36 protein-coding genes (2 of these 36 cut by a window edge) are annotated in these 57,671 nt (G+C 45.9%); 11 read left to right on the top strand and 25 right to left on the bottom strand.

Annotated elements, in window-relative coordinates; translation table 11 throughout:
- The 6 genes from mraY to mraZ all read right to left on the bottom strand — a co-directional run.
- On the bottom strand, positions 1-1,067 hold the 5' portion of the coding sequence (gene mraY, locus BMX95_RS31225) for a phospho-N-acetylmuramoyl-pentapeptide-transferase (protein WP_081200779.1). 220 nt of this gene lie to the left of the window's left edge; only the first 1,067 of its 1,287 coding nucleotides appear in the window; its start codon is at positions 1,065-1,067; the stop codon falls past the left edge of the window.
- 33 nt (positions 1,068-1,100) lie between these two features.
- The gene (locus BMX95_RS31230) at positions 1,101-2,564 is read right to left on the bottom strand and encodes a UDP-N-acetylmuramoyl-L-alanyl-D-glutamate--2,6-diaminopimelate ligase (protein WP_081200778.1); all 1,464 of its coding nucleotides are present in this window, start codon (positions 2,562-2,564) and stop codon (positions 1,101-1,103) included.
- A 13-nt stretch (positions 2,565-2,577) separates the two neighbouring features.
- Positions 2,578-4,701 carry a penicillin-binding protein gene (locus BMX95_RS31235; protein WP_081200777.1) on the bottom strand — a complete coding sequence of 708 codons (2,124 nt, stop codon included), beginning with the start codon at positions 4,699-4,701 and terminating at the stop codon, positions 2,578-2,580.
- Positions 4,702-4,712: 11 nt separating this feature from the next.
- Positions 4,713-5,051 (bottom strand): FtsL-like putative cell division protein, encoded by a 339-nt coding sequence (locus tag BMX95_RS31240; RefSeq protein WP_081200776.1) that lies wholly within the window; start codon positions 5,049-5,051, stop codon positions 4,713-4,715.
- Positions 5,052-5,342: 291 nt separating this feature from the next.
- Positions 5,343-6,263, bottom strand: a complete 921-nt coding sequence (rsmH, locus tag BMX95_RS31245) for a 16S rRNA (cytosine(1402)-N(4))-methyltransferase RsmH (RefSeq protein ID WP_081200775.1) — start codon at positions 6,261-6,263, stop codon at positions 5,343-5,345.
- A 4-nt stretch (positions 6,264-6,267) separates the two neighbouring features.
- Positions 6,268-6,732 (bottom strand): division/cell wall cluster transcriptional repressor MraZ, encoded by a 465-nt coding sequence (gene mraZ / locus BMX95_RS31250; protein WP_081200774.1) that lies wholly within the window; start codon positions 6,730-6,732, stop codon positions 6,268-6,270.
- 1,312 nt (positions 6,733-8,044) lie between these two features.
- Between mraZ and BMX95_RS31255 the strand changes: the two genes are divergently transcribed.
- Positions 8,045-9,274, top strand: coding sequence for an S-adenosylmethionine:tRNA ribosyltransferase-isomerase (locus tag BMX95_RS31255; protein WP_081200773.1), 1,230 nt, complete (start codon positions 8,045-8,047; stop codon positions 9,272-9,274).
- Here BMX95_RS31255 and BMX95_RS31260 read toward each other — a convergent pair.
- Entirely contained in the window at positions 9,237-10,628 is a 1,392-nt protein-coding gene (locus tag BMX95_RS31260) for a sensor histidine kinase (protein WP_242673137.1), read from the bottom strand. The two genes, BMX95_RS31255 and BMX95_RS31260, sit on opposite strands and share 38 nt — an antisense overlap.
- 318 nt (positions 10,629-10,946) lie before the next feature.
- Between BMX95_RS31260 and BMX95_RS31265 the strand changes: the two genes are divergently transcribed.
- Entirely contained in the window at positions 10,947-11,498 is a 552-nt protein-coding gene (locus BMX95_RS31265; RefSeq protein ID WP_014223435.1) for a YqgE/AlgH family protein, read from the top strand.
- Positions 11,499-11,704: 206 nt separating this feature from the next.
- Here the strand turns inward: BMX95_RS31265 and BMX95_RS31270 are convergent, their stop codons facing one another.
- Positions 11,705-12,340, bottom strand: coding sequence for an outer membrane beta-barrel protein (locus BMX95_RS31270; protein WP_165758942.1), 636 nt, complete (start codon positions 12,338-12,340; stop codon positions 11,705-11,707).
- Between the two features lie 38 nt (positions 12,341-12,378).
- Positions 12,379-13,017: a DUF4136 domain-containing protein gene (locus tag BMX95_RS31275; RefSeq protein WP_081200770.1), complete on the bottom strand. Its 639-nt coding sequence runs from the start codon at positions 13,015-13,017 to the stop codon at positions 12,379-12,381.
- Positions 13,018-13,262: 245 nt separating this feature from the next.
- Here BMX95_RS31275 and recG point away from each other — a divergent pair, with 245 nt between their 5' ends.
- From recG to BMX95_RS31295, 4 genes are all read left to right on the top strand, one after another.
- Positions 13,263-15,341 (top strand): ATP-dependent DNA helicase RecG, encoded by a 2,079-nt coding sequence (recG, locus tag BMX95_RS31280; protein WP_280517386.1) that lies wholly within the window; start codon positions 13,263-13,265, stop codon positions 15,339-15,341.
- A 200-nt stretch (positions 15,342-15,541) separates the two neighbouring features.
- Positions 15,542-19,222 carry a DUF7948 domain-containing protein gene (locus tag BMX95_RS31285; RefSeq protein ID WP_081200768.1) on the top strand — a complete coding sequence of 1,227 codons (3,681 nt, stop codon included), beginning with the start codon at positions 15,542-15,544 and terminating at the stop codon, positions 19,220-19,222.
- 129 nt (positions 19,223-19,351) lie between these two features.
- Positions 19,352-20,455: a PorP/SprF family type IX secretion system membrane protein gene (locus BMX95_RS31290; RefSeq protein ID WP_081200767.1), complete on the top strand. Its 1,104-nt coding sequence runs from the start codon at positions 19,352-19,354 to the stop codon at positions 20,453-20,455.
- A 67-nt stretch (positions 20,456-20,522) separates the two neighbouring features.
- Complete coding sequence (locus tag BMX95_RS31295) at positions 20,523-24,146, top strand: DUF7948 domain-containing protein (RefSeq protein WP_242673136.1); 3,624 nt, start codon at positions 20,523-20,525, stop codon at positions 24,144-24,146.
- A gap of 269 nt (positions 24,147-24,415) precedes the next feature.
- On the opposite strand, the gene BMX95_RS31300 is transcribed toward BMX95_RS31295, so the two are convergent.
- From BMX95_RS31300 to BMX95_RS31330, 7 genes are all read right to left on the bottom strand, one after another.
- The gene (locus tag BMX95_RS31300; RefSeq protein WP_081200766.1) at positions 24,416-25,312 is read right to left on the bottom strand and encodes an aldo/keto reductase; all 897 of its coding nucleotides are present in this window, start codon (positions 25,310-25,312) and stop codon (positions 24,416-24,418) included.
- An 80-nt stretch (positions 25,313-25,392) separates the two neighbouring features.
- Positions 25,393-27,720: a glycoside hydrolase family 2 TIM barrel-domain containing protein gene (locus BMX95_RS31305; protein WP_081200765.1), complete on the bottom strand. Its 2,328-nt coding sequence runs from the start codon at positions 27,718-27,720 to the stop codon at positions 25,393-25,395.
- Positions 27,721-28,096: 376 nt separating this feature from the next.
- Positions 28,097-29,092: an L-glyceraldehyde 3-phosphate reductase gene (gene mgrA / locus BMX95_RS31310; RefSeq protein WP_081200764.1), complete on the bottom strand. Its 996-nt coding sequence runs from the start codon at positions 29,090-29,092 to the stop codon at positions 28,097-28,099.
- Between the two features lie 595 nt (positions 29,093-29,687).
- On the bottom strand, positions 29,688-30,503 hold the full coding sequence (locus tag BMX95_RS31315) for a hypothetical protein (RefSeq protein ID WP_081200763.1): 816 nt from the start codon (positions 30,501-30,503) through the stop codon (positions 29,688-29,690).
- Between the two features lie 32 nt (positions 30,504-30,535).
- Positions 30,536-32,110 (bottom strand): RagB/SusD family nutrient uptake outer membrane protein, encoded by a 1,575-nt coding sequence (locus tag BMX95_RS31320; RefSeq protein WP_081200762.1) that lies wholly within the window; start codon positions 32,108-32,110, stop codon positions 30,536-30,538.
- A gap of 18 nt (positions 32,111-32,128) precedes the next feature.
- Positions 32,129-35,236 carry a SusC/RagA family TonB-linked outer membrane protein gene (locus BMX95_RS31325; RefSeq protein ID WP_081200761.1) on the bottom strand — a complete coding sequence of 1,036 codons (3,108 nt, stop codon included), beginning with the start codon at positions 35,234-35,236 and terminating at the stop codon, positions 32,129-32,131.
- 26 nt (positions 35,237-35,262) lie between these two features.
- The gene (locus BMX95_RS31330; protein ID WP_081200760.1) at positions 35,263-38,115 is read right to left on the bottom strand and encodes a TIM-barrel domain-containing protein; all 2,853 of its coding nucleotides are present in this window, start codon (positions 38,113-38,115) and stop codon (positions 35,263-35,265) included.
- Positions 38,116-38,446: 331 nt separating this feature from the next.
- On the opposite strand from BMX95_RS31330, the gene BMX95_RS31335 reads away from it, so the two are divergent.
- Positions 38,447-38,800, top strand: coding sequence for a hypothetical protein (locus BMX95_RS31335; RefSeq protein ID WP_133053923.1), 354 nt, complete (start codon positions 38,447-38,449; stop codon positions 38,798-38,800).
- Between the two features lie 90 nt (positions 38,801-38,890).
- On the opposite strand, the gene BMX95_RS31340 is transcribed toward BMX95_RS31335, so the two are convergent.
- From BMX95_RS31340 to proB, 3 genes are all read right to left on the bottom strand, one after another.
- Entirely contained in the window at positions 38,891-42,958 is a 4,068-nt protein-coding gene (locus BMX95_RS31340) for a hybrid sensor histidine kinase/response regulator transcription factor (RefSeq protein WP_242673135.1), read from the bottom strand.
- 147 nt (positions 42,959-43,105) lie between these two features.
- Positions 43,106-44,347, bottom strand: a complete 1,242-nt coding sequence (locus tag BMX95_RS31345; protein ID WP_165758941.1) for a glutamate-5-semialdehyde dehydrogenase — start codon at positions 44,345-44,347, stop codon at positions 43,106-43,108.
- A 9-nt stretch (positions 44,348-44,356) separates the two neighbouring features.
- The gene (gene proB / locus BMX95_RS31350) at positions 44,357-45,391 is read right to left on the bottom strand and encodes a glutamate 5-kinase (protein WP_081200756.1); all 1,035 of its coding nucleotides are present in this window, start codon (positions 45,389-45,391) and stop codon (positions 44,357-44,359) included.
- Positions 45,392-45,608: 217 nt separating this feature from the next.
- Between proB and BMX95_RS35155 the strand changes: the two genes are divergently transcribed.
- Positions 45,609-45,779 carry a hypothetical protein gene (locus tag BMX95_RS35155; protein WP_165758940.1) on the top strand — a complete coding sequence of 57 codons (171 nt, stop codon included), beginning with the start codon at positions 45,609-45,611 and terminating at the stop codon, positions 45,777-45,779.
- Between the two features lie 70 nt (positions 45,780-45,849).
- On the opposite strand, the gene BMX95_RS31355 is transcribed toward BMX95_RS35155, so the two are convergent.
- From BMX95_RS31355 to BMX95_RS31375, 5 genes are all read right to left on the bottom strand, one after another.
- Positions 45,850-46,803 carry a CvpA family protein gene (locus BMX95_RS31355; protein ID WP_081200755.1) on the bottom strand — a complete coding sequence of 318 codons (954 nt, stop codon included), beginning with the start codon at positions 46,801-46,803 and terminating at the stop codon, positions 45,850-45,852.
- 381 nt (positions 46,804-47,184) lie between these two features.
- Positions 47,185-47,826, bottom strand: a complete 642-nt coding sequence (locus tag BMX95_RS31360) for a hypothetical protein (RefSeq protein ID WP_090519688.1) — start codon at positions 47,824-47,826, stop codon at positions 47,185-47,187.
- Positions 47,827-48,028: 202 nt separating this feature from the next.
- Positions 48,029-49,675 carry a RagB/SusD family nutrient uptake outer membrane protein gene (locus BMX95_RS31365; protein WP_081200753.1) on the bottom strand — a complete coding sequence of 549 codons (1,647 nt, stop codon included), beginning with the start codon at positions 49,673-49,675 and terminating at the stop codon, positions 48,029-48,031.
- A 22-nt stretch (positions 49,676-49,697) separates the two neighbouring features.
- Complete coding sequence (locus BMX95_RS31370) at positions 49,698-52,724, bottom strand: SusC/RagA family TonB-linked outer membrane protein (protein WP_081200752.1); 3,027 nt, start codon at positions 52,722-52,724, stop codon at positions 49,698-49,700.
- 227 nt (positions 52,725-52,951) lie between these two features.
- Complete coding sequence (locus tag BMX95_RS31375; protein ID WP_081200751.1) at positions 52,952-53,839, bottom strand: inositol oxygenase family protein; 888 nt, start codon at positions 53,837-53,839, stop codon at positions 52,952-52,954.
- A gap of 182 nt (positions 53,840-54,021) precedes the next feature.
- Here BMX95_RS31375 and BMX95_RS31380 point away from each other — a divergent pair, with 182 nt between their 5' ends.
- The 3 genes from BMX95_RS31380 to BMX95_RS31390 all read left to right on the top strand — a co-directional run bounded on the left by BMX95_RS31380 (position 54,022) and on the right by BMX95_RS31390 (position 57,083).
- A complete protein-coding gene (locus BMX95_RS31380) occupies positions 54,022-55,029 on the top strand; it encodes a LacI family DNA-binding transcriptional regulator (RefSeq protein WP_081200750.1) in 1,008 nt (335 codons plus the stop codon).
- A gap of 188 nt (positions 55,030-55,217) precedes the next feature.
- The gene (locus BMX95_RS31385; protein ID WP_081200749.1) at positions 55,218-56,879 is read left to right on the top strand and encodes a sodium:solute symporter family protein; all 1,662 of its coding nucleotides are present in this window, start codon (positions 55,218-55,220) and stop codon (positions 56,877-56,879) included.
- 15 nt (positions 56,880-56,894) lie between these two features.
- Entirely contained in the window at positions 56,895-57,083 is a 189-nt protein-coding gene (locus tag BMX95_RS31390) for a hypothetical protein (protein WP_081200748.1), read from the top strand.
- A 60-nt stretch (positions 57,084-57,143) separates the two neighbouring features.
- Here the strand turns inward: BMX95_RS31390 and BMX95_RS31395 are convergent, their stop codons facing one another.
- Positions 57,144-57,671, bottom strand: partial view of a vanadium-dependent haloperoxidase gene (locus BMX95_RS31395; protein WP_081200747.1) — the final stretch only. It continues 855 nt past the right edge of the window; only the last 528 of its 1,383 coding nucleotides appear in the window; the start codon falls outside the window, past its right edge — the gene reads right to left on this strand; the stop codon is at positions 57,144-57,146.

Raw genomic sequence — 57,671 nt, forward strand, 5'->3', positions numbered from 1 at the left:
CAAAAAATGGGGATCAACAATTCTTTCCGCACAATGATGGCCAGTGCTGCAATGATACCGCCCAGTGTCAAACTTCCGGTATCACCCATAAACACCTGCGCCGGATAGGCATTGTACCACAGGAACCCTACACACGCCCCGATCAACGCACCAATGAATATACTCAGCTCACCCAGATTGGGGATATACATGATATTCAAATATTCCGCAAAGCGAATGTTACCACTGGCATAGGCAAAGATGCCCAAACACGCCCCGATGATCGCACTCGTTCCCGTTGCCAGTCCATCTATACCATCGGTTATATTGGCGCCGTTCGATACCGCAGTTACTATAAAGATCACGATGATCACATACAGGATCCAGGTCAGTCCACGTAAACCGGCAGGTAACAACTTTGAATAGTTGAACTCGTGCGATTTTACAAACGGGATGGTAGTAATAGGTTCGTTTGCTTCTACAAATATTTTCTCCCGGTTATCGATGGGCACCCGGTGGATCTTTACGGTACTTGTATCGGCAGGTAACGTATCACCGGTGAACTCGCGCCAGGCTTTGGTATTGTCGTTAAACAACAGCACCATGCCTACCACAAAACCTAACACTACCTGGCCCAGCACTTTAAACCAGCCGGCCAATCCGTCTTTATCGCCTTTTTTATATGCTATACCTTGTTGCTGGGCCAGCTTTTTGGCGCGCAGCTTCAGGTAATCATCTATAAATCCTATCAGGCCCAGCCATACGGTTGCAAAAAGCATGAGCCGGATGTATGCCTTGCTCAGATCGGCCAGCAACAGCGTGGGCACCAGAATGGCAGTGATGATAATGAAACCACCCATGGTAGGGGTTCCCTTTTTTTGTGCCTCACCTGCCAGGCCCAGGTCACGTACTGTTTCGCCCACCTGTTTTTTACGCAGGTAATTGATGAACTTTTTTCCAAACACTGCTGATATCACCAGCGATAAAATAACCGCCAGCAATACCCGGGATGTAATGAACTGGAACAGTGCATTACCCGGGATTTTAACCCCCAAAGCCTTCAGCCAATCAATTAAATGGTACAGCATATTGGTATTTTTAGGTGTACGATCTCGTCATCGCTATTTTTCATACAGCTCAAACATTTCGCGCATCACCTGCTTGTCGTCAAAAGGATGTTTCACTCCTTTTATTTCCTGATATTTTTCGTGGCCCTTGCCTGCTATCAACAATATATCACCTGGTTTTGCCAAACTCACCGCCAGTTTAATGGCTTCCTTGCGATCGACCACAGTTACATATTTTCTTTTGGCGGCCGTGTTCAACCCGTTTTCCATATCAGCCAGGATCTGCATTGGATCTTCGCTGCGTGGATTATCGGAGGTGAACACTACCTTATCACTGTGCTCGCAGGTCACTTCTGCCATCACCGGCCGTTTGGTTTTGTCGCGATCGCCGCCACAACCCACTACCGTAATGATCTGCTCGTGCCCTTCGCGCAATTTTTTTATGGTTTGCAACACATTCAGCAATGCATCGGGCGTGTGGGCATAATCTACAATCCCGATTATATGCTGGTTGGGTGAAATGATATAATCAAAGCGGCCTTCTGCCCCGGTGATCTCACTCAAACACCGCAATACTTCCTGTTTATCTTCTCCCAAACAAATAGCGGCACCATATACAGCCAGCAGGTTGTAGGCATTGAACTCACCAATCAGGCGGAAGTGTACTTCCTGTTCATTGATGGTCATTACCAAACCGGTAAGCCTGTTTTCCAGGATCTTTCCTTTGAATTCGGCCATCGTACGCAAACTGTACAGGTATTTGTGTGCGTGTGTGTTTTGCAGCATTACCTGACCGCGTTTGTCGTCGGCATTTGAGATCGCAAATGCATCCGAAGGCAGCGAGTCGAAAAACGATTTCTTTACCCGGATGTATTCATCAAAAGTTTTGTGATAATCCAGGTGATCGTGGGTAATGTTGCTGAACAAACCACCGGCATACTTTAAACCGCTGATGCGATGCTGGTGAATGGCATGTGAGCTGGTTTCCATAAATACATGGGTACAGCCGCTGTTCACCATTTGTTGCAGCAAAGCATTCAGTGTAATGGCATCCGGTGTGGTATGGGTGGCTTGCACTACTTCATTACCTATATGGTTTTGAACCGTGCTCAACAATCCACACTTATATCCCAATGATGTAAAGAGCTTGAATAATAAGGTAGCAATGGTGGTTTTACCGTTGGTGCCGGTTACGCCTACCAGCTGAATCTTTTCTGAAGGCTGGCCGTAAAAGTTATGCGCCATAAAACCTGCTGCTGCTGCACTGTTCTCTACCTGCACATAGGTTACTCCCTCTTTCAGCTCAGCCGGCATGGTTTCACAAATAATTCCGGTGGCACCCTGCATAATTACCTGATCGATATACTGGTGACCATCCGTTGCCGAACCCTTCACTGCAATGAATACCGATCCTTCACTTACCTTCCGTGAATCCAGCTGCAGGTCACGCACAGGTATATTGGTATTACCATGTACCGAGCGAATGCTTACTTTATATAATATGTCCTGCAGTGTCACGTTATCTGTTTATTTAATTCAATTCTAGATTTACTGTTTGATGTGTGCTTACATAGGTTCCCGGTTCAATACTCTGACTGGTTATTTTTCCCCGGCCATGAAACACCACTTTTAATTTTCTGTTCTCCAACAGGAACAGGGCATCTTTTAAACCCATACCCCGCATATCGGGCATTATATTGTTGGCGACCGCTCTTTTGCTCAACACCGATTGATCAGCCGCTACCGACAACCGCGACCATTCATCTGTTTTAACCGAATCGCGGTATTTCATCTTCAGGGTCGACATCACTTCTTTTATATCATCTGTAGCACCGGCATATTGATAATTACTGCTGTCTTTTTTCAGCGCCACCTGTCTTATTCCCTGATCTGCATGTTGTGCATACAACTTATCAGCGATCTCCTTAAACACCGGTCCGGCAATTTTAGCGCCATAATATACCGGAGCGAAAGGTTTGTTCTTGATCACCACTATGCAACTGTATTGCGGGTGACTGGCCGGAAAATAACCGGCGAATGATGACTGATAGATTTTGTCTTTATAACCGTTGGCACCGTTGGCCATTAAAGCGGTACCGGTTTTGCCGGCTGCTTTGTAAGGCGCGCCTCTCAATAATTCGGCGGCGGTTCCATCGGTGCAAACACCTTCCAGGCATTCGCGTAAGAGCTTCAATGTTTTTTCGCTGCAAATAGCTTCTTCCAATACTTCCGGCTGATTCTCCTTCACCTTTGCCCCGTTTTCCATTACCGCATTTACCAGGTAAGGTTTCATCATTTTGCCATCATTCGCCACTGCATTATATAACATCAATGTCTGCAAAGGACTTACCAGTACTTCATATCCAAAACTCATCCATGGCAACGAAGTTGAACTCCATGATTTTGATTTGGGCGTTTTTACAACCGGCTTCGATTCACCCATCAGGTCAATGCCTGTTTGCTGATCGAATCGCAGTTTCTTAATGTGATTTACAAACCGGGTCGGACTTTTTGAATAATAGGTCATTGCCAGTTTCGCCATGCCTACATTCGAACTCAATTCAAATGCATGTTTTATAGTGGCGTCTGTTCCATGATCTTCTGTATCGTATACCGTTCTTCCATTCACATTCCAGCTTCCGCCTTCGAGATCGATGTGTTGCTGCAAAGTTATCAATTGATCTTCGAGCAGCGACAACATGGTTGCCAGTTTAAATGTGGAACCAGGTTCCGATGCCTGAATGGCGTAATTGAAGTTCTCCCAATAACTGCCATCTTCTCTCCTGCTCAGGTTGGCAATGGCTTTTATTTTTCCTGTTGCCACTTCCATTACTACACAAGTGCCATATTCACATTCATTTGTAACCAGCACATTCTCCAACGCATTCTCCGCAATGTCCTGAATATTTACATCCAGCGTGGTGATAATGTCTCTCCCGTTCTGTGGTTCAATTTCCGAGCCATCTACAGGTGCAAATACGCCGGCCGCAATTTTTCTCATCAAACGTTTTCCACTTTCACCGCGCAGTTGTTCGTCGTACGTTTTCTCAAGCCCCACATTCATACTGCGCATGATGCCGCCACTATCTATGTATTCGCGTGATAACCCGATGGTTCTGTTTGCCAACAGGCCAAACGGGTTCAGTCTTTTATCTTTTACATCAGCAATGAAACCACTTTTGTTTTTTCCTTCGCGCACCAGGGGCAAACTTCGTAACTGTTTATATTGCTGAAATGTCAGGTTCTTTTTTAACAAATAGTACCGGTTCTTTTTCCGGTAACCGGTTTTCAATTCTTTACGCCACGATGCCATATTCTTTTCGGGAAACATGGCTGCCAGTCCAATCGATAATGAATCCAGGTTATCGTCGAACCGTTTTCCGCCTTTATCTCGCAACCCTTCTGCTGCAAAGTCAATATAGATATCGAAATATGGTGTAGAGGTACTAAGCATGCGGCCGTCTTCGCTGTAAATAGTGCCGCGTTGTGCATCGATCTCTACGAATTTCTGTTGTTGTTCCTTTGCCTGTTCACGCCAGTAAGGCCCCTGCACCTGCTGAATGTATACGGCCCGGCCCAGTATTAACAAACTGAATACCACGATGCCCAGAAAGGCCACGTACACCCGCCATAATATGTCCTTTTTTACTTCCAAGGTTAGTTTCTCTATTCTTCATTTTTCGCCGTAGAATCAACCAGCACAGCCGGCGGCACTCTCAATTCTTTCAATCCCAGTGGTTCTACTGCCTTCGCCATTTCACTTTGTTTACTACGGAACATCACTTCACTTTTCAAAAACTTGTATTCGTATTGCAGTTCCTTCAGGTCGCGGTTTACTTTGTTTATGTTGCGTACGGTATTGTCTGCATAATGTCCGTTCGCGATGTACACAATGGCCAGTACTGCCAGGAACAGGAAATAGGGTAAATTCTTCACTATCCACCTGTATCCAAACAACCGCTTCCGTTGTCTTCTTCTACGCGATATTTCTTTTTCTTCACTCATTTTTTAATCAAATAGCGGTCAGACAGGTGCTATCCGTCTAACCGCTAATGAAAGCTTAATTCACGAGGCGTAATTAAAATTGCAATTTCTAATACCCTTTATTTTATTATGAGAACAAGAACTCTTTTGGATCGTGAAACGGCAGAAGGCAGAGGGCAGAAGGCAGAAAGAAATACACTGTTGCGCGGCCTTCCTTTTTCAACCCTATCAACTCTGTCAACCTGCTTTATTCCACTAACTCCCTACTTTCTCGTTAACTTGTCAACTTATCAACTCTTTCAACCCTGTCAACTATTCCACCTCTTTCTCTGCTACTCTTAACCGTGCACTTCTTGCACGTGGGTTTCTCTTCATTTCGGCTTCAGTAGGAACGATTGGTTTTTTTGTTACTGCTTTGAGTGGTGGGGTGGTTGTTGCCCGGCCAAATGCATCGGTTTCCACCTCTTCATCTTCAAAAATTCCTTTGCGAAAGAAGTTCTTTACTATCCGGTCTTCCAGTGAGTGAAACGTTATAATTGCTACACGTCCGGCGGGTTTTAACAGGGGGGGAACCTGTTGCAGCATGTCTTTCAATGCGCCTAGTTCATCATTCACTTCAATGCGCAAAGCCTGAAATACCTGGGCAAAGTACTTGTTAGGATTTCCTTTTACAATGGAATGAAGCGCCTGTTTAAAGTTAGAGATGGTTTTAAGCGATACGGTTTTGCGAACCTGAACAATGGTTTTGGCCAGTGTTTTTGAATTGGTAACCTCGCCATACAATTCAAACAATTTATGCAATTGTTGTTCGGTATAGGTATTCACCACTTCAAAAGCGGTGCGTTCCTGGCGTTGGTCCATTCGCATATCGAGGTCGCCTTCAAAACGGGTACTGAACCCGCGGTCGGCGGTATCGAACTGGTGGCTGCTAACCCCAAGGTCGGCGAGAATGCCATCTACCTGGGTTATTTTGTGCAGGCGACAAAACCGCTGCAGGTGCCTGAAATTGTGCGGAACGAAAATGATACGATCATCAGCTGGCACATTTTTCCGGGCATCTGCATCCTGGTCAAAAACAATCATTCGCCCATCGGCATTGAGTTGTTTCAAAATTTCCAGGGAATGTCCGCCGCCACCAAAGGTACAATCAACATACACCCCGTCGGGGCGGATGCTCAATCCGTCGATCACCTCTTGCAATAAAACCGGTACATGGTAAACAGGCTCACTCATAACATTACATTTGTGTAGTATTTTGACCACCCATTACCCGCTCTGCCAGATCACTGTACTTTTCCGGTGTAAAAGACTCAAAGAACTGTTGGTACTTACCTTTATCCCAGATTTCAATTTTGTTTATAACAGAAACCAGTACTATATCCTTTTCGAGCCCTGCGTGGGCTTTTAAATTGGGTGGTACTAACATTCTTCCTGCCGAATCCAGTTCACTTAGTGAAGCACCCATTGTGAAATATCTTAAGAACTCTCTATTTTCGGCCTTGTATTCGCTAACTTTACTCAGTTCGGCCAGTATGGGATCCCAGTTTTTTTTGGGATATAAAGTCAAACATTTTTCAAAACCTCGAGCTATGACAAATTGGTCTCCAGCATCCTCCGGGATTTGTTTTTTAACGCCTGCCGGTAGGAGAAAACGCCCTTTTGCGTCCAGGGTTGCTTCGTATTCTCCGAGAAATTGTATCATTTACAATGAGTTGCACCTATTTGTCTAATACCTACACAAAATAACACTTTTTCCCACTTTCTTACCCGGATTGTGATTAATTATTTTTTCCACAAGGAATTTTTGTTGTATACAGATGACCCCCAGTGATTTCTGCGGGTTTTCACCTACTCCGCTCTCAAAAACATGTGCATAAGTATGTGAATAAGTGTGCATAACTGTGCGTAAGCTGTGAATTAGCCTTCAAAGTGTGATTTCCGGGTCATTTTAGTACTCGAAACTGGCCAAAATAGACCAATTAGCGTCCTAAAAACGCTCTTTTCATCCCTCAAAACCCCCTTTTTATCGGTGGGAAAAAGGGGGAAATGGCTATTTGGTTTATCTCTTTGGTGGGGAAAAGTGTCAATTCCAGATCGAAAAACCGGGTTGGTGGGAGAAAATGGGAGGAATTTAGTTTTAGGTTCATGAGTTCTTTGTTCTTGAGTTCTTTGCTCTGAATTCCCTTAACGGCGAACCTGAGGTGAGTAAGAAGATCACTTTACAAGGACTTCGCAGGGACCTCACAAGGACCAGGCAGGGAATTTATCCCTGTTTGTTCCGGGTTAAGTCCCTGTCTGGTTCAGGGTACCCTGGGCACCAGTCATATTGGTATAAGTATTCGGATGGTAGTGAAACAGTACCGGAATGGTAGTCAGATGGCCGGGATATTGCCTGGAGACCGCCTACAATCTCCATGGAGCTCCCCCTAGCTGCCAGGCCATATCCAGGCAATACTTAGGCCATGCTCAGGCAATACCAAGGGAATCCCCTGTAAGCAACAAGGCAACAAAAAGCAAGTAATACTAAAAATGCACTACGGTAAGTGGGTAATTAAATTATTCTACTATTAAGTTCTACTGTTTTGCAGTGTGTATGCAGTATGTGGCGCGATGCTTGTGATTAGTAAAGTGTATGCTGCGAAAGACAAAATAAAAAAAGCCTCCCGGAGGGGAGGCTGCACTAATCAAATACCATTAACCATTAAACCTTATCCTATGCCACTAAGTTAGGAAAGATTTGAATACGCGTCAATATTATTTTTGAATTAAATAAAAACTAGATCGGTGTCAACTTCTTACTAATTGTTGATAGTTTTTATACTTCTTTTTAGTCATATTTAATTGTTCCTTGTTCTGGCAAAAACACGCATCAACATTGCCTTTCAACCCTTTTTGCACGTTTTTGCAAGCCGTATACACTTCAACACCTCCTAACGAGCTCCCCATTGCAATTGTACGCGCCAATACTTACCTTTGCACCTCATCAAAACCGCGGCAGTTGGCCGCCTTAAAAGATGCATCCAAAAGATCTATCAGTTCACGATTTTACCTATGAGCTGCCGGAGCAACAAATTGCCCGGTATCCGCTCCCCGAAAGAGACAGTTCCCGCCTCCTTATTTACAAAGAAGGAGCCCTGCAAGAAGCCATTTACCGGGACATTTACCAGCACCTTCCGCCCGATTCCCTGCTGATCTTCAATAACACCAAAGTGGTGGCCGCCCGCCTGTTGTTCCAAAAACCAACCGGCGCCGTAGTGGAGATCTTTTGCCTGGAACCGCCCCCGCAGTATGCCGACATGACCACAGCCATGACCCAAAAGGGCCGCGTTACCTGGATCTGTTTGATCGGTGGCGCCAGCAAGTGGAAACCCGGTCAGATCCTGGAAAAGAAAATGAGCTGGAACGGACAGGAAATTGTACTGCAAGCCCGTTATCTTGGTAAGGAAAAAGACAGCTTTGCTATTGAATTATCCTGGGAACCTGCATCCCTCACCTTTGCGGAAGTATTACATGTTGCCGGGAACATTCCCCTACCCCCGTATATCAAACGTGAAGTAGAGCAGGCTGACAGTGACCGCTATCAAACCATTTATGCCAATACCGAAGGATCGGTAGCCGCCCCCACCGCTGGTTTGCATTTTACCGATACCCTGTTTGAACAGCTGGACCGTAAACAGATCCAACGGGAGTATGTGACCCTGCACGTAGGCGCCGGCACCTTTAAACCGGTGAAAAGCGAGACCATGGGCGAACACCCCATGCATGCAGAGTTCATTGATGTGAACACCGGCACCATCGCCCGTATTTTACAATACCTGGATAAACACATCACGGTTGTTGGCACCACCTCTTTACGAACCATTGAAAGCCTGTACTGGCTGGGCGTGAAAACGGTCCATGAACCCAATCTTCCATTGGAAGACCTGGTAGTGCATCAGTGGGATCCGTATGAATTAAATGGAATGCCGGTAACGGCCAAAGCGGCCCTGGAAAGTTTGTTGCAGTATATGCACGCGCGTAAAATGGACCGCATCATCACCAAAACTTCTTTGCTGATAGCCCCGGGTTATACCTTTCAGATCCCGAGGGCGCTGGTCACTAATTTTCACCAGCCGCAATCCACGTTGCTGCTATTGGTAGCAGCCTTTGTGGGCAACGACTGGCGAAAAATATATACGTATGCGTTAGAGAATGAATTTCGCTTTCTTAGTTATGGTGATGGTTGTCTGCTGTTTCGGCAGTAGCACTGTCTTTCAACAGCGGTATTTCAAGGGTGAAGGCAGAACCTTTGCCCAGCACGCTGTCGACCTTGATCTTTCCATCATGGGCATCAACTACGGTCTTTACATAACTTAAGCCCAGGCCAAAGCCTTTTACATTATGAAGATTACCCGTGTGGGCGCGATAGAATTTTTCAAATATCCGCCTCACGGTTTCTTTGCTCATACCTATACCATTGTCTTCTATTCTTATGCCAATGAATTTATTGGAATTGTAGGTGGCTATTTTTATTAAGAGGTTGTCTTTTGAATATTTTACTGCATTGTCTATCAGGTTCGAAATCAGGTTACGGAAGTGTACCTGGTCGGCATCGATAAAATCGAACCGGGCATCGAGACTCAGTTCAGCACGCGCGCCCTTTTCTTCCAGTTGCAGTTTGTAATTATCCATGATCTCATGAATAAGATTGTGTACATGCAGGGGCACCTTGTTCAGCGTTAATTCCTGGCGGTCCATTACGGCTGCCTGCAGAATGGTTTCCACATGCTTGTTCATGCGTTTGTTCTCTTCCTTGATAATACTGCTGAAGTAGTTCATTTTCTCACGGTCCTGGGCCACTTTTTCATTGCGGAGTGCATCAACCGCCAGTGAAATGGTTGCAAGCGGCGTTTTGAACTCATGCGTCATATTATTAATAAAGTCGTTCTTTATTTCACTCAGTTTTTTCTGGCGCAACAATGCATTTACAGTAATATAAAAAGCCGTAATGATCATGAGGGTGAAGAACACTGCCCCAACGATCATCCAGCGCATATCGTTTAATACAACTTTTTTAACATTGGGTACAATGACCGTCATTATTTCTTCGGGCACCAGGTTTTCGAGGTCACTGCCACTGGGTGGTTGAAAAATATAATATAAGACCAGGTTGCGGTCGCTGGCCGTATCTTCTACCTGGTTTAAAAAGGCCCGGGATTTTATTTCGTACGAGAGCAGGTTTACATTGCTGGTAATGGCAAACTCAAACTTTACATCTTTTAACCCTTGCACGGCAAAGGCTTTGTGTAATTTATCGGCCACTTCCTGTTCGGTAAATTTCTGGGCTATGGTGGGGGGCCGCATCAGTTCTGATCTGAACTGTTCTGACTGCAGGCTGAAGTCGGGACGTACCCGGTAGTTCTTAAGCGAGGGAAGGGAGCTTTTTTGCTCCATCAGGTTTATACCAACCTCGTTTATACCACGGATCAATTTGTACCTGAACTCTTCATGCTTGTCAACCAGCATGGTACGCAACCAGCTGTACTGTACGTAAATGGTTCCTATCAGCGATAAGCTGATCAACACAATGATGACAGGAAAAATTTTCCTTAACTGCAAATTATTAGGTTTTATTAACGCCGCTGTTGTCATTATCTACCGGTTATCCTTTTCTACTTAACTTCTCCTGGTTATGGGAAATCTCAACATCCCATGCAGATAATTTTAGTAACCGGCAAATTTAATAAACGTATTTAGTCGCTCCCATGGCACGGATTTCGTAGCCTATGGTTTAACTTAGATTTACCAAGTTAACACCCCTCCCGATAAAATCGGGAGAAAAATTTAGCGAGCCACTAACTTATAAAAGTTTTATCGAAACGCTAAAAATTTTGAACAATCATTTTCAGTACCCGTTTTAAATATTAATTTCAGGATATGGTAAACCCAGGACCAGGCATATTACTAATTGCAGAACCTTTTTTGAAGGACCCGAATTTTAGCCGCACTGTTGTTTTTTTATGTGATCACCAGGATGAAGGCAGCTTTGGTTTTGTAATAAACCGTGTTTTTGGCCACACCCTGAATGAGCTGATGAACGACCTGGATGAATTAAAACTTCCTGTCTTTTATGGTGGTCCGGTTCAAATGGATACTATTCATTTTCTTCATCAATATCCCGACCTGATCCCCGGCAGTTACGAAGTGCTGGATGGCATCTACTGGGGCGGCGACTTCGAAACAGCTATCACCCTTATTAAGGCCGGTTCCATTGACACTACAAAGATCCGTTTTTTTATAGGTTATTCCGGCTGGGGCAGCGGCCAGCTCAATGATGAATTGAAAGAAAAATCATGGCTTACCGCCCAGGCCACCCGCAAGCTGGTGTTTCACCGCAAAGCCGATGAAATATGGAAAGAGTCCCTCAAACACCTCGGGGGCGATTATGAAATGATGGCGAATTTCCCGGTGGATCCGCAACTGAACTAGTGAGTGGTGAGTAGTGAGTAGTGAGTGGGTTTCCGGGATTCGGAACTCATGCATTTTATGCAGGCATCGACAATGCCCGGCAGTGAACAATACGTTGAACGGAGCGTCGCAACGGCAGTCTAATAGACATTCCGGTGCCGGCAACTAAAAAGAACCCCGCCGAAGCGGGGCCAAAAAACTTTAAACTTTGAACCTGGAACGCTGAACTATGAACCCAAAGGAAATTTCACCCCTAAGCCGGCTCCCCAGTTGTTCAGGTTATCCACTCCATCCATTTTATAGGGCAGATAGTTGTAGGCACCGAACAGGTGAATACCGGCAGGACCGTCTTTCCGGAAGGGAACGAATAACCCCACTTCGGGCCGGGCAGCGAATTTGAAGCTCGATTTTGAGTTATCAAATTCACCCAGGTACTGATCATACGTCACTATATTGCCGCCAACACCCACTCCCACATAGGGTTGCACCGTTTTGCCGGGCAAAAACCGGTATTGAAACTCGGCCAGTAACGGGACGGTTTGGATGGAATTGGTCAATACCGCCGACACTTCGCCCCCATCCATTTTATACACGGAGCGGGGGTACTTCTGGTAGAAATCCTGGAAACCGGTTCCCACCCCTACCGAAATATTGGAGGTAATGTTGTACAACAGGTTGGCCGTCCAGCCACGGGTGGACGTTTTTTCAATGGCATCGCTCTTGAAGGAACTGCCGGGGATGCCCACAGCATAATTCAGATCGAGTTGCAGCCGCCCTTCCTGCGCCTTACTGTTGTAAGGAATCAATGCCAAAAAGAACAGACTGGTAATCAAAAGCATAGCCGTTCTAAACTGCGTTTTCATATCTGTAATTTTTTTTAAATTCATAATTGGATGAGCAATCAGTTGGCTTTAAAGTAAGGGCTTTGGTCAAAAAGCGCCTTTACGCCATTGTTAGCGGCAGCAACGCCAAAAACGCCCGAACCCCGGAGCAGGCCATTCCAAATACCACTTATCTTACTGGATTCCTTGGCGTCTTTTAAATTGAAGACGTCGATAGAGACAGCCCCTTCGGTTATAGAATAGGTTCCATAATAATACGAGGGGAAATAATAGCCATAGCCGCCATACCCCCAGTAATCGGGTCCCCAGTAGGAGCCATAGTAGGGGTCCCAATACGAGCCGTAATCGAATACTCCCGTACTGGTATTGTAGATCTGGCTTACGGTAATACCCAGGTCGGGGCTCTGGTCTTTGGCAACCAGTGTATAACCGCGTTGCGTAAGCTGGTCTTTTACTGCCTGGATGTAGGCGGCATCAAAATCAATAAGCTCCTTACCCAGTAACTTATTGTTTTCGATAACGGCCACCGAATCGGCAATACTGAACGTTTTAAAAGAGGAGAAGTTAACGGAGTCGGCATGTTTGGTGATATAGATCTGTCCTTCATCACCTTCCAGATTCTTGACAGGGTCTTTCTTGCAGCTGGTCATAGCGAGTATACCTGCCGCCAGTAGCACGGGAATCACTATTTTCTTCATAACCTACATTATTTTAACATTGTGAGAATGCATTATTGAAACAAGGTTTATTGCCCAATGTTTGCAATTTGCATTCCTTAACACCTCTCTAACAAGGGATTAAAAGTTGGTTGTAGTTTTTTAATGCGGGCCTCCACCTAACTGGTCAACTTTTTCAACCACTCTCTGCCTTCTGCCCTCTGCCCTCTGCCCTTTTCCATTAAATTTGCGCCATCAAAGGAACAGTAGACATATTAGCCAATCCAATCGAGTACCTGAAGGGTGTAGGGCCGCAACGGGCCGATCTGCTCAAAAAAGAGCTGAATATCTTCTACTTTAAAGACCTGCTTGAGCTGGTGCCTTACAGGCACATAGATAAAACCAAGGTTAACCAGGTACGTGACATTACCCCCCAAACCGATTTTATTCAAATTGCCGGCAAGCTTATCAGCACCGGTTTAATGGGTGAAAAAAGAGGCAAACGCCTGGTGGCCGAATTACGGGATGGTACCGGCACTATTCAGCTGGTATGGTTCCAGGGGATTAACTGGATCCAGAAGAGTCTTGCCATTGGCCAAACCTACCTGGTTTACGGTAAAGTGAGTTTTTTTCAGGGCACCCCCCAAATAACCCATCCCGAGCTGGAAACCTTTACCCGAGAGAAGTTGGAAGGAAAAAGCACTTTAGAACCCATCTATCCCAGCACGGAAAAACTAAAATCCCGGGGAATGGGAGGCAAGCAGATAGGGGCTTTTACAGAAACTTTGATTAAATTACTACAGGAAAGAAATATACCTGAAATACTACCTGAATCAGTGATGCAACCCCTGCAACTGATGCCCCGTTTCAAGGCATTTGTGAACATGCATTTTCCACCGGACCTGGAAACGTGGCAGCAGGCAATAAACCGGTTGAAGTTCGAAGAGTTTTTTATAGCCCAGATCCGAATGGGTCTGTTGCGGCAGCAACGGCACCGTTATTCAAAAGGCATTGTGTTTGGCCAGGTGGGCGAGATTTTCAATACTTTCTATGAAAAATACCTGCCATTTGAACTAACGGGCGCACAAAAAAGAGTAATAAAAGAAATCCGGCGCGATACTGGCAGCGGCAAACAGATGAACCGCCTGCTGCAAGGTGATGTAGGAAGTGGTAAAACCATTGTAGCCTTGCTGGTACTATTACTGGCCATTGATAACGGCTACCAGGGTTGTTTACTGGCCCCTACCGAGATACTGACCCAGCAACATTTCAACAGCATCAGCAAACTGTTGAAAGAACTGCCGGTAAATGTGCGCGTGCTAACGGGTTCAACCAAAACAAAAGAACGCAAGGAAATATTACAGGGGCTGGAGGAAGGTACTATCCAATTTGTAGTGGGCACCCATGCTATACTGGAAGATACCGTAAAGTTCAAAAATCTGGGGCTGGCCATCATCGATGAACAGCACCGGTTTGGTGTAGCACAGCGGGCTAAATTGTGGAGCAAGGGAGCCATTCCACCGCATGTGCTGGTGATGACGGCCACGCCTATTCCCCGCACGCTTGCGATGACAGCATATGGGGATCTGGATACGAGTATCATTGACGAACTGCCACCCAACCGTAAGCCTATTTTAACCGTACATCGTTATGAAACGGTTCGCAGCCAGGTAATGGATTTTATAAAGGCTGAAATAACGAAAGGGCGGCAGGCCTATATTGTATTTCCGCTCATTGAAGAATCGGAAAAACTGGATTACGAAAACCTGATGAAAGGGTATGAAAATGTGCAGGCATACTTCCCTGAACCAAAGTATTGGATCAGTATGGTGCACGGTCAGCAAACACAGGAAGTTCGTAACAACAATATGCATCGTTTTAAAACCGGCGACACACAGATCATGGTGGGCACAACAGTTATTGAAGTAGGTGTTGATGTACCCAATGCCAGCGTAATGGTGATAGAAAATGCGGAGAAATTTGGTCTGTCGCAATTGCATCAGTTACGCGGCCGGGTGGGCCGGGGAAGCGAGAAAAGTTTCTGCATATTATTATCTGGTTCTAAACTGAACAATGATGCGCGGGAGCGGTTAAACACTATGTGTGCTACGAACGACGGTTTCAAGATAGCAGAGAAAGATCTTGAACTGCGTGGCCCCGGCGATATAGAAGGCACCCGCCAAAGCGGTGCATTGAATTTTAAACTGGCCAGTATTGTTCAGGATAGAAAGTGGCTCGAAATTGCCCGTGAAACAGCCGAACGTGTACTCGATGATGATCCCGATCTGGCTTCGGCGCCAAATTTGCAGCTAAAAAATTACCTGCAATCGCTTCAAGGGAAAACTGCCTGGAGCAAAATTTCGTAGGTATGAGCGCACTATAAACCAACACTGCTATTCACACCAACTGCTTACCTGAGTAAGTTTTGTACTTATTGATTGTACCGTACATTGTTTATTCCATCTTTTTCTATATTAAGGCTGCAAAGGTTTAATATGCTTTTAATATTATCCGGGGCAGGCATTGTGGATTGCTTTCTATATTAATTAAACGAAAACGACAGGCATTGGGCAGAATTAGTTTACTTATACTTCTTCTTACCATTATAGCCCTTGAAACGTTCGCTCAGGGTGGACCATCTACCTTTGAGTTTACAGAGAACAAAGGCCAGTGGGAAAGTAAAATAAAATTTAAGGGTGAATTGCCCGCAGGCGACTTTTATTTACACCCGAATGGCTTTACCGTTGTACAACATAATGGAGCCGATCTGCTGCGCTACTTTCAACGCCAACACGGCGTGGTCGACGGAAAAGATGAAGTTACTGCGCGCATAGCCACCTTCAATCCTCAAAAGCCAGGTAACGACGGCGGCGTTCCCAACTCCAACAATCCCCAATATCCTTCCTACGTTATTCACTCCCACGCATACCAGGTTTCCTTTGTTGGCGCTGCGGCCAATCCTGAAATAGTGCCTGATAAACCAGAATCTACCTACGGTAATTACTTTATTGGCAACGATCCTTCCAAATGGGCCAGCCATGTGAAGATATACGGCGCTGTATTGTATAAAAATATTTATCCCAATATTGATGTACGCTATTATTCCGAAAACGGACAATTGAAATATGACCTCATTATAAACCCCGGTGGTAATGTGAACAACATTCAAATGCAGTACGACGGGGCCGATAAACTGCAGATCAAAAACAAAGAACTGATCATAAAAACATCGGTTGGCGATGTAAAGGAATTGTATCCCTTTACTTACCAGTTCGATCAGTTAAAAGGCAAACAGGAAGTAAACTGTTCGTATGTACTTGACAAAAACATCGTGCGCTTTAAAGTAGACAACTACTCAAAATCAAGCACACTTATTATTGACCCTACCCTGATCTTCTGCTCTTTCACGGGAAGCAGAGCGGGGCAATATGGCTTTTCGGCTACACCTGGCCCCGATGGTTCTTTATATTCCGCCGGTATTGTGTTCGGGAATGGTTTTCCCGTATCGCCAGGTGCCTATCAAACCACCTTTCAGGGGGGCTCAGCCAATGGAGGTGTTGATATGGGTATATTTAAATTCAGTCCTGACGGTACTCAACGGGTGTATGCAACCTATCTCGGTGCTGAGGGCAACGATTACCCGCATAGTCTAATCTGTGACCCACAGGGCAACCTGGTGGTTATGGGCAGAACATATTCTACGAAATACCCCGGTAGCCTTTTTGGCCCGGGCGGGGGCGCCGATATTTGCGTCACCAAGTTCAATGCAAGCGGTACCGCCCTTATTGGCTCCCTGCGTATTGGCGGCACCGGGCCCGATGGCGTTAACATCAGCGATATGCAGGAAGGCGGTTCCATTAATTTATCATCGACCCTGCGTTTTTATGGCGATGATTCCCGTAGTGAAGTAACGCTGGATGGCGCTAATAACATTTACGTTGCCGCGCAAACGCGTTCCGACAATTTCAAAACCACCGGTAATGTTTTTGGCCCCAATTCCGGCGGCAAACAGGACGGGGTGGTACTGAAAATAGACCCTTCCTGTAACAACGTTATCTGGAGTAGTTATTTAGGCGGCGATGGCGATGATGGCGCTTTTGTAATTTCGGTTAGCCCGGCTACCAATAACATTTTTGTGGGGGGAGCTACCAACAGCGGCAACCTGCCCGGCAATAAGACCGGTGTTTACCAGCCCACCAATCAACAAAATTCCAATGGCAATTCTGTTGATGGCTTTGTGGCGGAGATCTCCAATAACGGTTCTACCATAATCCGCAGCAGCTATATGGGCACCAACGGTTTCGATGCGGTGTATGGGATCAAGTTCGATAAATTTTCCATCCCCTACATTATGGGTGTTTCGGAAGGTACCTGGCCACGCGTGAATGCCACTTACGGTATCGACAATACCAAACAGTTTGTGGCCAAGTTAAAAACCGATCTGTCGGGTTTTGAGTACTCTACCACCTTTGGTGCCGGTACCAGCCGGCCGAATATTTCTCCCGTTGCCTTCCTGGTTGATCGCTGCGAGAACGTATACATCTCGGGCTGGGGCGGCTGGATCTCTACCAGCGGTCGGGATCCTTTCAATATGGCCGGGGTGGTTGGTATGCCCATTACGCCCGATGCGCTGAAATCAGTTACCGATAACCACGATTTCTATTTTATAGTCATAAAAAAAGATGCGACTGGGCTGTTGTATGGCAGCTTTTTTGGCCAAAGCGGCGGCGAAGGTGAACACGTTGATGGCGGTACCAGCCGGTATGATGCGCAAGGGGTGATTTACCAGGCCATTTGCGCCAATTGTTTTGGCAGTTCGGTAGGTACCATTACGGTCCCTTTCCCCATTACGCCCGGTGTATGGGGACCTACCAATGGCACCGGCACCTCCAACTGTAACCTCGCTGCTGCCAAGATCGCTTTTAACTTTGCCGGCGTTGCTGCCGGCGCCAGGTCTTATTTCAATGGCGTAATCGATACACTCGGCTGCGTACCTTTTGAGGTTACCCTGAAAGATACTGTTCTCAATGCCAAATCGTATGAGTGGTCGTTTGCAGATGGCAAGCCCGACGAAAAAACTACCAACATTGAAATAACCCATACATTCGATGCGGTGGGCGATTACCGGGTGCGTTTGATTGGCGTTGATTCAACGACCTGCAACATCAGGGATACCGCTTATGTGACCATTCATGTTCGGTCTGACAAAGCAAATATCGCCTTCCTTTCCACTAAATTACCGCCCTGTCAATCGTTGAATTACAACTTTGTCAATACCACCACCTTCCCGCCAAACAAACCTTTTAATGCCAACAGCTTTACCTGGGATTTTGGCGATGGCACCCGCGTTACACCTGCGGCTAAATCCGTGGAACATGCATTTGCTTCTGCAGGTACCTATAAAACAAAACTGATACTGGAAGACACCAGTTATTGTAATTCGCCCGATTCGGTGGTGCAGGAGCTGCGCGTTTCGCCGCTGGTTGATGCCCGGTTTGAAACGCCGTCGTCAGGGTGTGCACCTTACACGGCAATTTTCAATAATACGTCACTTGCCGGGTCTCAATTCTCCTGGGATTTTGGCGATGGCACTACATCCAACGAAATTAACCCGGTACACGTATACAATAACATAGGTAACTATCGGGTTAAACTGGTTGCCGTTGACAGCAGTACCTGTAACATAGTCGATTCAACGTACCTCGATATTGGCGTGCATCCGTTACCAACTGCCGGCTTTTCGGTAGCGCCCGTACCGCCGATAACAAATAAACCGACCATATTTACCAATTTATCAAAAGGTGGCGCACGGTATTTGTGGTTATTTGGCGACGGAGATTCTACCGAGAAAACCACCATGGATACGGTATCGCATCAATACAATGCAACGGGTACCTTTAACGCCTGTCTCATTACCTACAATGAATTTGAATGTAGTGATACAACCTGTAAGGCAGTAGAAGCGTTAATAGAACCGTTGCTGGATGTACCGAATGCCTTTACGCCGGGCCGGTTTGGCCGCAATGCCTATATCAGCATAGCCGGTTTTGGGATTGCGAAAATGACCTGGAAAATTTACAACCGGTGGGGACAATTGATCTTTGAGACCAGTAACCGGAAGGCTGGCTGGGATGGCAACTATAAAGGAACGCCGCAGCCGATGGATGTGTATGCTTATACGCTTGATGTGGAGTTTTCTGATGGAAAGAAACTGAGGAAGACAGGCGACATTACATTGATACGGTAAATTACGAAACAAACAACATGGAAAATACGAACAACTATTACCTATGAAACACCCTTTGGTAATAATACGTTAAAGCCTGGGAAAAGCTTTAACGTCATTTAACAAATTGTAATTTTAGACGGGTGGTTTATGAAGAAAATTATAACTAAACAATCAGCGTGGCCTGCTGTGATCAGAGGAACAAAAAGCCTGTTTTTTAAAGCGATGTTGTTGCCGTTATCCTGTGTAATGAGTTTTTGTTATCAGGCAACGGCGCAAGACCTGCATTTTTCGCAATGGTTCAATTCCCCGCTCACAACCAATCCGGCCAATACCGGCTTTATTCCAGATGCCGATTATCGCTTAGGCGTAAACTATCGCAATCAATGGTCATCGATTATGAGTGTGCCGTACAAAACCATGAGTATTTGGGGCGACGCACAGGTGTTCAGAGACCGTATTGAGAGCGGTTGGCTGGGATTAGGCGGTCTTATTTTGCGTGACGTTGCCGGTTCAGGAGGCTTAACCTCTACCAAGATCTATGGTTCTGCCGCCTACCACCAAATGCTGGGGGTAGCGCACCTGTTATCGCTGGGCTTCAATGTAGGCTGGGCCAATAAACGCATCAATACTGCCAATCTCAAATTTCCCGATCAGTTCGATGGCAAGTTCTTCGACAGCAACCTGCCTACCAGTGTAGTGCTGGATGCGCCCAATGTGAGTTATTTCGATATTCAGGTTGGTCTTAATTACGCATTCTTCCCTACTGATAAATTGTATGTCAATGGCGGAATTTCGGCCTGGCACCTTAATAAACCCCGGGAATCATTCTTTAAGAATGATGATCCCTCTACCGGTGCAGATGGCCGCATTGCCCCTCGTTATAATGCCTTCGGCAATGCCAGTATAAAGCTGAATGACCAGGTGATCGTAAACCCGATGGCCTATTACAGCTTTACAACAAAAACACATGAACTGGTAGGCGGTGGTAATGTTCAATACAATTTGTCGGGCGATGGCGAAAGCCAGCTGATCGGCGGTATATATTACCGGGCCGGTGATGCGTTTATCCCCATGATCGGATATGTGTGGAAAAGCCTGAAACTGATGTTCACCTATGATGCTACCACTTCTTCCCTGAAACAGTATAATCAATCCCGCGGTGCTTTTGAATTTGCGTTGATGCAGAACGGGTTTTATAATCAATACAACGGGGACAGAAGACAGTCTATGTGTCCATCTTTTAAATACTAAACCATAATCAATCAGATCGTATCATTGTACCAACCTTCCTATTATTTTTACCTTGAAAACACGAATTTTGGTTAAGCATTCTATGATGATTATAGCGCTGCTTATTGGCGGCGTTATACGAGTGGCAGCACAATCAACTTCTGTATTTGAATTTACCGAGAATACCGGGCAGTGGGAAAAAGAAATAACCTTCAAAGGCATCTTGCCGGCGGGTAACTTTTACCTGCAAAAAAATGGTTTTACGGTGGTACAACACAACGTAAGCGATCTGGAGCAGTTGCGTGACAACCACAATACGGTAACCCCTGCCAGCAATGCCCGTCAGCAAACGAACAATACCGGTCCGCTTACGGTTCGCTCCCATGCCTATAAGGTACAATTCGTTGGCGCATCTCCCAATCCTGAAATTGTTCCTGATAAAATATTACCCGGTTACAGCAATTATCTTATTGGCAACGACCGCACCAAATGGCGCACCAATGTAAGAAGCTGCCAGGCGGTGGTTTATAAAAATGTTTATCCCAATATCGACGTACGTTACTATTCGGAAAGCGGCCGGTTGAAATACGATATCATCGTGAACCCCGGTGGTGATGTAAACAAAATTGCCATGCAATATGACGGGGCCGATAAACTGTCGATCAAAAAAAGTGAGCTGGTTATTAAAACAAGTCTTGGGGATGTAAGGGAATTATATCCCTACTCCTACCTGTTCGATAAAGTAAAGGGCAGAGAGGAAACACCCTGCGCCTATAAGATCGACGGAAAGATAGTGCGCTTTAAAACGAATGCCTATTCAAAAACCAGTACACTGGTGATTGACCCCACCATCATCTTTTCTTCTTTTACCGGCACCACTTCCGATGAGTGGGGCTTTACGGCTACACCCGGTCCGGATGGTTCTTTTTTCTCGGGCAGTATATCATTCAATCCTGGTTTTCCCACCTCACCCGGTGCTTATAAAACCACCCACTCACGTGGTGGTGCCAAGGGTATAGATATCGGTATTTTTAAATTCAGCGCCAATGGCGGCAGCCGCATGTATGCTACCTACCTGGGTGGCGGCGCCGATGAATTCCCGCATAGTTTGATTTGCGATGCACAGGGCAACCTGGTGGTAATGGGCAGAACCTATTCTACCGATTTTTCAGGCGCCCAACTGATAGGTGATGGCGGCGGTTGCGATATGTTCGTTACCAAATTGAATGCCACCGGAACCGGATTGATCGGCTCCCTGCGCATCGGCGGTCAGGATAATGACGGGGTGAATGTTGAAGACCAGTTTGAGCTCACCGGTCATAGAATAAACGGGTTGCTCAGAAATTATGGGGATGATTCGCACAGTGAAGTGATCGTTGATGATGCTGGTTATATTTATGTGGCCGGCCAATCACAATCAGCCAAATTCCCTACTACTCCCAATACCTTTCAACCAACGAAAAAAGGCGCGCAGGACGGCGTGTTACTGAAAATTGATCCCACCTGTAATAGTATTGTGTGGAGTACCTTTTTGGGCGGCACAGCCAACGATGCCGCCTTTGTGCTGGCCATAAACCCCGCCAACAATGATATTTATGTAGCCGGCGGAACCGAAAGCGGTGATTTCCCGGGTGCGTCGGGCGCAACAAGCTCCACTATTTTAAGCGGCGCCAATAAGGGGTATATCGATGGGTATGTTACCATTATTTCAAGCGATGGTACTACACAAAAGAAAACCATTTACCTGGGTACAGAAAAATCGGATATTCTCTACGGCATTCAGTTCGACAGGAACAACTATCCGTATGTACTGGGTGTTACCCGGGGCGACTGGCCGGTAATAAACGCTACTTATAGTAATCCCGGCACCAAACAGTTTATTGTTAAACTAAGTCAGGACCTTAATAACATAGAGTATTCCACCACGTTTGGTTCGGGCAACAAACCAAACATTTCACCGGTGGCTTTCCTGGTTGACCGTTGTGAGAATGTATATGTTTCAGGCTGGGGCGGCTGGTATGTACCGGCTTCTACAGAACAGGACCCGTACGACCTGGCAGGTACCCGCGGCATGCCTGTTACGCCCGATGCGTTGAAAACGATTACCGATAACCGCGATTTTTACTTTATTGTACTGAAACGAAATGCCGAATCATTGCTCTATGGTTCCTTTTTTGGACAGGACGGTGGTTTGGGTGAACACGTTGATGGCGGCACCAGCCGTTTTGATAGACAAGGCGCCATTTACCAGGCTATTTGCGCCAACTGTTATGGCAGCATGCCCGATCTGCCCATCACCAAACCGTACGTCACTACCGCTGGCGTATGGGCGCCAAAGAACGGTGCAGGCACGGGTGGTTGTAACCTGGGCGCCCTGAAGATCTTACTGAACTTTTCCGGTGTAGGCTCCGGTCCAAAAGCTTATTTCAAAGGGGTATTCGATACGGTAGGCTGCGTGCCTTTTACGGTTAATTTCAAGGATACCATCCTGGATGCCCAACGATACATCTGGCATTTTGGCGATGGTACGCCCGATGAGGAAACCACCAGTTATAATGTTACCCACGAATTCAAAAATGTAGGCGTCTTTCGCATTGCACTCATCGCTATTGACTCGGCCAGTTGTAATATTGCCGATACGGCTTATCTGAATATACATGTACGTGATGACCCGGCCGATATCCTTTTTAGCGCCACCAAGTTGCAACCGTGTCAATCGTTAACATACGAATTTGTAAACAAGTCTGTCTTCCCACCCCGGAAACCGTTTAATCCAAGCAGTTTTATCTGGGATTTTGGCGATGGCACCCGGGTAACTCCGGCCGATAGCATAATACACCACAATTATTCATCGGCTGGCACCTACCTGACAAGGCTTATCCTGACGGATACGGCGTATTGTAATGCGCCTGATTCAACGGTGAAAGAGCTGCGGGTATCGCCGCTGGTAGATGCGCGGTTTGAAACGCCGGCCTCTGGTTGTGCGCCTTATACCGCCATCTTCAATAACACCTCCCTGGCCGGTGAAGAGTTCTATTGGGATTTTGGCGACGGCAGTTTATCGAACGAGGTAAACCCCGCGCATCTTTATTCGAACATAGGCAACTACCGGGTTAAGTTGCGGGTTGTCGATACCAGTACCTGTAACAAGGAAGATTCTACGTACTTCGATATAACCGTATATCCCAAACCGGTTGCCAATTTCTCTTATGCACCGGTGCCGCCATCGGTAAACAAACCCATCATCTTTACCAATCTGTCTTCAGGGGCTGTTGAATACCAATGGAACTTTGGCGATAATGAAACTATCACCAAAAAAACGGCTGACACCGTAAGCCACCAATACAATGCTACCGGTACATTTGAAGCCTGTTTGGTTGCGATCTCGGAAAGCGGGTGTACCGATACACTTTGTAAAGAGGTAGAGGCCCTGATAGATCCCCTGCTGGATGTGCCCAATGCCTTTACCCCCGGCCGCTTCGGCCGCAATGGTTATATCAGCATAACAGGCTTTGGTATTGCTAAAATGACCTGGAAGATCTATAACCGCTGGGGCAAGGTAGTGTTTGAAACGCATGACCGCCGCGCAGGTTGGGATGGTACGGTGAATGGTCAGTTGCAGCCGATGGACGTATATGCGTATACGCTTGATGTGGAGTTTTTTGATGGGAAGAAGGTGAGGAAGACGGGGGATATTACGTTGATTAAGTAGGCGGTTAACAGGTTGACAAGTTGATACGTTGATAAAGGAAATGAAGTAAGAGGTAGGAAGTTGACAAGTTGACACGTTGATAGCGTTCGCGGAGCCGAAGCGGTTTAAAACTGCTTCGGCTTTTTTAGTGAGTTCTTAGTTTTATGTTCTGAGTTCTTTATTCAATGTTGCCTTGACGTTGTAGGCCGTGCAGCGGAGTATTGCTTATAGCTTGCGCCTGTTTCCTTATTGCCACTGCCTACTGCCTTTCTCCCATTGCCCATTGCCCTCTATCTATGCTGCTCATACTTATTGGCCACAACGGCATGTTGTAAGGTAGTGATATCCTGGTTAGTAAGCAGGGGTGTTTTAAACGTGGCTACAGCTTCTTCCAGTTGCTGCATGGTTCTTATGCCTGCTACGGCGGTGGTAATGGCCGGGTGATGTAATACGTATCGTAAAGCGGTTTGGGCGGTATTGCGCTGGTTACGCGACAGGGCGTTTATGGCCGCTGCCGCTTTTTCAACTTCCTGGGGGGTGTAATTCAGGTATGGCTTCGGTGGTTTGTTTACCAGTAATCCCTGTGCCACAGCGCCACGGGCCAGCACACCAATATTGTTTTCATGCAACAATGATAAACAGGTCTCTTCCGGCCGGCGGTCTAACAAACTGTATTGCATCATAACGCTTACGATGTTCGAGCGTTTTATGTATTCCCGGATCACATTGGGGCGAATGGATGAAATGCCATAATACCTGATCTTGCCCTGTTGCTTCAACAGCTCAAATGCTTCAATGCTTTCATCTATGTTATCGTCGATGGTACCGCCATGCAACTGGTACAGATCAATGTAATCAATTTGCAACCGCTGTAAACTCTTTTCTACCTCGGTCAGAATATATTCTTTACGCGGGTTCCAGTCCCACCCGCTGCCATCGGCGCGCCATTGATTGCCCACTTTGGTAGCGATGTATACTTTATCGCGGTAGCGTTTGAACGCTTTACCTACAGATACCTCATTCATGCCCTTTGCGTACAGATCGGCAGTATCGAAGAAGTTGATGCCAAGGTCAAGTGCCCGGTATAAGATCTTTTCATTGGCAGTATCCTCCTCACCCAATGACATACAACCAAAAGCAATGCGGCTTACGCGCATGTCTGATTTTCCTAATTGTACGTATTCCATGGGTTAAAGGTAGGTATAAAATAAAAGTGGTCCCGATGCTATCAGGACCACTCTTGGGGGTATTTTTTAGTAGTATTATATTACCATCTGAAATCGAAATAGATGCTGCCGCCTAACTGGTCATTGGCGCTTTTCAGGCTTTTGTTACCAGCGTTTTCAGCAGGTTTGGTGCTCAAACCACTGATCTGGTGCATAAAGCTGATGTTACCATTGTCAGGGAACGGCGCTGCAGCAAACTCGTTCAACAGGGCACCCTGTTTCAATGGGTTGAACAATTGCAGGTAGATGTTCTGCTGATCGGTATACAGGGTGAAGTTACCCATGTTTGTCTGGTATTGTACCCAGTAAACATCAGCATGATATCCTTTGTATTCGGCATTGTTTACATTCGATTTGTTCGATCTTTCCCACACACCGATCTGTTGTCCTTTCTGACGGTTTTTCCAAACCTGGAAAGGTCCGCGGCCCATCCACTTCATACCGGTGATCTTCTCTTCAGGATATTTGAAGGTGATACCTAATAATTCACCAACAGGTTTCATAGAGTATTGGTATTCCATCCGGGGCAGGTCGCCTGTGTGGAATGTCCATTTTACCCACAGCGTGTTTTCGCCTTTATAGGTAACCTCCACGGTGTGGATGTTATCTTTTACCAGGTGTTTGAAATCGGCCATGGTATAACCATTGTGAACACCAGCCAGGAAAGGACCGGTAAAAGCAAGGTCACGTTTACCTACATATACTTTTGTGATGTTACCGGTCTTTTTATCGAAGATATAGTTGATACCATCGCACACCAGTGACAGGAAGTCGGCTTCTTCTGTACGCATGATCGTAGAGATAGAAGATACTTCAGGGCTGGTTGCTACCACATCCACAGGTTTGCGGATCTGGAAAGTGTAGGTATATACTTCTTTATCGCGTGAATCCAGTACAGTCAGTTGCAGGGCGTCACATACAGTGAACTGGTTCTGGAAGCTGAATTTCAGATCAGCTTTTTCACCAGGTCCGGTGTATGGTGAGGCAATTGTTCCCTGTTCAACGATCAGGGGGTCCAACGTTTTTTGGGTTGCTTTAGGGAACAATACCAGTTTCCAGCTGAACTTCAATCTGCTCAGGTTGGTATACAGGAATTTGTTCTCTATAGTGATAACGCCATTCCAGTTGGTGGGGAGCTGACTGATATTGAAAGCCAGCGGCGACCATATTTCTTTAATGGCATAATAGCTTGCCCATTTCTCTTTCGATTTTGGATCGAAACCGCTGGCAGATTCAATGCCATTGTCGTCGCGGTAAGTAGCCAGGAAGCTACCTGAGAATTTATTCGACTTGCTCATTTCTGTCCAGAATTCATCCAAACCGGCGGCACGGCCACCATTGAAGATACCGTTACCGATCTCTACCGGGGTGAATGCTTCAGTACCGTATAAGATAGAGTTGGCAACTGAATTGAAGTCAGAACTCTTTTTATCTTTATTTATCGGATGTATAACATAGCGGCTTTGTACGTCGTAAGTAGCAAATTCCTTATCCAGCTCTTTATTGGCGGCGAGATCCGGGCCAGTTGACCAACAGATAACTGAAGGGTGGTTCAAACCACTGTACACGATGTCTTTCACCATTCTTTTATCAGAACCAGGCAATTCACTGATCACAAACAGACCAAGAGAATCGCACAGGTCGAAGTATAAAGGATCTACCGGGTAGTACGATAAACGGACAGCGTTCATGTTCAGGTCCTTCATGGTATTGATGTCGGCCAGGTAAGCTTCTTCAGATGTTCTGTAGTTGCCCAGGTTGGCGCTGCGACAGTTCATCCCTTTAAAGATCACCTTTGTGCCATTTACATAGATACCATCAGGTTTTGACTCAACAGATCTGAAACCGAATTTTTTGAAGAAAGTGTAAATTACTTGTCCAGTGGCGTCTTTTAATGTCAATACGATTTGATACATGTGGGGATTCTCAGGGTTCCATGTTCTGATCATGGCGAACTGCTTCTTGATGGTGGCAGTTTCTGTAGCAGTTACCTGAGAAGGATCGGCCAACGCTTTACCGGTAGGATCAAATACCTGCAATTCGATGGTCTCATTGGGTTGAAGGCCCCTACTGTACACCTGCATCTCAAAATCGCCGGATGCTTTGGCATCAATAGTTACCCGCTCTATATAAGATTCGAATGCATTAATGTGGCCGGCGGTGCTACCAAGTCCCTGTTGACCCAGTAAACCTGGCAGCGGGATCTTAGTCTTAATATTATTATCAGCACGTTCATTCGCTGAATAAGCGCCCCACAGCGTGGAGTGGTCATTCGCGGCCCCTAAGTGTTGGGAGGTTGCACTTCCCTGTGCTAGCGCCTGGGTTAAAATCCCATGCATGATCAACAAATGCAGGATAGTCTTTTTCATTTCAGGTGTATGGATAAGTAGCTACTAAATAAGATATCAGACCCGTGTAAAAACTACTGACCAGATCGATATAACCTGCCAGCAGCAAGAGAACACCTTGGCGGTTATTCCATGCGGTTGTTGGGTTGGCGGGGTTATACGGTTCCCTATAGCTGTAATATGTTTTGCGGTTCTGCTTTACATTGAACAGAAATGGTACTGTTCCTTTTCAATTAAAGCCACGCACACATTGCATTACAGGAAAAATCTATAGGTAGCTTTTACGAACGGTGCAATATAATACTAAATTTTGTTTTGTCTAAGCGTTCTAAAACCTTTTACTATTGTTATATGTTACCTATCTTTTTTGCTATATATTTTACTTTCATTACTGCGTTTATCCCTTCAATATCAATTCAATTTCACTGAGCTCCGCAGATGAGAACTGCCCGTTGGCAAGACAGGCAAGGTTATTATCCAGTTGTTCCGTTGAGCTTACGCCGATCAATACAGTTGTTATCCGCTTATCTTTCAGCAACCAGCTTAAGGCCATTTGCGCCAGCGACTGGTTACGGCGTTTCGCTATCTCGTTCAGTTTTTTTATTCGCTCTATCTTTTCGGGCGTTATTTCATTTGCCTTTAAAAAGCCATGTTCTTTAGATGCTCTTGAATCACCGGGAATACCTTTTAAATACCTATCGGTCAATAGTCCCTGGGCCAGTGGTGAAAACGGTATACAACCTACACCATATTCTTCCAGTACATCGAGCAACCCGCCTTCTACCCATCGCTCAAACATCGAATATTTGGGCTGATGTATAAGACAGGGCGTGCCTGCCTGCTTTAAGATCTCGAATGCTCTTTTTGCTTCTGCTGCCGGATAGTTAGAGATGCCTGCATACAAAGCCTTTCCACTTTTTACTATATCATGCAGGGCCATCATTGTTTCTTCCAGCGGTGTTTCGGGGTCTGGACGGTGCGAATAAAAAATGTCGACATAAGGCAATCGCATCCGTTGCAAACTTTGATCGAGGCTTGCCATCAGGTATTTCCTCGATCCCCAATTACCGTAAGGCCCCGGCCACATCAGGTATCCTGCTTTTGATGAAATGATCAACTCATCGCGCAGGTAACCTGAAAAATCTTTCTTCAACATGGCGCCAAAATTCTCCTCGGCTGAACCGGGCGGCGGCCCGTAATTATTCGCCAGATCGAAATGGGTGATGCCCTTGTCAAATGCATGCCGAACAATGCGGCGGGCATTTTTGAAATCGTCTACTCCTCCGAAATTATGCCACAACCCCAGCGACAATGCCGGCAATAATAAACCGCTATTACCGCACCGGTTGTACGTCATGGAATCATAACGGGTTGCAGACGGGGTATATGCCATCTCAGTTATTGATTAATGTAATTTGAAAATTGATGAAAGCTCGCTGGTTCCTGATTCCACGGGGCATTGATTGTCTTTGCACATATTCCAAATTATTCAATGCGTAATATATATAACGCGTGTTACTAATAATTAAGTACGTATAAGTAAGAATAATACTTAGCTCCGGGGTTTAGACAGTACTCGGCCCTACAAGATCGCCCCTGGTTTAACCTATACTAATGCTTAAACGCAACAAGCCTTATTTAATTATGTCCACTCGCCAAACTAACAACTGTTCTTTTAACAATTTATTGTGTTCACGTAGGTATTTTATGCTGCTAACTGTTTGCGTTGCAAGGAATAAGGTGGTTTTCGGGAAATACGGGGAAACAGCCGTAACAATATCGTATATTTTACGGAACCGTACATAAAAATTCCAGGTTGCCTGGTATTACCGAACAACCTGGAAATGGAAAAGGCAATGGCTGGCAATCGTTCAAAGACAAGGGGGTTATCAGGCACCCCTTAATAAATAGGTTGCTAAAATACCTGTTGCTATAAGATATGAGGGGAGTAAAATGTGTTTTTCTGGGTAGTAGAATGTTTACTGTCGTCATTTGGGCCTGAACTTAAAGCCAATATAACAAACGCCATCCGGCGGTTTTGGCCGGTCGCGCACCACCGCCAGGATCATGGAGTTTTCTTTCATTTCAATGATCTTCAGTGTGCTCCAGTTGGTTGACTGTGAGAAATAATCCCCCCCAAACAACATATCACAACCTGCCAGTTTTAGCTGGCCGTTCTTGAGATCCAGATTAAATTTACAACTGCAGGTGCTGGCCACACTGCCCGTTTTATCAAGTGAAATGCGTTTGAAATTTTTACCATTGTCCAGGTCGAAGGTCATGGAGCCGTAATTATAAATTGGCATTGTCCAGGTGGCACTTGCATAATCAGGATGGTATACCCAGTTCTGACCACTGGTTTTGCCATAGTCAAGGCCATACCAGCCAATAGGTGCCAGCGTATCCAACTCCCAGGTTTTGCCTGACTGGCCATTTGTTAACCAGCCCCATTCCTGCTCTTTTATAGTAGAAAGATCTGTCAGGCTTACCTTTATTTTTACCGAATCGCCCATTACAAAACCACCGCCCGAGCTGGCACCATACTTTATATAGTACTCTCCTGAAAATGGAAAGATGACAGTATCATTTACCAGGGTCGAATTGCCACCCTCAAACGTCCAGCTGGGAATGGCATTGGCCGTGAAACTGCTTAAATAAACGATATTGTCTTTATTGGGTTGCTGGGTTACAGAGAACTTCAGGTCATCTGTAGAGAGCTTTGCAGGCAATGCTGCTCTTTTTTCGCTTGGAGAACAACTGCTTATATACAAGGCAATTGTTATTAATATGTTTATGCGTCTCATGTAAATCAAGTTTGCGTTTTTTATGAACTGTATTACCAGCCGGTATTTTGTATAACCGTACCATTCGACAATCCAATCTGTGTTTGCGGAATTTCAAACAAGCCTTTTGTTTCGGCGCGGAAGGTCACTTTGAACTGATCGTTGGTATTGTTGTCTATTGCCTGTTTGGCAACAGTTAGGCCCTGGCGTAACAGGTCCCAGTATCGATGTCCTTCCAATGCGAGTTCCAGCCAGCGTTCGTTCATGATCAGCTTCATCCCGTTTGCATCATTGGTAAGGGCATTGCGATGGGAAGTGTTGTTATAAAAGGCCCGGTCGCGAATGCGGTCGTAATAGTCTTGTGCTTTTGCCAGGTTGGTCGACAGGTTCAACTCGGCGCCCATCAACAGCACATCTGAATAACGGATCACAGGGTAGTTGTCGAAATTGTCTATCTGAAAATCGCCGCCATTGTTATCAGGCCGTTCGGGACCACCCATGGGTGTAAATTTTTTCCAGTAGTAACCGGTGTATTGCACCTGATCGGTTGTAGCTGTAGGAAAGTTCAGTTTTTCATCGGCAATGGAAATGACGGTAGCTGTTTTACGGTTATCATCTGCTTCGTATGCATTCCATAATTTTTCATTCACCGGTGCTATGCCCCAGCCCTGGTAATAGGGGCCGAGGGCCAGGTTGCGGATCCCCACCATTACCTGTACGCGGTTCCCATTTTGCTGGCTCCAGTTCTTTTTGCCTTTGTCGGTATATTGAATTACAAATACGCCTTCCTTGTTATTTTGTCCGGCAAAGGCGGTACCTGCCGAAGAGCGGAACAGTTTGGGGAAACTGTCAACCAGGTTGTGACCGCTGTTTTGAATAACATCCTCAATGCCATTGGTAACATCCTGTTTGTTCACCAGGCCCATCAGGTCGGGTTTGTTGTAGTAACCGGTATAATAGAGGTACACCCTTGCCAACAGTGCTTCAGCCGCCCATTTGGTAATACGGCCATAATCACCGGCTGGTATGTCGCCGAATTTTTTGGTCGTTGGTGTTAACAGACTGATCGCTTCTTTCAGATCAGCAGCTATCAACAGGTATACACTGTCAGCTGTTGTTTGCGGTATTTTGAAATCGGTGTCTTCAATGGGTTTGGTAAGCAGGGGCACACCACCAAACATACGTACCAGGTCAAAATAAAAATACGCCCGTAAGAATTTGGCTTCACCGGTGTATTTATCTTTCAGGTAACTGGAATCGCCAAACTTAACACCGTCTATCTTATTCAGAAATACATTGGCGCGGTAAATTCCGGTATAGTATTTTTTCCAGGCAGCCGCATTATGATCGGTATAGGTTATAAAGTTATCCCATTGGGTTAATCCATTATCCGCAATACCACCGCCGCCAAAACATTCGTCGGAAGCTATTTCTGAGCTCAGCCAGATATTGCCATAACCATCATAATCCAACACACTGTAAGCAGCTACCAATGCCTCAAATGCATCTTCGGGTGTTTTATAAAAATCCGATTCCACCTGCCGGTTTATCGGTGTTCTTTCTAAAAAGCTTTTACTGCAGGCAGTTCCCAGCGATACCAGCAGCGCGGCAAATAATACTTGTTTCATATTACTGAGTTAGTTTAATTAAAATTTTGCGCTCACGCCTATTGAGATCACCCGGGGCTGTGGATAGTAACCCAGGTCAATACCTGAGGCCCAGCTTTCTGCACCATATCCTACTTCGGGATCGATGCCTTTATAATGGGTGAACGTTAGCAGGTTGGTACCGTTTACATAAAACCGCAATTGCTGTAACGGCAGGTTGCGTAATAAATGGGTTTTCAGATCGTATCCAATGTTCAGGCTCCGTAAGCGCATAAAGGCGCCGTTGTGGACATACAGATCTGAAAAGTTATTGTAGTTCCGGTTGTCTTCGCTGCCGGTTGTAACCCGGGGGATGGTATTGGAAGTACCTGCGCCATGCCAGCGGTTCAGTATCTGAGTGCTGTAGTTGTTATAACTTTTATCCTGCGCGCGGGTGCCATCCACGATATCATTGCCTCCTACTCCACTAAATAATAAGGAAACATCCAGCCCCTTATAGGAGGCGCTTAAATTGAAGCCATAGGTATGGGTGGGAATGGGATTACCAATTTGGGTTTTATCGAGCGGGGTAATTTCGCCATCGCCATTGCGGTCTACAAAACGTACATCACCCGCCAGTGCTTTGGGTTGAATGACCCTGCCCGTTTTGCTGGTATAGCTATTCACCTCCTCCAGGGTTTGAAACAGTCCGTTTGTTTGATAGCCCCAGAAATAACCTACCTGGTAACCATTTTGAATGCGGTAAAATTCTTCGGTGTTGGAAGAAAGCACATTGCTGCTGCCATGAATAATATGCTCTTCATTTGGTACCTCGCGTACCGTATTTTTTAAGAAAGCGATATTACCTCCTATGTTCACGTGCACTTCACCAAAGTTACTTTGGTAATTGACTCCTATTTCAACACCCTTGTTTACAATATTACCGCCATTGATGTAAGGTGCACCTGTACCTACTATGTCGGGCAACTTCGACTGTACCAGCCAGCCTTTGGTGGTTTTATTGAACCAGTCGAATGTAATGTTCAGCTTGTTGAACAGCGTTGCATCGAACCCGATGTTGGCCTGTTCCGTTGCTTCCCATTTCAGATCGGGGTTGGGTATGGTATCCGGCGCGGTGCCTACCGTTTGGCTGGTTGCATTTATTCCATTAAAATAATAACCATTGTAGGCCGAAGTGAGTGTGGTCAGGTAACGGAAATCGCCTATGCGGTCGTTCCCGTTCTGTCCCCATCCGCCACGCACTTTTAAATAACTCAGCCAGCTGGGTTTTGGAAAGAAATCTTCCTGACTGGCTACCCAGCCTGCCGAGAACGAGGGAAAGTTGGCATATCGGTTATTGGTGCCAAAACGGGTGGAACCATCGCGGCGCAGGATAGCCGATAATAAATATTTGTCGCCATAATTATAATTGACCCGGCCAAAGTATCCGTTCAGTGCATTTTCAGCCCGCACACCGCTTGCTTTCTGGGTGCCTTCTACCCCATTATCAATAATGGCATGGTCAAAATCAGGTGTAGAGAGGTCCTGTTTGCTGGCAAGGATATTAAAGCCATTGTACTCCTGTGCAGTAGCACCGGCCATCAACGTTAGTTTGTGGTCACCGAAACTATGCTGATACGTTAAGATGTTGTCCCAGTTCCAGACCATATTGCGGTACAAACCCATTTCACCTGTTGTGGTGGCCGATTTGTTATTTGCCGCCAGGTCGTATTCGGGCGTAAAAGTGTTTGTTGAAAAATAGGTAAGGTCAAGGCCAAAATCAGATTTAAACGTAAGGCCTTTTACAATCGTTGCCTCCAGGTACATATCACCTACTATGCGATCAGCAATCGTTTTCCGTTGGTTTAAATAATCCATGGCGGCTATCGGGTTCATCTCTTCAGAGGTGGTGTTCGATTTGGCATAACTTCCATCTGGCAGGTATACCGGGAAGGTTGGGCTGGTATTCAACAGCCCGCGAATAGAGTTACCATAAATATTTCCCGTGCCTATACCTTGTTGGTTGGAATGAACATAGTTCAGGTTCTCACCAAAACGCAGGATGTCTTTGAACAATTTATGAGTTGAATTCAGCCGCAACCCAATGCGCTCGTAATACGATCTTCCTTTCAAACCCACCACGCCTTCCTGTTTTTGATAAGATAATCCTGAGGCAAAGGTCGAGAGATCGTTCCCCCCTGAAAAGCCCAGGTTGTATTGCTGGATCGCTGCATTTTTGTTGGTCGCTTCTTTTTGCCAGTCGGTACCCGCACCCATGCTGTCTATTTGCGCTTGTGAATATTGGTAATAGGGCGGTTTACCTGAGTTTAACCAGGATTCATTTTGAATAAGCGCATATTCTTTTGCATTCAACACATCCATTTTACGGGAGGGGTTCTGCCAGCCATAATAGGCATCGAACGTAAGTATCTTCTTTCCGCTCTTGCCACGCTTTGTGGTGATCAGTACCACGCCATTGGCACCACGCGTTCCATAAATGGCTGCTGAAGCGGCGTCTTTCAACACGTCTATGCTTTCAATATCGGCCGGATTTAAAAAGTTGATGTCGTCGATCTGCATGCCATCTACGACAAACAAGGGGCTGCTGTTGCCATTGGTGGCCACCCCCCGGATCCTGATCTTGATCCCATCGCCGGGCTGACCTGAGTTGGACAACACCTGTACCCCGGGCGCCTGTCCCTGCAAAGCCTGTAAGGCAAATGTGCTGTGTGTTTTTTCCAGGTCAGCGCCACTCACGCGCGCTGTAGCACCGGTTACTTCGGCTTTCTTCTGGGTGCCATAACCTATCACGATCACTTCGTTCAAATTATTACCCGCCTCTACCAGTTTAATGGAGAGCACAGTTTCGTCACCGATCCTGATCCGTTGTTTCTGAAACCCGATCCCGGATACCAGCAATTCATCGCCGTGTTTTGCCATCAGGGTGAAATGACCGGTTTCATCTGTACTGGTACCATTACTGGTACCCTGTACGGTTATGTTTATTGAAGGCACCGGCTGCCCACCGGGATCGGTGACCGTACCGGTCACTTTCCGGGCTTCCTGCCCAAAGGCCGGTATAAACAAAAACAAATTACACAGCATAAGCAGACCAATAAAAGTACCGGTCAGTAACTTCCATCGGTTGTTGGTTTTGGTTTTTTCCATATGCAATTATTAGTCGATTAGTAATATTACTTCCCGGTAACTGTTACCTGTTCGCCCAGGTAGGTTACAGTAGCAGCAGGCTTGTTATCATGTCTTGCTGGTGTTATCCAAACGATATTAAAACTGCGCTGATTCAACATGCCGGCGTAATTACCTGTGCGTTTGCCAATGGTCAGTGTTTTGGCGGCTTCGTTCCAGGTAATGGGTATGTTGGTGAAAAAGCCCTTTTCATAATTGTAATTGGTGCCTTCGTCTTCATACAAAGTGAAGGTGGCGTCTTTGCCTGTGTATACATATAATGTAATGGGGTCGGCTGTTTTTTCACTGGTGTACTGCATATCGGGCCCAAGGGGAATGATGCTGCCTTCTTTTACAAACAGGGGAATCTGTTCATAGCCTGCAGTTGCATTTATCCGCAGCCCACCAGCCTGGTAAGCACCTGTATAGAAATTATACCAGCCGGTACCGGCAGGCAAATATACCCAACGGCTTCTGGCTTTGTATTCATACACCGGATTTATCAGCAATGAAGGGCCAAACATATATTGATCACCTATATTCTCTACTGCTTTATCGGCTGCAAAGTCCATCACCAGTGCACGCATCATCGTATAATCATGATGGTATACCTGTCCTGCCAGCGTATAGATGTATGGCATCAGCCGGTAACGCAACTGATCGTAATACAACATGCTTTTATAAGCGGGGTGATTGGCCGGCGCTACATTGAAGATTTCGCGGTAAGGATACTGGCCATGCACGCGAAAGATGGGACAAAAAGCCCCGAACTGGTACCAGCGCGTCATCAACTCCCGCCACTCATCGAGATCATTGCCGGTTGCTTTTTCAAACCGTTTTTCAACGGCAAAACCACCGATATCGGTTGTCCAGTATGGTAAACCGGAGAGGGAAAAATTAATACCGCCTGCTACCTGGTTCTGCAGATCGTTCCAGCGGGCACCAATATCACCGCTCCAGGTTACGGCGCCATATTTTTGTAAGCCGGCATACGCAGAACGGGTCAATATAAATACGCGGTCAAGCGAATTGGTGCGCCGTTGCCCTTCATAAACGCCTTTGGCGTTTTCCACGGCAAAGTCGTTGAAGTAACTGGTTGATGAACCCCGCGCCACGGGCCCGATCAGTTTTTTTCTTTCATCGATACTGGTATTTGATAAAATATCGGGTTCGGTAGCATCCATCCACCAGGCATCCACGCCTTTACTGTACAATTTCTCGTTCATCAGTTTCCAGAACAATTCCCGCGCCTGCGGATTGTATGCATCGTAAAAAGTAGATACATATCCTACCCAGTCTTTCTGGTTGTTCAATACATTCTGTTTGTATAGCCATCCTTTTTCATTGAACAGGTCGTAGTTTTTTGTACCGGTGTAAAACTTTGGCCATACCGAGATCATGAAATGTGTATTGTATTTTTCATGCAGGTCTTTGATCATGGCTTCTGCATTGGGGAAACGGCTGGCATCAAATTCATGACTGCCCCACTGATCGGGTTTCCAGTAAAACCAGTCGAGCACAATATTATCGAGCGGGATCTTTCTTTCGCGGAATTCCTTTACTACCGACAACAATTCGTTTTGGGTTTTATACCGTTCCCGACTTTGCCAGAAACCCAGGGCCCATCTGGGCAGCATGGTGGCATTACCAGTGAGTTCCCGATAACCGGAAATAACTTCATCCATATTATTTCCATAAACGAAGTAGTAATTGATATTATCTCCTGCCTCTGACCAAAATGAAAAAGTATTTCGATTGTTCTCCGGAATAGGGCCTAGCCATTTCATAGCTACATAAGATTCACCGCCATCGGGAACCCATTCTATTTTTACCGGGTATTGTTTTCCCTTCTCCAGGTCCACCTTTACCAATGTAGTGATGGGGTTCCAGCATTGCCGCCATTTATCAACCAGCAGTTTGCCATTGAACCAGTATTTTAAATAACCGCCTGAGGAAAACAAAAAGCTATGCTCACCCGAAAAACCGGAGGATACATTTCCTTCCCATTGAACGCGGCCTTTTTGCAAGGGAAACCCTTGTGGTAATTTTTGTAACGATTGAATAAATTCATAATCGATCTCCTTTTCCCCTCGTTTCAGGAAGACACTGTCCTGCTTTTTGCCGGAGAAATAAGTGGCAGTCAGTACACCAGCAGCACCATCCGTTCCCGTTAATGATAAGCTGTGCAGTGGTTCAAACGGGCGGCAATCACCAAACCGGGAAATAGAGTAGTTATCCCATAACAGTCCATAGTTCCGGTTCGATACCATAAATGGAATGGCTACTTCGGTATTCTGTTGCAACAACGAAACCTGGGTGCCGCGGTAATTGAACAATCCCTGCTGGTGTTGCCCCAGTCCGTACCAGGCTTCGCCAACCGGTGATTCAAATGATTGTGTAATAGTATAAGTAGATCTGTTTTCCAGGCCTTTTGCCACAAACGACTTTCCCGTTATAGCCGTCTCTTTCAGGATAGCCTTTCCCTTCAGATCGGTGAATTGTACCTGTCCGGTTAACCGGGAAACGATGGCCCGCAAACTGGCTGTTTGCAGCACCAGCTGATCGCCCTGTTCTTCCAGTTTCCATTCGGGGTGGCCTTTTTGATCACCGGTCATTAAACTGGGGGCGGCGGCAAAGGAATCGCCGGCAGCGGCGGTAACATGAATGATCTTATCATTTACCACCTGCAGTTTTACGTTACCGGCCCCACCGGCCCGGGGTTTTTCAACTTTTACGATCACGCCATCTTCCAACCTGATATAGTCGTTGAAAGCGGGTCGCTGGGATGATATTATTACTATTAAACCAATGAGCACAAGGGCGACAATACCGACAAGCAGTCGTTTAAATGGGGTCTTCATGAAGCACTAATTTTTGAAATATTGCTAAACGCTATCTTATAGTAGGTTCAAAATTAGCCTGGTAGCAATCCGGAGGGGGGAGTCAAATGTTACTAATTAGGGGTTGGTTTGTTAATTGGGGCAGAAGGCAGAGGGCAGAAACCTCGACACGGTCCCTGCTGCGCCGAGAACAATCGGCAATGAATTCTGACAAGTCGAGTCTGGCTAATAATCAGTGGGGCTAAAACTCCCCTCCACCGGGGGGAGCCGGGAACCTGAAACCTGGGCCCTATTGCATTATAAATTATTTAATGTTATCATTGCCTTCTTAAATATTCAATACCCTATAAAAATGAACTGTAAAGTTTTTGTGCTGGCTTTGCTCGTACTGATTGGAAGTAGTTGTAAACACAAAGAAGACCCGATTAATACCCCGCCTCCCCAGGAGACGCCCCAATCCACTCCCCCGCACCCTACTCCTTCAAAACCGCAGGACCCGAATCACCACGAGTCAGATAACGATGATCATGACGGACACCACGATGGGCACGATGACGATGATTGTGACCATGATCATGACTGCCACCATCATGATTGCCACCACCATGGTAAGAAACACCACCGCCTTCCACCCGGACAGGAGAAAAAGCTACATGGGGATAAATCGGCCAAAAATTATGCGCCGGGACACAGGAAAGACAAATAGTTGTCAGTGGCGAGTAGTGAGTGGGTTCCCAAAGTTCTGCGGTCTGAATAATCGCGAGCTCACTCACCATTCACAATGGCTGTCCCAAACCTACGATTTACTGTTTTGCTCAGCATACGCTGAGGGTAGTAAGCCAAACTCTTTCTTAAAAGTCCGTGCGAAATATTTGGGGTTGTTGAAACCTACTTCGTAGGCAATTTCTGAAATGGTGAACTGGCTCTTTTCCAATAGCTGGGCGGCACGTTTTAGGCGGATCGTCTTTATAAAATCGAGGGGCGATTTGCCGGTTAACGCCAGCAGCTTTTTATACAGCGCAACCCGGCTCATGTGCAAGGCGCGGCTCAGGTCTTCCACAGAAAATTCGGGACTGGAGATATGCTGTTCCACCGTTTCTATTGCCTGGCGAATGAACTGCTCATCAACCGAGGTAATGCTTATTTCAGAAGGATTTACCTCCACCTGTTTCTGGAACAACTTGCGCATGGCTTCCTGCTGTGCCAGCAGGTTCCTGATGCGCGACTGTAACATTTCAAAACTGAACGGTTTGGTCACGTAATCATTGGCGCCCACCTGAAAGGCTTCCAGCTTGGGTTCTGCCGCTGACCTGGCTGTTAATAATATTACCGGTATGTGCGAGGTTTGTTTATCGTGTTTTATGATGCGGCACAACTCCATCCCATCCATCACCGGCATCATTACATCACTTACTATCAGATCGGGTTGCAGCTGTTTGGTTTTCTCCCAACCTTCGGCCCCATTCACCGCTTCATACACGGTATAATTGCGGCGCAGGTTGTCTTTTAAATAAAACCGGATGTCGTCATTGTCGTCTACGATCAACACCACCGGTTTTTTGCGGGAGGCCCTGCCCGTTATTTCAGTCGATTCTTCAGAAGATTGCTCCAACAATAACTCTTCCTGACTCACTACTGATTCTGTAACAGCCTTATTCACCGGCAGCAATACGGTAAAACAAGTTCCACTGCCTGGTTCGCTCGTCACTGAAATAGTTCCCTGGTGCAGACGCACAAATTCTTTGGAGATGGCCAACCCAATACCACTCCCCTGGTTTAAAATGCTACCCGGCACATCATGCTGAAAAAAGCGTTCGAATATCTTATACTGGTCTTCATACGGAATACCAATGCCACTGTCTTTTACTGTTATTGAGACAAACTGCGCTTCCTGCGCTACCTGCACCTGTACACTTCCATGCTCGGGCGTAAATTTAAATGCGTTAGACAGCAGGTTGAATAGTATGCGTTCGAGTTTATCGGGATCAAAGGAGATTTGTAACGAGTCGATACCGGTGGTGAAATTAAACTGAATGTGTTTGGCGCCGGCCATATCGGTAAATGAACAGCTAATCTCTTTTACAAACGAAACAATATCGCCCATGGAAGGATACAGACGCAACTCGCGCATTTCGAGTTTTCTGAAGTCCAGTAATTGATTTACCAGCGCCAGCAGGCGCCGGGCATTGCGATAGATCAACTGGTATTGTTTCTTTTGTTCTCCCTCCCGCGACTGGTTCAAAAGTTTCTCTACCGGGGCCATGATCAACGACAGCGGTGTTCTGAACTCATGGCTTACATTGGTAAAGAATTTCAGCTTCAACAGGTCCAGCTCGTGCACGCGTTCAGCTTCCTTCTTCTGTTGCGCCAGTTGAAAACGCATATGCGCCCGCTGAATGGTAAGTCTTCTTGCCGCCAACAAGATAACGCCCAACAGTATTGCATATAGGATGAAGGCCGGCACCGTACGCCAGAACGGCGGCAAAATGGTCACCAGCAACGCCGTGCCCTTTTCATTCCATACGCCATCCCCATTGCTGGCTTTTACCCTGAAAACATATTTACCGGGATCGAGGTTGGTGTAGGTAACCGTACGATGTGTGCCATCGGTCGTTAACCAGTCGTTGTTGAACCCTTCCAGCTTATACGCATATTGATTTTTTTCGGGGTTGGAATAATTAAGCGCCGCAAATTCCAGGGAGAAGATATTCTCATGGTACCTAAGCGTAATCTCTTTTACTTCGGATATGGCCGTTTGCAACAACACGCGGTTGTTGATCACTTCACCCGGCTGCGGACTCTTATCAAATACGTACAGCTCAGTAAGCACTACTTCGGGCACCACCGTATTATGTGAGATCGCTTCGGGACTGATAATATTAAACCCATTGGCGCCCCCAAAGATCAACTCGCCCTGTTTTGTTTTCAGCACAGCATTTTCATTGAACTCCCGCCCCTGCAAGCCATCACGTTCATCGTAAGTTCTAAACTGCACCTGCATGGCGCCTTTTGCATCATATTGCACCCAGGCGCGCGAAAGCCCATTTGCAGTACCTAACCACAAGGTATGTTCGTTGTCTTCCAGCAGGGTGAGAATATTGTTTTCAGACAAGCCATCGGTCTGGCTAAAATGACAGAAGGAATGGGTGGTCTTATCAAAAAAGTTTAGTCCATCCCGGGTGGCTACCCACATATTGCCCCGGCTGTCTTTTAGTAAAGCCGTCACATTGCCGTTGCCCAAACTGCCTTTATCTTTTGAATCGTGCTGGTAATAAGTAAAGCCGCCGGTTTTTTTATTCAACACACTGATGCCCGATTCAGTACCTACCCATAAATTACCTTCCTGGTCTTCAGCCAGGGCCGAAATGTAATTGGAGTTGATGGACCCATTGCCTTTACGATAGGTATAGAACCCTTCGATTTCCGGGTGAAACCGGTTCAGGCCACCGCTTAATGTGCCGACCCACAACTGGTGTTGTGCATCTTCATAGATCTCCCAGATGCTGTTATCGGAAATACTGGTAGCATCTTCCGGATCATTTTTATAATGAATGAACTGCTGACCGTCGTAACAATCCAGGCCGCCATAGTAGGAACCGATCCACAGTTTCTTATTATGATCAATGCATAAACTCACTATTACATCATTGCTGATGCTGTTGGAATTGGTGGTGCTGTGTTTAAAGGTGCGGTAGTTACCGGTGCTTCTATCAAAATAGATCAACCCGCCGCCATTGCTGCCTATCCACAGATTGCCTTTATCGTCTTCTACAAACCGGTTCACATCATCGAATGGTAAACTATGTGCATCGGATAACAAATGCTGGTATACAGGGAACTTAATGATGTTTGGGTGATAATAGTTGATGCCTTTCTTATAGGTACCCAGCCAGATAATACCTGTATTATCTCGGTAAATGGCGTTGATGCTGTTCTGACTAATGCTTTTGCTGTCTTCGGGTTTATTTTCCAAGTAGCCGATAGCGCCGGTCCTTTTATTCAACAGGTTTACGCCGCCATGATCGGTAGAAATCCAGATCAACCCGTTGTTATCCTGTTGTATGCCCGTAACCAGGTTGTTGTTTAACCGGGTGGCGGGTGCATCGCGGTGGTAATGGATGAGGTTGTTGTTTTTTACCGTATAACAAAACGCCCCTTGCGGCAAGCCTTCGGTATAGATCCACAGATCGTTTTCTGCATCGGCAAACAACCGGTAGCGCAATTCGCCCGGTTGTTTAAACAGCGCAGCATGGCGTACTATCATTTTGCCTGATGCGGTATTGTATCCTTCGAGTACACCATCGGTATATATCATCCAGACGTTGCCAACGTTATCAGCTGTCATATCGGTGACATCAGGTTGACGTTTATATTGTTTTACTGCATGTGTTACCGGGTTATACCGGGTGGCGCCATTACCGGTTTGTGCAAACCAATAACCACCTTGTTTGTCTTTTACAATATCGGTCACGAAAGCGGCAGGCAATGATAGTTTGCGGCAATAGTCCGTTGTATTGAGAACAGCTTTTTCCGATACGGGGTCAAAGAGGCATTGTCCGGAACGGGTATCTACCCAGAATTTGTTATCGGGTCCTTCCTGGATCTTTACGATCAGGTCGTCGCTAAGTGAGGTGCTGTCGTTTTCACGGTGCCGGAAAACTTTGAAGGTGTACCCATCGTAGCGGTTAAGACCCGAAGCAGTGCCAAACCACATAAATCCTTTTGCATCTTTTATAATGCTGGTAACCTGGTTGTGTGATAAGCCATTGCTGATATCGAGGTGCGAAAACGGGTATTGCACGGGTTGTGCAAATAATGGACGCAGGTTTAGAATGCAGATAATTGTTATTATCGTATATGGCAAGCGCAATCGTTATACAAGTGTTTGCATGACAATATACGGAAAATGCGGGCACCAGTTTCCGGTTTCCGGGCCCTAATTTCTTAGCTCAAAATAATTATATATCAGCTTGATTTTCCCGGCAACTGGCAACCGGTAACCAGTAACCGGCTACCTGACTTGTCCGTTCCCTTGCAATAACCATTTTTCAGTAACTAATTTCTCTAATGCGAATGGACCGCGGGCGTGCAATTTTTGGGTTGAGATGCCGATCTCGGCGCCGAGGCCCATTTCTTCCCCGTCGGTAAAGCGGGTGCTGGCATTGGTATAAACAGCGGCAGCATCCACTTCCTGTAAAAAGCGGGCGCAATTCTTTTTATTGTTACTTACAATGGCTTCGCTGTGTTTGGTAGAATGTTCACGAATGTGGTCCAACGCTTCATCGATGTTCTTTACCACTTTCACTGCGCATTTCAGGCTTTGGAACTCGCGGTCGAAATCTTCCGGTGCCGCTTTTTGTAAATGGGGATAGCCTTTTAATAATTTATGCGATTTGGCATCGGCAAATATTTCTACCTGGTGTTCGCTGAATTTCGATTGTAACTGTTTCAGGAAGGAAGGGGCTACTGCTTCATCCACCAGCACGGTGTCCATAGCATTGCATACCGATGGACGTGATACTTTGGCATTTACTACAATGTCGACCGCCTTTTTAATAGATGCTTCTTTTTCAACATATACATGGCACACACCTGCACCGGTTTCTATCACTGGTACCAGGCTGTTCTTTCTTACAAACTGGATCAGCGATTCGGAACCACGGGGTATCAGTACGTCTACATATTTGGTAGCGGTAAATAACTCCTGAACGGTCTCGCGTTCTGAAGGCAACAGGGTTACACAATCGGGATCGATGTCATTCGCCTTCAATACCTTTTTAATGAGGCGGATGGCTGCCAGATTGGAATTCTCCGCTTCGCTGCTGCCTTTGAGCACACAACCATTCTGGCTGCGGATACAAAGCGCTGCAATATCATACGTTACATTGGGTCTTGATTCATAAATAGCGCCCACCACACCCAGTGGCACGGCGATCTTGTGCAGCAGCAGGCCATTGTCCAGCTTGCGTTTCTCCAGCGTTTTACCGGCGGGGTTAGGCAGCCTGCTTATATTACGAATGGCGCTGGCAATACCGGCGATGCGTTCTTTATTCAACAACAACCTGTCTACCTTCGGGTTGTTTGGGTCCTGCTTTTCAACATCCAGCTGATTGGCTTTTATGATGGTGGTGCTCTTCTTCTCCAGTTCATCGGCCAGTTGTAATAAAACAGCTTTCAGTTGTTTATCGGTTGCCTGCCGCAGGTTGATAGCGGCTTTCCAGGTCTTGATTATCTGTTGTTGTACACTGCTCATCAGGTCTTATTAAAATATTACAATATCATCGGCATGTGCTGCCAATACATTCTTTTGTGAAATGCCATCGCGAATGGCGGTTGCATCGAGTTTAACTTTGGCTACGCCAATGATGCTTTCTTCTTCATCTTTTATTTGCACTACTTCGCCCGCGGCAAATTTTCCCTGCACATTGGTTACGCCAACGGTCAATAAACTGCGGCGTTGTTGCAGGGCTTTTGCGGCGCCTTTGTCAACCGACAGGGTACCCAGGGTAATGGATCCGCTGGCCAGCCATTTTTGCCGGGCTTTTAAATTAGAAGCCTGCGAAACAAAGGTAGTTCCGTTTTTACCGGCCAATGCATCGGCAAAGGGTCCTTTCCCCTTCAGTCCGCAGATGATCACCTGAATACCCAGGGAGGTAGCCAGTCGGGTAAAAGTGAGTTTAGAGGTCATGCCACCCAAACCCAGGCTGCTTTTAGTGGTTTGTACAAAACCCATGACTTTGCTGTCGATCTTTTCTACCCGGGGAATAATGTTTTTGGCATCATCCATAAAACCGCCCACCGACGTACAGATCACCAGGGTTTCTGCATCAAAACCCACGGCAATGAGGGTGGCGAGTTCGTCGTTGTCGCTGAACTTCAACTCCACATTACTTACCAGGTCGTTTTCATTCACGATGGGCAATATGCCGTTCTGCCAAAAGGCTTCGAAGGTTTCTTTTAACTGAACAAACTGAAACCGGTTGCTGAAATGGTGCCGTTCGCACAGCGCCTGGGCCACGGGTATGTGGTATTTCGAAAAATGCTTCTGGTATAATTGGATCAGCAAGGGGTTGCCCACGGCCGCCGCCGCCTTGCGTTCAGTAATACTTCCTTTATAATGCTGAATAAACACTTTTCCGCTGCCCACTGCCCCACTCGATACCAACACCACACGATGCGTATGAAACAGCTCGGAAATTTCTGACGCCACCTTTTTAATAATAGAATGACTGATTACGCCTTCCTCATTGGTTATAACCGCTGTGCCAAGCTTTATTACAATAACCGGTTTTTGCATGCGCAAATTTAAAGCTTAATGCCCAAAGCCTAAAGGCAAAAGCATGCTGAGCAATCCTGCCCTGGCCTAACGCTTTTGCCTTTCAAGGGCAGGCTTTTGGCTTCCATTCGTTAGCATTTTGTGCAAATAACTCCACAAAACACCTGCCCAAACTAGATGAAAACCAATAAATTATAACAGGCACGTGGTTTTAGATACTATTTGAAAATCTCGTGTTATGATAAAGAAGTATTACAGCTTATGCTTTCTGCTGATGACTTTATTTTATTCAGGTTGCGCTGCTGTGGAAGGCATTTTTAAAGCAGGAATGTGGTGGGGAATATTCTTAGTGGTGCTTGTAATAGGATTGATCTTCTGGATTATCAGTAAGCTTTTTGGCGGGAAATAATACAGTTCTAAGTTTTAAGTTCAAAGTTTAATGTTTTCAGCCTTTTGAACTTTCAACCTTAAACTTTAAACTAATTCCTGAACTCTTGCGAGATCATAAGCCCATATTTGCCACCATCTACGATTCCAATACCGAGCCGGCCGAATTCGGGCCGAAGGATGTTAGCGCGGTGCCCCGGCGAATGCATCAACCCGCTGTGTGCAATATCAAGTGTGGGCGCCAGCGCAATATTCTCACCGGCATTGGTGAATTGCACGCTATCATCTTTCATGCGGTCAAAAGGCCCTTTCCCATCGGGCGACACATGTGAGAAATAGCCCCGCTGAAACATATCTATCGAATGCTTGCGGCCAACAACAGTCAATTCCCGATCGAGTTTAAGGGTATTCAATCCTGCTTTTATTCGCTCGGCATTTACCCAACTCAACATCAGGGTTTCCAGATCGGGCCGCGGGGGCGGCGCCATCACCTTAAATGGGAGAATGACCGTTTCATTCGAACCGGGTTTTACCGTTAACCGGTTCATCGTTCTTTCCACTTCATTAAAGACCAGCGACAGTTTTGTTTCTATCAACTCGGCCGGTACAGACAACAAAACCACAAACCTGCTTTGGCGGGTTTTGTTAGAGATATTGTTACTGATAGGCAATGCCAGCAACAGGGCCGCTACAATCACGGCATGAGTAACCCCGTTTATAAAGCCCGGAAACATACCCAACACTTTATTATCCCAGCGGCCATGCGCATCGACCGGGATCTTATGCAGGGTTCTATTGGTTAGCGCATTTGTAAAAACCCGCATAAGTACATAGGTAACTATAAAGGAAAGCGGCAATGCCCAGGAGCCTAGTGAGGGAATGTATTTGTTGATAAAAATAGTAGGGTAAGGATATAATAAAAAGGTGGCCGCAATACTTATAATGAGCCCCATCAGATACAATAGTTCCAGGATAAATCCTTTTTGCCAACCATCCCACATACCATAGGCTACTATTATCAGTAGCAGAAAATCGATCAAATTCATACTTGCAGCCTTTGTTATTTACACTAAAAAACCATGCTACCTGTACGGATTGTATTTTACTGACTCCAGCCGGAAGATTCACATAAGGAGGGATCGTATTGTTGCTAAATTTCTACATTTTTGGCGAAAGAAAGCTGTTAAAAATAAAGAAGGCCCGGATAGAAATCCAGGCCCGTTAAAAATCCAATATCCTATGAAAAACCGATATACTAACGGTGTTCGTGGTTCGCAAATTGTTTCTGGGTAGAAAATATTTTTCCCGCAGGAAATTTACTAGTCTTTTACTCTGAAAATGTGTTGTTTATACCTATTAAATTATTACAACAGCCCTGCCTTTTCCGGACAGGAAATTCAGATTTTTACCCCAAAAGAAAGCTGTTTTTATCTCATAATCCCGGAGTCAACAACACGTCCTACATATTTATTATCCTGCAAAATCCAGGTTACTTCGTACTTGCCTATGGCCTCATTGTTCACCATATAAATATACATCCGGTGCTTGTCCTTTGAGAAGTACACGGCATTGTGGGTTTTAATGGTACCGCCTTCTGAATAGGTGAATTCAGGATGGTACAGATCGGTAAAAGCCGCCGCCGGCAGGGCAACGGTATCTTTCCCATTAAGGATAACATCAACCGAAGCTATCGTAGTGGTGGGTATGCTGCCGTAGTCGCCATAATAAGGTTTACCATCTATTTTCACCAGGTATTTCTTATCGTAGTAGTAATTCAACTTGTGTTTGGAAGCGTCAAAGGTGCCACTGGTAATAACCACTTTCAGGTTGTTGCCTTCAAAGGTTATTGAGTGCATGTTGAAGTCGGTAGCCGGTAATTTCTGTAAAGGGTCTTTCCCCAGGCGCTCGTCGATGCCGCCGATGGTAAAGGTGGCCAGGTCGTCCCGGATCTCCCCTTTGGGGTATTTAGTAAAGCTTTCTTTTTTGTTACGCAAATCGGGTAAGGGTTCATCCTGGGCCTGGGCGCCTGCAAATACTACCAGGAGACACAAGCATAATAAGGAACGCATAAATAATGGTATTGAGTTTTCAATTTGATAGGAGCGAATGTAGGGACAAAAAGAAGAATTTGTATCAAAAGATTGTTAATACGGTGGAAGATGGCTTCTGCCGTCTGCCTTAAAAAGAAACTCCAGGCTGAAAAGCCCGGAGGTGGTGTTTACTGCTACATGATTATGAAAAAGAATTTCCTAAAACCAACAAACATTTATTTTAATAACCTGTGTTCTGTGTAAGCTTGGGATTAACCGCAAACGCATTCGTTGGGATCGGGAAAATCCTGCGTGTTACATCTGTGTTTGTTTTGAAACCCCATGTCCCTTCGAACTTACCATACCTGATCATATCATTGCGGTGCCAGCCTTCCCAGGCAAACTCCCGGTTGCGCTCATTGTAAACGCTGTCGAGCGTAATGGTTGTCCAGGCGGGAGAAGTGGTGCGTTTTGTGCGCAGATCATTAGCCAGTGATAAAGCCGTTTGTCCCAATGTAGGGGTGCCGCCACGCAAAATGGCTTCGGCTTTCATCAACACAATATCTGAATACCGGAAAATAGGAATGTCGTTGTTCTGGTTCATGCTGGCGGAAGTAGCATCAGGATAAAACTTGATGTTGCGATAACCCATATTCCAGGCTACTTCATCATTTCCGCAATCAAAGGTGGTAGTGCTCTGACGCAACACAATATCCGGTGTCAGATTCAACTGGAATGTGTAACGATTCGTATCGCCTTTAAAGGCAATGGCATCGTATCCTTGTTTCGTAGTAGTGATTTCAAGTTTTGATCCGTCTGGCTTAAACTGCAAGCCGGTAAGCCATTGCTTGTTGCGGATATCATTAGGATCATTAAAGTTGGCATAGAACTCTGGCAGTGTACTGGCCGGACCACCAGTTACATAGGGGATATTAAAATAGTTATAGCCTGCACCTGCTGCCACTTTACCCATTGAACGCGGTACATCATATCGGGCATGGTAGTTGGCACTGCGAAACGGGAACGTGTTGGTGAATGTCGCATCGTATGGAATGGCGAAAATAAATTCATCCTTGCTGCCTACCGCATCCGGACCATTGAGCGGATAAAACGCCTGTAAATAATTTGCCCTGTCAGTAATGCTGAATTTATTGGAGCTTATAATGTTATCACAGGCTGCAATACACTCGGTATATTTTTTAGTGCCTGTATAATATTCGGCATTCAGATACATTTTAGCCAGCAGGGCATAAGCGCCATATTGGGTGAACCGGCCATAGGTTGCTTTGCTAACTGTCGTGCTCAGGTTAGGAATGGCTGCTTTTATTTCACTCTCTATAAAATTGAATACTTCTGCGCGGGGCGATTTATCACGCGCGGTATAATCGCCAAACAAAGTATCGATGGGTACGTTCCCCCAGTTGTCCATCATAAAATAGTAGGCGAGGGCGCGCACCATTTTCAATTCGGCAAAACCGGTGTCCCTGACCGCTCCCGCGGGTTGTGTTTTTGTAAGGATGGAGACCTGCTGGTTTACTTCACCAATGATGGTAGAAAGCCAGTACCAGTTTGCATTTATATAGTTATTGTCTTTCGTCCAGGTATGATAGTGCATTTGCAGGTTCTGGCCACCATCGTACCAGTTGCCACCCCGGGCGGGCATAATGCCTTCATCAGTACTGTAAGCCTGTTGAAAGAACCATTCAGCTGCCACATTACCCCTCAATGCTACATACACCGGGCCTGCTGCCGAGATATAAGAGGCTGCGTCTTGTGGAAATGTTTCGGGTGTTAATTCTGAGGTGGCCACCACAGTTACTTTATGACACGAAACCATTACGCCAGTAGCCATCAGAGAAGCGACTATATAGATCAATCTTTTTTTCATAATGCTCAATTTTGCTGGTTAATTAGAAGTTTACGGTTGCTCCAAATAAGAACGTACGCGTTTTTGGATAGAAGTTGTTGTAATCTATGCCGGGGGCTATTCCACCCTGGTTCACTTCAGGATCTATGCCAGTGAAATTTGTAATTACAAAAAGATTGTTTGCCGTTGCATATAATCTAAGTGATTTTATATAGTTACTTATGTGCTTGAAGTTGTATCCCAGTGTAGCATTGTCGAAGCGTACATAACTGCCACTTTCAATAAAGCGGGAAGAATAGCGATAGGCATTGAAGTCGGCAGTTGATTCATTGGCCGCATCAACCAGGATGTTGGTGAATTGCGCGGTGTTGGGGCGGAACAGATCGGCCCGGGTAGCATTGAAGATCTTATTGCCAAATACACCACGGATCGCAAACCGGAAGTCCCAGTCTGAATACCTGAACGTATTCGTCCAACCCAGCAACAGTTTAGGCTGCGCATTGCCGAGGTAATGATAATCGGTTCCACGTAATGGACTGGTGGTTAACGTTTTTCCATCGCCTGCTACAAATTGCGATACGCCTGATGCATCTTTCCCGGCATATTCCAGAGAATAGAATTGTCCCAGCGGACGTCCTTCTTTCAATAACTCCAGTGAGTTGCCCGACTGACCGGCCCCTTCAGGAAAACCTACTGCTGTTGAGTCGCCACCGGCAAAAAGCGGGTTTTTCAGACTGGTGATCTCATTCTTGTTATGTGCCAGGTTCAGGTTACTTGTCCACGAGAATTTACTGTTCGAAATAATATTGGCAGTCAACGCCAGCTCGATGCCCTTATTTTCTATGCTTCCCCCATTGGCTGTAATGGTACCATTAGGAACAAGCATGGGATCAACTTTATAGGGGAAGATCATGTCGGTTGTCTTGCGCTTATAAACATCAATAGAACCACCAAGTTTACCTTTCAGTATGGTGAAATCAGCGCCTATATTGGTAGTAGCCACTTCTTCCCATTGCAGATCGGGATTGTAGGCATTCAACGGGCCATAGGCTGCGGCGGGTGTTCCATTGTAATACCAGGTACCCTGGCTGCCCATCAGGAACTGGGCAGTATAGGCATTAAAGCCAAAGGCATTACCGGTAACGCCATAACTTGCCCGCAGTTTCAGATCACTGAAAAGATGTTGCGATTTCATGAAATCTTCTTCAGTAATACGCCAGGCAACGGCTACAGAAGGGAAATATCCCCAATAGTTGTTGGCCCCAAATACCGAGCTGCCATCCCGCCTAACGGATGCCTGTAAAATGTACCGGTCGTTGTAGGTATATTTTAACCGGGCAAAATCCGAGATCAAACGTGTCTTTTGATATACGCCATCTGCGCCAAAATTAATGCGCGTTGAATATGCATAAGGGTTGCTTAATGCCAGGTTCTGATAGCTGATATTGTCAACCGGGAAATTATACGTTGTTACCTGGAAGCCATCACCGTTCTCATTTTCCTGCCAGGAGTAGCCCAATACGGCATTTATAGCAGAGTTCCCAAATGCTTTATCCCAGGTAAAATAGGTTTCCAGGATCTTGCTGGTATTGCGGTATGATTGCCGATTGGCCTGTCCGTTTGTGCCGAATGCCTGCTGCAGATGACCGGCGGTGGTAGGATCAGGATTATCATACATACCATTATAGTTCGAAGTAAAATATTTATCGAGGTAAGAACCGTATACATTCGAATTGTTGAGATAAGCCAGGTTCAGATCATACGTAAGGCCAAAGGGCAGTTTTGCCTGGGCCGTCAATTGGGCCATCAGGTTGTTGTACTTGTTGTTCTGCTGGCTATGGTTCATCATCGCCACCGGGTTGTAATAACCTGATTTGGTAAAGTTCTCGAAATAGGTACCGTTATCGTTCTTTACGGGCGATACCGGCAAATAAGTGGCTGATTGCAACAGCACCGTATTGCGGTAAGGGATATCATCGGCCTCATTACTTGAATTGGTGATGTTCAGTCCTAATCTCAGCTTATCATTGATCAGATATTGCTCCACAGACAGGCGGGCAATGATGCGCTGCAGGTTACTGTTCAATAAAATACCAGGCTTGCTGAAGTAGTTCAGGCTGGCGCTGTAAGATCCGTGATCGCCACCGCCGCCCAGGAATATATTATGACTTGTTGAAACCGCCGAGCTGCGCTGGGTTGCTTTTTGCCAATCGGTATTGGCGCCTTTGTCGTCAGCAGGCGTAAATGCCAGGTTGTTTTTTGACAGGAAATCCCTTAACTGACCGGCATCCATTACATCGAGCCGCCGGGATACTTTTTCAACGCCAACAAACCCATCGTAAGATACCTGGGCCTGTCCTTTTTTACCTCTTCGGGTAGTAACCATGATAATACCATTGGAGGCGCGATTGCCATAAATGGCGGTAGCGGCCGCATCTTTCAACACATCTATAGAGGCAATGTCCGCCGGAGCGATCAGTGAAATATCAACGCCGGGCACACCATCGATCACATAGAAAGGTCCACTCGGGCTATTAATAGTTGAAGCACCCCGCAACACCACGGCAGCAGGCCGGTTGGGGTCACCGCTTGCAGTAATATTCAACCCGGGCACCTTACCTTGCAGTAACTGTCCTACATCGGAGATGGAGCCCTTGTTCATTTCTTCGGGCTTAATGGTGGTAATGGCACTGGTCAAAGATTTCCGGGAGGTTTTACCGTAACCAACTACAACGATATCGGTCATCACCAACGCCGTACTGCGCATGGTGACATCGATGGAGCTGCTGCCATCCAGGGCAACTTCCTGTACATCGAGGGATACTCCACTAAAGACCAGTACATCGCTTTTCTGCGCGGAGATGGCGAAGGTGCCATCTGGTCTTGTACTGGTCACTATTTTCTTTCCCTTTACGCTTACCGAAATTCCGGCCATAGGGTGGCCTGTGGAATCTTTTACTGTACCGGTTACCAAGGGGGATTGCGCCAGCATATACAATGGCGATAACAAAAGCAGCAGCAACAGGTGAATACCCGCACCCTTCGGGAGCGACTGACAAGGCAATCTCATAACAAAAGTTTTAGGTTAAAGTGAATAATCGTCCATTCAGTTTTTAATTCTGTTTTAAATGTAGATGGTACATTTAACTGTAAATCCATAAAAAAAACACAACATACCTGAGTATTGTGTTTACATACGATGCACACATACGCCGATCAATAAGCTACATGGAGGGCCGGCTCATTTGATCATTGCTGATAAAACAAGGAATGGATAAAGTTTCGGGTGGAGTAATGTTAAAACTTAATAGTAGATGGCAGGTATTTAGCTACCAGATCTTCATAATATGGTCGTAGTTGCTTCCAGTCTGGCGGTGTAGGATTTTTTGAATACAGATCATATGGATTGAATAACTTAACCCACTTCAGCATTTCACGGTCATGTTCATCTAACAGATGATCATAAGCGCCTTCCCGGTGCCAGGCATAAAAGGAGTGGTAGCGTAACATATACAAACCTGACTCGGGTAAATAATCTTTTACCATCTGGTATACATACTCATCATGCCCCCATGACATGTTTACATTGCGTAAGCCGCAATTTTGCGTATATACTCCCAGTTTAGTGCTGAAAACAGGGTCCGTGTAATCGGCATTGTTCTTAAAAAATTCAGGATACACAACTTTGTCGGAATAAGCGCAACCAACGGGGAAGGTATCGCCTACTACGGCCCATTGGGGTTCGCCAAACAGGCAAAGCACCTTGCCCATGTCGTGCATTAAACCGGTCAGCACCATCCAGTCGGGATGGCCGTCGGCACGAATGGCTTCCGATGCCTGTAACAGGTGTTGAAACTGATCCAGATCGGTATCAGGGTCAGAATCATCGACCAGTTGGTTCAGGAAATCAAAAGCGTCCCAAACGCTCATTTCCTTACGGTTGAACTGTAAAAAATCCTTTCTTTTCTGTTCTACAAATGAAAATGTCTGATGGGTGTGGTTCAAACGGTAAAATTCTCGCACAGTATCCCGGGCGGGATCGTCGTAATTGCGATATTCTTCTTTTGTTTTTTCTTTAGCAATAGCATCAGGATCGGGATAACGTTGCAATACATCATCTTCCCATTCATCCAGACTTCCAAGGGGATTGATTTCTTTTTCGGAGAATTTATCAGGAGTCGCCATAGCAATCGTTTTTGAAATATTTTATGACTTGTGTTAGTTTCCGCAACTAAGTTCAACTTTTTTGCTAAAGATTGTTAGCCATCATTTAACTTTATTTACGAAAACGGTTGCGAGAAAATGTAGCAATTTGCGATGTAAAACAATCTGTAATACAAACAATTAAGGCGCCTAACTTCCCGTCCATGAGCAGAGTAAACATAAAGGTACTGGCCGATCAGTTGCAATTATCGGTATCCACCATTTCAAAGGCTTTGCGTGATAGTTATGAGATCAGTGATGAAACCAAAAAGAAAGTACTGGAGCTGGCCACCCGCTTAAACTACGTACCAAACCCATACGCCAGCAGTTTACGCAAGAAGAAAAGTAAAACCATTGCAGTAGTGCTGCCCGAAGTGGCCGATAATTTTTTCTCCCTGGCCATCAACGGTATTCAATCGGTTGCTGAATCAAAAGGTTATCACGTACTTATATATTTATCCCACGAAAAATTCGCTAATGAGAAAACCATTCTCGAAGATTGTCAAAGCGGTCGCGTTGATGGCGTACTGATCTCCATTTCCAGCGAAACAAATACGGCTGACCATATAAATAAACTGCAGGCGAATAATATTCCTGTTGTATTTTTCGACCGGGAGCAGGAAGGCATTGAAACAGCCCGGGTAACTACCAACGATTTTGACTGCGGTTTTCTGGCTGCCAAACATTTATTGCAGAAGGGCTGCCGTAAACCGGCTTTCTTTTCTATTTCGCAAAGCCTGCCCATTTGTTTGAACCGCGAAAAAGGGTTTAAAACTGCCTTGCGCACAGCAGGTATTCCTGAACAGGATCAGCAGATCATTTATTGTACTGATAATGATGGCTTGTATAAACAAGTAAAAACAATACTACAGGGTAACCAGCGCCCGGACGGACTGATCGCTTCGGTAGAGAAAATCGTTACCCCGGTTTACCTCGCTTCTTATGAATTGAACATCCGCATTCCCAACGATCTTAAGGTGATTGCCTTTTCCACACTGGATACAGCCCCTATTTTGAATCCGCCGCTTACCACCATTACCCAGCCCGCCTTCGAGATCGGTAAAGCCGCTGCCACATTGCTTTTTAAAGGTATTGAGAAGAGTTCGTTCGATTTGACGCGGGAGCGGGTTATCATTCCTTCTGTTTTAATTGAACGGCAATCTACCATGTAGGCAAAGGGCAGAAGGCAGAGAGAAAACCGAAAAAAGATTTCGCGGATTTGTTCTTTGCCTTCTGCCTTCTGCCCTCTGCCCCGAAATCGTATTCGTAAATATTTTCACTAAAATATGATTGTGATCATAATAATGAAATGAAAGAAATATATTGTGTGGAGAAACTATCACACAGTTAACGATTGCGCATGAGCCTACATTTTGCCGATTACCTGATCATATTGGTCTATTTCATCTTTGTTATTGGGGTTGGATTTCTTATTAAAAAGAAAATAAAATCCAGTAACGATTTCCTTACCAGCAGCCGCAGCATCCCACTTTGGATCACCAGTCTTGCTTTTATCTCCGCTAACCTGGGTGCACAGGAAGTGATCGGTATGGTTGCCTCCGGTGCCAAATACGGTATTATGACCGTACACTTCTATTGGGTAGGCGCCATCTTCGCCATGGTTTTCCTGGGTGTTTTTATGATGCCTTTTTATTATGGAAGCCGTGCCCGCAGTGTACCTGAATACCTTTCCCTTCGCTTCGATGAAAAAACACGGGGCCTGAATGCCATCTCCTTTGCAGTTATGACGGTTTTTTCGTCGGGTATTTCTTTATATGCTCTGGCCAAGTTAATGGAAACCATTCTGCATTGGGATTTCGATATTTCTATTTGGGTATCGGCCGGCATTGTAATGGTGTATACCTTCCTGGGTGGACTGACCAGCGCAGTATATAATGAAGTATTACAGTTCTTCCTCATAGTACTGGGTTTGTCGCCACTGGTTATCATCGCGCTGCAGGACGCAGGCGGCTGGGACAATATAAAAGCCCTGCTGCAACCTGAAATGACACATGCCTGGAAATACATGGGTAACGCCAACGATAATCCGATGGGACTGCATTTTATGTCACTGATCTTTGGGCTGGGTTTTGTAATGTCGTTTGGGTACTGGTGTACCGATTTCCTGGTGGTGCAACGGGCTATGATCGCAAAGAACATGGGCGATGCACAACGCACACCCATTATTGCCGCCATTCCCAAAATGATGATGCCCCTGATAGTAGTATTACCCGGCATCATTGCCATTACTTTAATGCAACCGGCGTTGTTGTCAAAGGGATACCATATTCCCACCGCTGCCAATGGCGAACTCGATTATACCATGACCCTCCCTTCATTGATTGCGCACTACTACCCCACCGGCATTCTGGGTGTGGGCATCACGGCGCTGATCGCGTCCTTTATGAGCGGTATGGCTGGTAATGTAACTGCGTTTAACTCGGTTTTTACCTTCGATATTTATCAATCCTATTTTGTAAAGAACAAAAGCGACCGGCATTATCTGTTGGTTGGTAAAGGTGTTACAGTGGTAGGCATTCTTATTTCCATTGTTACGGCCTACATTGCCAAAAGCTTTAATAATATCAACGATTTTCTGCAACTGGTGTTTGGTTTTGTGAATGGCCCCCTGTTTGCCACGTTTCTGCTTGGTATGTTCTGGAAACGCGCAACCGGCCATGGCGCGTTCTGGGGATTGGTAGCCGGAACCGCTGCTGCTGCCATTACACATGGTGTTACGGTTGCGGAAGGTAAAGGCGGCTGGATTGCCCCCTTATATACCATCAAAAGCGGCATGGGCCAGGCGTTTATTGTTGCCGCCATTTCCTGGATCTTCAATTTCTTTACAACGATCTTCGTAAGCCTGGTAACCAAACCCAAACCAGATGAACAATTAAAAGGATTGGTGTACTCACTCACAGAAAAACCCAAATACCACCAGCAAAAGTGGTATTTGCGGGTGGTGCCATTGGGTTTGCTGCTGTTGGCCATCACTATTCTGCTGAATTTTATTTTCTTCTAACTAAACATTGCTGCCATGTTAAAAAAATTAAACGATCTGCAATTTGTCATAGGCCTGTTCTTTTCCGTTGTATCGGTGATCCTGTTACTGAATGTACTGTTAGGCAATCACGGGGATAGTAACCTGAATATTTACACAGGAACATGCTTTCTTGTTTTTGGATTGGCGATGATGCTGATAAGAGGAAAAGGCAATGGGCAATAGGCAATGGGCCCTCCTACTCCGCCGGCTAGCGGATTCGGCGGGCGAAGCAATAAAGACCTGTTAAGGCTTTAAAGGCTTAACACCAGCCGATTTTAATCTGCTAACGATAAACGCGGCCAGTTGCTTACCCTGTTGTTCTCCATTCTCGATGGCATCACGGTAATGGATGCCGCCATACAACCGGGAGATGGCAGCTTCCGCAGCAGCATGCCGGAAGGACGCAAATGAACGGGCAGGAATTTCAAACAATTCTTCTGAGTTGTCGGTAAATGACAATTGATTGCCCAACAAATACGTGAGCACTTCTGCCGCAGCGGTCGACACCACACTGTGCCCGCTGGTATATTCGGGGAATGGCGGTGTTTGCAACAAGGGTTGCCATTTTATGTCGATGTAACGATTGATATACGTCTCCGGCCTGATGCGGTTCGACCGGTATTTTTCATCCCAGCAACTGATAAAGGCATCCATGATGGTGATGCCCGTTAGCATTTGCACTGTAATGGTCTCGGTAAAATTCAAATTCGCTTTTTGCGCAGCAATGGCCGCTATGTTCATCCAGTGGCCACCCGGACTGATCTTTTTAAA

It is taken from the genome of Niastella yeongjuensis (assembly GCF_900110245.1).
In the GTDB taxonomy this organism is placed as follows: Bacteria; Bacteroidota; Bacteroidia; order Chitinophagales; family Chitinophagaceae; genus Niastella; species Niastella yeongjuensis.

Bases quoted from the DNA above. Each gene is read 5' to 3' on its own strand.
- BMX95_RS31240 (WP_081200776.1), bottom strand. From the start codon at position 5,051: ATGAGTGAAGAAAAAGAAATATCGCGTAGAAGAAGACAACGGAAGCGG.
- rsmH (WP_081200775.1), bottom strand. From the start codon at position 6,263: ATGAGTGAGCCTGTTTACCATGTACCGGTTTTATTGCAAGAGGTGATC.
- mraZ (WP_081200774.1), bottom strand. From the start codon at position 6,732: ATGATACAATTTCTCGGAGAATACGAAGCAACCCTGGACGCAAAAGGG.
- BMX95_RS31255 (WP_081200773.1), top strand. From the start codon at position 8,045: ATGCATCCAAAAGATCTATCAGTTCACGATTTTACCTATGAGCTGCCG.
- BMX95_RS31265 (WP_014223435.1), top strand. From the start codon at position 10,947: ATGGTAAACCCAGGACCAGGCATATTACTAATTGCAGAACCTTTTTTG.
- BMX95_RS31270 (WP_165758942.1), bottom strand. From the start codon at position 12,340: ATGAAAACGCAGTTTAGAACGGCTATGCTTTTGATTACCAGTCTGTTC.
- BMX95_RS31275 (WP_081200770.1), bottom strand. From the start codon at position 13,017: ATGAAGAAAATAGTGATTCCCGTGCTACTGGCGGCAGGTATACTCGCT.
- BMX95_RS31290 (WP_081200767.1), top strand. From the start codon at position 19,352: ATGAAGAAAATTATAACTAAACAATCAGCGTGGCCTGCTGTGATCAGA.
- BMX95_RS31300 (WP_081200766.1), bottom strand. From the start codon at position 25,312: ATGGAATACGTACAATTAGGAAAATCAGACATGCGCGTAAGCCGCATT.
- BMX95_RS31305 (WP_081200765.1), bottom strand. From the start codon at position 27,720: ATGAAAAAGACTATCCTGCATTTGTTGATCATGCATGGGATTTTAACC.
- mgrA (WP_081200764.1), bottom strand. From the start codon at position 29,092: ATGGCATATACCCCGTCTGCAACCCGTTATGATTCCATGACGTACAAC.
- BMX95_RS31315 (WP_081200763.1), bottom strand. From the start codon at position 30,503: ATGAGACGCATAAACATATTAATAACAATTGCCTTGTATATAAGCAGT.
- BMX95_RS31320 (WP_081200762.1), bottom strand. From the start codon at position 32,110: ATGAAACAAGTATTATTTGCCGCGCTGCTGGTATCGCTGGGAACTGCC.
- BMX95_RS31325 (WP_081200761.1), bottom strand. From the start codon at position 35,236: ATGGAAAAAACCAAAACCAACAACCGATGGAAGTTACTGACCGGTACT.
- BMX95_RS31330 (WP_081200760.1), bottom strand. From the start codon at position 38,115: ATGAAGACCCCATTTAAACGACTGCTTGTCGGTATTGTCGCCCTTGTG.
- BMX95_RS31335 (WP_133053923.1), top strand. From the start codon at position 38,447: ATGAACTGTAAAGTTTTTGTGCTGGCTTTGCTCGTACTGATTGGAAGT.
- BMX95_RS31345 (WP_165758941.1), bottom strand. From the start codon at position 44,347: ATGAGCAGTGTACAACAACAGATAATCAAGACCTGGAAAGCCGCTATC.
- proB (WP_081200756.1), bottom strand. From the start codon at position 45,391: ATGCAAAAACCGGTTATTGTAATAAAGCTTGGCACAGCGGTTATAACC.
- BMX95_RS35155 (WP_165758940.1), top strand. From the start codon at position 45,609: ATGATAAAGAAGTATTACAGCTTATGCTTTCTGCTGATGACTTTATTT.
- BMX95_RS31355 (WP_081200755.1), bottom strand. From the start codon at position 46,803: ATGAATTTGATCGATTTTCTGCTACTGATAATAGTAGCCTATGGTATG.
- BMX95_RS31360 (WP_090519688.1), bottom strand. From the start codon at position 47,826: ATGCGTTCCTTATTATGCTTGTGTCTCCTGGTAGTATTTGCAGGCGCC.
- BMX95_RS31365 (WP_081200753.1), bottom strand. From the start codon at position 49,675: ATGAAAAAAAGATTGATCTATATAGTCGCTTCTCTGATGGCTACTGGC.
- BMX95_RS31370 (WP_081200752.1), bottom strand. From the start codon at position 52,724: ATGAGATTGCCTTGTCAGTCGCTCCCGAAGGGTGCGGGTATTCACCTG.
- BMX95_RS31375 (WP_081200751.1), bottom strand. From the start codon at position 53,839: ATGGCGACTCCTGATAAATTCTCCGAAAAAGAAATCAATCCCCTTGGA.
- BMX95_RS31380 (WP_081200750.1), top strand. From the start codon at position 54,022: ATGAGCAGAGTAAACATAAAGGTACTGGCCGATCAGTTGCAATTATCG.
- BMX95_RS31385 (WP_081200749.1), top strand. From the start codon at position 55,218: ATGAGCCTACATTTTGCCGATTACCTGATCATATTGGTCTATTTCATC.
- BMX95_RS31390 (WP_081200748.1), top strand. From the start codon at position 56,895: ATGTTAAAAAAATTAAACGATCTGCAATTTGTCATAGGCCTGTTCTTT.